Raw genomic sequence first — 55,596 nt, forward strand, 5'->3', positions numbered from 1 at the left:
AGACCGTGACCCGCCGCGAGCAGCTCGGCATCCACGTCGAGGACGAAGAGGTCCTCCCGACCGCGACCGGCGCGATCCCCGTGGAGCGCATGCGGTCCCAGCCGCAGCGCCCCTCCCGCGGGCCCGGCCGCGTCCGCAACCGCACCGACCGCTCCAGCGGCCACGTCCCCGACCAGCGCGCCGGCGCTGTCCCCGCCCCCCGAGGCCAGGACGACGCCCCCCGCATCGTCCCCGACCGCCCCCGCGGCGGCCAGCGCTCCTTCCAGCAGGTGGAGCTCGACGCCACCGTCGAGCACTTCGACGTCACGCGGAACACGCGCGGACGCTGATGCGCCGCAACCAGATGCGCCACTGACCCTCGCACCCGGCAAGCAGCCGAAACGGCCCCCGTCCACTCGGACGGGGGCCGTTCCCGCATACCTTATATATATGGGCCGCTACACAACGTCGGCACGACGCGCGCGGATTCCGGTGTACCGCACGCTGGGTGAGGAACCGATACCATGAGGTTCCGAGCAAATGATCCCGATTTACCCCCGGAGGTCCCGCCGTGGCCGAACGGATCCTCGATCCCGCATACCTCGAAGCCTTCCGCGACGAGCTGGTGAACCGGCTCAACTTCGTCACCGAGCTGACCTCGAAGCTCCAGTCGGGCGGCGAGCTCGGCGTGGAGCCCGGCTTCGGCCTGCTCGAAGCGTCGCAGCAGGCGCGCGCCGATTACGCACGGGCCCATGAGGAGACCTGGAACAACCTCCAGAAGCTCCGCCAGGACTTGTACGGTGCGGTGGTGACGCTCAACGACGCCCTCGGACTGCACATGGAGTCCGAGGAGCTGAACGTGACCATGCTCAGCGCGCCCGGCGCCGACATCGAGAGCTAGGACCCCCTCACCATGAAGCGAATCGCGAAGACCTGCACCGCCGTCGGCGCCGCCGCCCTGTTCCTGGCGGGCTGCAACGCCGCCGAGGAGCCCTCGGGCGGCGACGCCACCGACGGCGGTGGCGGCGACGATCCGGTGTACGCCGCGATGTCCGCCTGGGACGCGTGCGAAGTCCTCGACGGCCTGGCCCCGGTCACCGACGAGATGGGCATCGTCGGCTGGGGCTCCTCGACCGCCGAAGGCGGCGAACCCGGCAGCTCGGCGATCGGCAACACCTTCGACCCCGACGCCCTGGGCTGCAACGGCCTGTTCAACCTCGGCGACTACGAGGGCTACACGATGTCCGGCGAGGCGCAGTTCAAGATCGTGCCCGCCGAGAGCGCCGAAGCCGCTGCGACCGCGTACGAGTCGCGCGTCGCCGCCGCCGAATCGGACTCCGCGGAAGGGCAGGACGCAGTGAGCGAGGCGTTCGCCGGCCCCTGGGACCAGGGCACCGTGGTCTCCTGGATCGGCGATGCCGACCAGCCGTACACCGAGGTCGTCGGCCAGGACGGCCAGTGGGTGTTCCACATCCAGCTCTACCACTCGAACGACTACGGACTCCGGGGCGGCGGCGACCCGGCCCTGGCGTTCACCGAGGAATCGCTCAGGCAATGGCTGGTCGACACCTATCTGCCGCAGGTGAACCAGGCCGTGAACGACCGGATCGCGGAGGCGGGATGACGATGGGCGATGAGATAGAGTTCGCCGCCGAGACCTACGGCGGCATGGAGGGCGCGACGGCGTCGGGCGGCGTCCAGACCGCTGAGCAGTCGTACCTCGTCACCGGCGACGGCTGCTCCGACTCCGGTTGCACCAACCGCCAGAGCCCGGCGGAGGTGGCCTGGATCAAGCTGGTCTCGGCGATCCCCGTCTCGGGCCAGGTCGAGAGCTTCCAGTGCGTCCCCGGGGGCACGGCCGCGCCGACCCCCGCAGAGGTCCAGTCGATGGTCGCGCAGATCAGGCCCTCCGAGGGCGACGACTACGCGCTCCGCACCATCGCCGAGAAGTGGACCACGGCGCAGTTCGACTTCGCCGCGAACGAGTCCACGGCCGTCGCCAAGATTCTCCGCACCATGCTCACCGACCTCGCGAACGGCTGGCAGGGCAGCGACTTCGACGCCTTCGCCGAGCAGATGGAGACGGTCTTTACCAACTGCGAGCAGATCAGCGCCGAAGTCGGCGACGGGTCCGCGGGCATGTCGGGCCTGCTCAACCAGACGGCCGACGAGATCTACGCCCTCCAGGGCGGCGACTCGCACGAACTCCCCTACCCGGCACCCCAGTACTGGGTGAAGGACGAGGGCGGGCTGTTCTCCGATCCCGAAGTGCACCACCGGGTCCCGTTCAAGAGCGGGGACTGCGAGGTCACGGACGGGTGCTCGTGGGACGGCGAGGACGACTCGGCGAACCGGGCCATGGAGCTGGGCGGATTCAACGGCGACTACGCCAACGAGCTGGGCCAGTACGTGACCGACCAGACCGAGTACCACCTCGCCGAGCTCAAGGCCGCGAACCCGGACTCTCCCGAGACGGAGCTGCGGACGCAGGCCGAGCAGCTCGCCCGCCAGGACGGCGACACCCGCGCCAAGCGGGACTACGACTCCGGGTCGCAGGACTACCAGGAGCGCGCCGCCGAGCAGAACGACACCGTGATCGCCCGCTGGGAGGACGCGGAGATCTCCGCGTCCGAGTTCACGCCGACCGTGGAGACCGTGCAGGACACCACGTTCCGCGAGTCGGGGCAGGACCTCGACGGGGGCGGGTACTCGCCGCCGAGCGGCGGGGACTTCAACGGGTCGCCGTCGAGCTCGGGTTCGGGCGGGCTGACGCCGCCGTCGGCCACGACGCCGTTCGGCGGCGGGGGTTCGGGCGGCGGTGGCGGCGGGAGTTCGTGGACGCCGACGACCGGGGGCGAAGACGAGACGTCCGGCGGCCTGGCGGGCGGCGGGCTCGGCGGCGGTCTGCCCGGGGGCGGTGCCGGTGGCGGCGCGCCCGGACTGGGCGGCGGCGCGGGCGGCGGGCTGGGCGGTTCCGGGATGGGACTGTTTGGTCCGGCGGCCGGAGCCGGTGCCGGTGGCGCCGGTGCGGGCGGGGCCCGCGCGGGGGGTTCGGGGCTCGGCAAGGGCCAGGGGCTGTTCGGGAAGACCGCCGGTGCGGGCGGGGCCGGGATGATGGGCGGTGCCGGGGGCCGTCCCGGTGCGGGCGGCGACGAGGACGGCGAGGGCAAGGAGTCCTGGCTGACCGAGGACGAGGACGTGTGGGGCCTGGCCCGCTTCGATGACGAGGACGACCCGCTGGCGTGACCGGTAGGAAGCGTTCGGGCCCCTTGCACTGGCGCGCAAGGGGCCCGAACGGTGTCCGGTACTGCGTCTTCGGCGGTCGGTCCGGAGTCGGCCTCCGGTGAGACAGACCTGGTGGCTCGAACTCCGCTGCCCGGCAAGGCATCAGCGTCCGGCGGCTCGGGCTCCGGCTCCAGCGCCCGACCGTGCGGACTCCGGTCGTGCAGACGCTCCGGGGCTCAGACTCCGGCGTAGGAGTGGAGCCCGGGGAAGACGAGGTTGACGGCGGTGAGGTTGAAGAGCATGACCGCGTAGCCGAGGATCGCGATCCAGGGCGCGTTCGCCTTGGCGGACCTGCCGGAGACGCGGGCGTGCAGGTAGGCGGCGTAGACGACCCAGGCGATGAAGGCCCAGACCTCCTTGGGGTCCCAGTTCCAGTAGCGGCCCCACGCGAGGTGGGCCCAGACCGAGCCGGCGATGATGCCGAAGGTCAGGAGCGGGAACGCGAAGACGTGGATCTTGAACGTCAAGCGCTCCAGGACATTCGCGTCGGGGAGGCGCTCGGCGATGCTGAGCGGGAAGCGGACCGGCCGGTCGTCGGAGACGCGGCGGTCGTGGCCGCGCTTGAGCAGGTGCAGGATCGCGAAGACGCAGCCGATCATGAGGATGCCGGAGGCGGCGATGGCGGCGGTGACGTGGATGATGATCCAGTACGAGTCCAGGGCCGGGACCAGGGGTCCGGCCTCGGTGTAGACGCGGACCGAGGTGCCGAGGACCATCGTCACGGCGAAGGTCGCGAACAGGCCGAGGCGGCGGGGGACGCTGCCGCGCGAGACGAGGAACAGCCACGTCGCCATGCCCGCGAGGGCCACGCCGACGGTGTACTCGAACATGTTGCCCCACGGCCAGCGCCCGGTGTAGATCACGCGGGTGACGATGCTGGCGCCGAGGGCGGCGGTGCCGAGGTAGGTGAGGATGAGGCCGAGCCGGCCGGCGCCGCGGGCGGCGGCGGGGCTGATGGGGGCCTCGGTCGGGGCGTCGGCCCCGAGATCGGCCCCGGCCTCGGAGTCGTGGCCGGCGTCGCGGCCGGCGGTGACGAGGGCCTTGGCGCGCTTGGGGGCGCGCTTGTCGAAGGCGTATTCGACGGCGTAGGAGAACATCGCCGCCGCGTAGACGAGGATCGTGGCGACGAACAGGGCGTTCGCGGCTTCGGCACCGGTCATTGGTCGCTCCCGGACTTGTCGGTGTGGGTTCCCGGCGGCGGGGAGTCGGGTGCGATGGCGGCAGTGAGCTCGTCGCACTCCTCGTCGAGGCCGTCGAAGTCGTTGCGGTTGAGGCCGGCGGTCTCGACGGTCCCGTCGGGGTTCCATCGGATCCAGTAGCGCCTGCGGCGCACGGCGAGCCCGGGCAGGAGGCCGAGCAGGAGGAGGACGGCGCCGGCGAGGACGACGGGGCCGCCGGGGTCGTGGCGGACCTGGAGGACGGCGTACTGCTCGACGCCGTCGAAGCTGAGGCTGGTGCCGTCGGGCAGCGTCATGCTGTCGCCGACGCCGATGACCTCGACCTCGTCGTTGACCTGCTGGAGTGCGCCGGAGGCGATCTGCTCCTCGTTGACGGCGTACACCGATTCGGGCTTCCCGTCGCCGAGGCCGAGGTCGCCGGTGTAGGCGGTGAGGGCGAGGACGGGGTTGTTCAGCTCGGGTTCGGTGCCGAGGAGCATCGGGGTGGAGTCGTCGAAGGTGGGGACGAGGATCGCGTCGAAGCCGACTTCGGCGTCCTGGTCGACGGTGCCGGTGGCGGGGTCGACGTTGGCGTCGGGGAACTTGAAGGCGCCCTCGGAGTTCAGGGCCGCGTCCATGGACAGGAACTCCTGGTGGAGGGTCTGGGTCTGCCCGTAGCGGTCGGTGTAGGTGACGACGGCGGTGTAGCCGTGGCCGATGAGGAAGACGTTGGTGCCGTCGATGTTGAGGGGGTGGTTGACCTGGAGGTCGTACTCGCCGGTCTCACCTTCGGCCTCGTAGGTGACGTCGGCGTCGTAGGCGGTGGGGCCTCCGTCGGTGAACTCGGCGTCGAAGGCGTGCAGGTCGACGCAGAACCGGGGCAGGGCGGTCTCGTCGACCCAGGCGCCGAGGCCGTACTCGTCGTACTGCTGGAGGTTGTTGCAGTAGGACTTGCCTTCGGAGAGGATGCGGTTGCCGTACCAGCTCATGAGGCTGCCGACGGCGACGCCGACGAGGATGAAGATGACGCTGGTGTGGAAGAGCAGGTTCCCGGTCTCGCGGAGGTAGCCCTTCTCGGCGGCGATGACGACGGTGCCGTCCTCGTGCTCGCGCACGGCGGTGCGCCAGCGGCGCTGCTTGAGGACGGCGCGGGCGCGGCCCTGGTTGGCGCCGCCGTCGAGGACGCGGTGGTGCGGGAGGATCGACATGCGCTTGGGGGCGTCGGGGACGGGGGCGCGCAGGGCTCTCCAGTGGACGGCGAGGCGCGGCACGATGCAGCCGGCGAGGCTGACCATGAGCAGCAGGTAGATCGCGGAGAACCAGGGCGAGGTGTAGACGTCGAACGCCCAGAGGCGGTCGAGCCAGGGGGCGAGGTCGGGGTGCTCGTCGAAGTACCCGGCGACGTCGACGGTGCTGATGGAGCGCTGGGGGAACGTGGAGCCGGGGATGGCGGCGAGCGCGAGCGCGAGGAGCAGGATGAGCGCGGTGCGCATGGCGGTGAGCTGGTGCCACCAGCGGCGCCAGAACGCGCGGAGGCGCTTGGCGGCCTTGGGTTTGCGCGGCGTGAGTGTGGCGGTCACAGGAGGCTCACCCCGGTGCCGACGGTGGCGCGGAGCCAGTTGGTGAACTCGCCCCAGGCGCCGGTGGCGAGCATGAGGCCGACGGCGATGAGCATGGCGCCGCCGGCGACGGCGATGGCGCGGCCGTGGCGCTTGAGGAAGTCGAGGGCGCGGGCGAGGCGGTGCATGCCGACGGCGAAGAGCACGAAGGGGAGTCCGAGTCCGGCGCAGTAGGCGATCATGAGGCCGACGCCGCGGGCGGTGCCGTCCTGGATGACGGCGAGGCTGGTGATCGCGGCGAGGACCGGTGAGGTGCAGGGGATCCAGGAGAGGGCGAAGACGGCGCCGAAGAGGGGGGCGCCGGCGAGGCCGACGGCGGGGCGCCACTTGGGGGTGTAGCCGCCGCGGGTGGGGATGAGGCCGATGAACATGAGGCCCATGGCGATCATGACGATGCCGGCGACGGTCTCGAGGGCGCCGGTGTTCTGGAGGAGGGCGCGTCCGGCGCTCTGGAGGGCGAAGACGACGACGGTGTAGACGGCGGTGAACCCGGCGACGAACAGGAGGGCGCCGGTGAGGACGCGGCCGGTGCGGCGGGCGGGGGCGTCGAGTTCGGCGCCGCTCATGCCGGTGACGTAGGAGACGTAGCCGGGAATGAGGGGGAGGGTGCAGGGGGACGCGAAGGAGACGAGTCCGGCGAGGGCGGCGACCCCGAAGGCGAGGAGGAGCGGCCCGGAGGCGGCGGTCTCGGCCGGGTTCACTCGGCCTCCTCGCGGGCGGGGGGCTCGGGCGGGTTGAGGCGGCGTTTGACCAGGGAGGTCACGGCGACGGCGGCGAGGGCGGCGGTGCCGGCCATGACGGCGCCCTTGGCGGCCTTGCGGACGGCGGGGTCGACGGGCTTGCGCATCAGGTCTCCAGGGCTTTGGTCACGTCGGCGGTGATCGTCTCGGTGTCGTCGAGGGGGCCGCGCCAGATGGAGAAGACCCGGTGCTCGGCGTCGATGACGATCGTCGCGGGGATGTCGTTGGGGGAGAGTCCGTAGTCGACGAACTGGTCGGCGACGCGTCCGGCCTCGTCGCTGAGCGACGGGTAGGGGACGGCCCAGCGCCGCTCGAAGGCGCGGGCGGCGTCGGCGGTGTCGCGGATGTTGACGCCGAGGAAGCGCACGTTCTGCCCGGCGAAGGCGTCGGCGGCCTCGACGAGGTAGGGGGCCTCGGCGACGCAGGGGGCGCACCAGGAGCCCCAGAAGTTGACGATGACGACGTCGCCGGCCCAGTCGTCGGTGTCGACGGTGTTCCCGTCGAGGTCCTCGCCGGTGAGGCGGGGGGCCGCGAAGCGGTCGGCGGGGTCCTCCCACCGGTAGTTGGAGCCGTCGCCCGAGACGTACCGGTCGCGGTTGATCTCGTTGACGCGGTTGCTGTCGGCGCCGGTGTCCGAGCAGGCCGCGAGGGCCAGCAGCGGTGCCGCGGCCAGCATGGTCCTCCGCCGGAGCGCCACGGTCAGGCGCCCTTGGCGCGCCGGGCGGTGGCCGACTTGAGCACGAGGTGCGCGGCCGGTTCGGAGTACTCGATGCGGGCGAGCGCTTCGCCTTCGTAGACGAAGCTGGTGATCGAGGCGAGGGAGCACTGGCGGTTGCGCGGGTCGTGCCAGAGGCGCTTGCGCTCGGCGAAGCGGCGGACCGTCCAGATGGGCAGCTGGTGGGAGACCAGGAGCGCTTCGGCGCCGTCGGCGGCGGCGCGGGCCTTGTCGAGGGCGTCCATCATGCGGCGGGCGATGTCGAGGTACGCCTCGCCCCAGGAGGGGCGGAAGGGGTCGCGCAGGCGCCACCAGTAGCGGGGTTCGCGCAGGGCGCCGTCGCCGACGCCGACCTTGAGCCCTTCGAAGGAGTTCCCGGCCTCGACGATGCCGTCGTAGGTGACGGCGTGGAGGCGGTGGGAGGCGGCGACGGGCTCGGCGGTCTCCTGGGCGCGCTGGAGCGGGGAGGCGCCGACGTGGACGATGTCGCGCTTGGCGAGCTTCTCGGCGGCGGCGAGCGCCATCTCCCGGCCGAGCTCGGACAGGCCGTAGCCGGGGAGGCGCCCGTAGAGGATGCCTTCCGGGTTGTGGACCTCGCCGTGGCGCAGCAGGTGGACGATGGTCGTGGAGCCGCTCATGAGCGCACCTTAGCCGCGGCTTCGGCCGCGGGTTGCAGCGCCTGTTCGATGTGTGACAGGGCTTCCTCGTCGATCGCGGCGGAGGTGAACCAGCACTCGTAGGCGCTGGGGGGCAGGTAGACGCCCTGGTCGAGCATGGCGTGGAAGAACGCGCCGTACGCGGCGGCGTCCTGGGCCTTGGCCTCCTCGAAGTTCGTCACGGGTCCTTCGGTGAAGAACACGGAGAACAGGTTCGAGGGCGCCGAGACGAAGTGGGGGACGCCGGCCTTGGCGAGGGCGGCCCCGGCCATGTCGGCGATCGCGGCGGCGGTGCGGTCGAGGGTCCGGTAGACCTCGTCGTCGCACAGGCGGAGCGTGGCGAGGCCGGCGGCGACCGCGAGCGGGTTCCCCGAGAGGGTCCCGGCCTGGTAGACGGGCCCGGCGGGGCTGATCGCCGACATGAGGTCGGCGCGGCCGCCGAACGCGGCGGCGGGCAGTCCCCCGCCCATGACCTTGCCGTACGTGTAGAGGTCGGCGGGGGCGGCGAGGCCGCCGGGGGCGACCCGGAAGCCGGTCATGACCTCGTCGGAGATGAGGAGCGCGCCGCGGGCGTGCGCGACGGCGTAGAGCTTCTCGTTGAACCCGTCGAGGGGGGCGACGGCGCCCATGTTGCCGGGGACGGCCTCGGTGATGACCGCGCCGATCTGCCCGGGGTGGGCGGCGAACGCGGCCTCGACGGCGTTGATGTCGTTGTAGGGCACCACGATCGTGTCGGCCGCGGCGGCGGCGGGGACGCCGGGCGAGTCGGGGTGGCCGAGGGTCGCGACCCCGGAGCCGGCCTCGGCGAGGAAGTAGTCGGCGTGCCCGTGGTAGCAGCCCGCGAACTTGATGACCTTGTCGCGGCCGGTGGCGGCGCGGGCGAGGCGCACGGCGCTCATGGTGGCCTCGGTGCCGGAGGAGACGAGGCGGACCATGTCGCACGGGGTGCGGTCGACGATGAGTTCGGCGAGGTCGACCTCGGCCTCGGTGGGCGCCCCGTAGGAGGTGCCGCGGGCGGCGGCCTCGGCGAGGGCGTCGACGACGGCGGGGTGCGCGTGCCCGAGGATGAGGGGTCCCCACGAGCCGACGAGGTCGACGTACGTGTTGCCGTCGACGTCGGTCATGCGCGCGCCATGGGCCTCGGCGATGAACACCGGGGTGCCACCGACGCCGCGGAAGGCGCGCACCGGCGAGTTCACGCCGCCGGGGATGACGCGGGCCGCCCGCTCGGCGGCGGCCTTCGAGCGGGAGCGCTCGCGCGGCTCCGGTTGCGAGTCAGTCACGGCCCCAGCATCGCACACGTCCCACCGGTCGCGCGGGAGCGGCGGCGGCGGGCGTGAACGCCGTCCCCGGGGTGGGCCCGGGGGACGGCGGCGGCCCCGTCCCCGCCGCCTCGGCCGCGCGGCGCGGGAGGCGGCGGGGGCGGGGCGTAAGGCGACCGCGCGCAGGCGCGGGGCGTCGAACGCGACCGGGTGGACCAGGCGCTCGGCGAAGCCCGGCGCGAGCGGGGCGGGGGCCGGCTCGGGGTCCGGGCCGGCCAGGAGCCAGCGCAGCGGCGCGGGCACCCGGTAGACGGCCTGGTCCATGGCGGGCCGCTCGATGACGACGAGCGCGGCGTCCACGAGCTCCACGAGCGCTTCGAGGCTCCCGTCCCGCTGGCGGCACAGGTCGAGGACCTCGTCGACGCTCGCGCCGCGTTCGCGGGCGGCGAGTTCGAGCAGCACCGCGCGGGCCGGGCCCGAGATCGCGGCCACGGCCTCGTCGATGGCCTCCCGGAAGCGCCCGCCCGCGTCGAGGACGGCGACCGGGTCGTCGCGCAGGCGCCGCAGCGCCGCCTGCGGGGAGGCGAGCGCGACGAGGTCGGCGAGGGCCAGCAGCGCGGGCGGGAAGTTCTCGACCGCCGCGGCCAGGCCGCGGCAGTCGGCCGCGGTCCACGGCGCCCCGCGGTCCTCGCAGAACCCGGCGAGCAGCTTCGCGCCGACGCCCCCCGCGGGCAGGTCCAGGGCCCGCTTGGCGGCGCCGGGCAGGTCAAGGGGCCGGCGGCCGACGGCGAGGAGGTGCAGTTCGGGGCAGGACTCCAGGAGCACCAGGAGCTCGTTGCGGCGCTCGGCGCCGAGCTGGTCGGTGCCGTCGACGACCAGGAGCGCGCGGCGGTCCCGGAAGTGGTCGATGACGGTGCGGATCGGCGCGCGCAGCGGCTCCGAGCGCAGGTCCAGGGCGTCGAGGAGGGCCCGGCCGAGGTCGGGCCCGGCCTCGGAGTACCAGACGCCGTGCTCGTAGCAGGACAGGCGCTTGCGCGCCCACGCCTTCGCGAACGTGGTCTTCCCGCAGCCGGGGAGGCCGCTGAGGGTGACCATGCGGCTGACGGCGAAGGCCCGGTCCAGTTCGCGCGCGTCCTCGGGCCGCTCCACCGGCGGCTTCAGGGCGGTCGGGAGGTTGTGGCGGCGCGGGCGCACCCGCGGCGGCGGGAAGTCGTCCGGAAGGCCGGGGGCGGTGAGCTGGACCAGTTCGGTGGCGCCGGGCAGGCCCCGCAGTTCGAAGTCGCCCAGGCGGCGGCGCCGGTCCGGCGCCAGCCCCGCGGCGGCGGCGCACTCGGCCGAGGCCAGGACCTGGTCGCCGTGGGCGGCCGAGCAGATGCGGGCGGTCCGGTGCACCTCAGGCGTCGCGTACCCGCCGGCGGAGGGCCACGCCTCCCCGGTGTGCAGTCCCATGCGGACGGGCGGGCGCAGCGGGGCGCCGTCCTCCTCGGGCCAGCTCGCGCCCCGCAGGGCCTCCTGTATCCCGACGGCGGCGGCGCAGGCGTCCGCCGCGTCGTGGAACGCCACGAAGAACGAGTCGCCCTCGGTGTCGACCTCCACCCCGCCGTGCGCGGCCAGGACCTCGCGGACCAGGGCGCGGTGGCGGTGGAGGACCACCCGGTAGCGCTCGGCGCCGAGCCCGGAGGCCAGGCGCGTGGAGCCCTCGATGTCGGTGAACAAGAACGTCACGTCGCCGGCGGGCAGCAGGGCCCGGCGCGCTCCGGCGGGGCCGTCGCCGCCGCCGGGGACCGCCGCTCCTCCGGCCACATCGGACGGATTCCGGTATTCCGATGTCTCATTCCCGAGCGTCCCGAATCCCGGTCCCCCCGGCGGCTCCAGCGGGTCCGGCCCTTCGAGCGCGAGCAGGGAAGGGGAGGTCAGTGCGGCGTGCGATGCCGTTGTCGTATCCACGTGTCGGTCAACTTTCGTTCAGCCCCCGTATGCCGGGCTGTGGCGCGCTGGTGCGCGGGCACAATTGCCCAGCGGCCTCACAGTGTCACCCCCATCTCAGTCGGTTACCTGCCGTGATGGGAACTGGCACTCCGCATGGCCGTGGCTCTCCTGCCCTTGCGCGGACGTGAGGCGTTCTCGACGCGGGTTTGCTCGTGGCAACCACCGATCCGTTATAGGGAACGATCCGAGCGCCCGCTGGTGGCGGGCAGCGGAGAGAATTGTTCCCCCTCAGGCGTTGCCCGCGGGAACGAAACTAGGGAATACTCGCATTCATCCCGGTCCCCCACGGGGCCGCGCACCCGCCGGCACCCGGGTGCATACTGGGCGCTCCGGCGCGGCGGGCCCCGTCCGCGCGCCTCCCGCCCCCCGATCGGACCGCCGCGATCGAGAAAGGACGACCCGCTCCCGTGCAGCACCTCCGCCGCATCGCACTCCTCCCCTGGCGCGCCCTCAAGGCCGCCGGCAGGGGCGCGCGCGCCGCCGCCCGCGCCACCGGCAGGGGCGTCCGCGCCGCCGCCCGCGGACTGCGGGCCCCGGCGGGCCGGCTCGGCGTCCAGGCGACGCTGACGGTCCTCGCGGTCGCCGGAGCGCTCGCCGCGGGATGGTTCGTCGTCCCCGGCGCCGGGCCCGCCTGGTCGTTCGGCACCGAGCCCTCCCCCGAACCCGAGGAGGCCCCCCTCGTCCTCGCCCCCGAGGACGCCCCCGACGCCGGCCGCCCCGCCGAGACCGACCCGATCGAGGAGGTCGGCACCGCCTCCCCCGGCGACGACGCCACCACGCCCGCCGGCGCCACCGACCTCGACTCGTGGGCCCAGGGCCTCGCGCCCCTCGGCATCCCCGAGCGGGCCCTCGTCGCCTACGGGCGCGCCGAGCTCGTCTCCGCCGTCGAGAACCCCGGCTGCCACCTCTCCTGGACCACCCTCGCCGGCATCGGCGCCACCGAGACCACCCACGGCACCACCAACGGGAACCGGATCCAGGCCGACGGCACCACCGTCACGCCCATCCGCGGCTCCGGCTACGACGAGATGGGCCCCATGCAGTTCCTCCCCAGCACATGGGAGGCGTGGAAGGCCGACGGCGACAAGGACGGCCTGTTCAACCCCGACGACATCGACGACGCCGTCACCGCCGCCGCGAACTACCTGTGCCACGGCGGCCGCGACCTGACCACCCCGGCCGGCTGGCAGGCCGCCGTCCACTCCTACAACCCCAGGGACGACTACGTGCAGAAGGTGTTCGACCGCGCCGACCAGTACGGCAGGGCCAGCACCGCCTGACAGGGGCCCCGATCGCTGCAATCCGTGAGCCGGGGGTTCCGTTCGGTGACGATTTCGGGTAAGGATAAGAGATGCCCCTGAAGCAGCTCGCTCCCGGCGAGATGACGGACGACGACCTCCGCGACTGGTGCTCGGTGCTCAACGACATGACCGCCGCCGACATGCCCGCCGAGCCGCGCTGGCGCACCGACGCGCTGCGCGAGTACCTCACTGCGACCCTCCCCGAGGACGACCGGTACCTGTTCCTCGACCGCGACGCCGACGGCGACCTGGTCGGCCACGCGAGCCTCATTGTGTTCGGCGGCGAGCAGTCCGGCACCGGGGTCGTCGAGATGTCGACCCGGCCCTCGGCGCGCGGCAAGGGCGTCGGCACGCGGCTGCTGCGCGCCGTCGCCGAGTGCGCCAAGGCCGGCGGCTGCCGGACCCTCTCGGTCGAGGTCATCGCCACCACGCCCGCCGTCGGCTTCTACGACCGGCACGGGTTCGCGCGCTCCACCGTGGAGCAGCGGCACCTGCTGCGGTGGTCGGACATCGACTGGGAGAAGATCGAGCGCGCCGCCGGGCGCCTCGCCGCCGGGTACCGGCTCGAATACCACGCCGGGGGCGTCCCCGACCGGCTCATGGACTCCTACGCCGACGTCAAGGCGAACCTGCGCTCCGCGCCCGGGAACGTCGCGTTCGTGCCCGAGTGGCGCGGCTCGGCCTACGCCCCGGCCCTGCGCGACTCCTTCCAGACCCTCGCCAGCCGCGGCATGCGCTCGCACATCGCCGTGGCCGTCTCCGAGCCGTACGGGAACGTCGTCGGCCTCACCGAGCTCGTCGTCTCCGCGCAGCGGCCCACCCGCGCCGACCAGTACGACACCGTCGTCGCGCCCGCGCACCGCTCCTACGGCCTCGCCATGACCATGAAGGCCCGGCTCCTCACCGAGCTGCGCCGCGCCGAACCGCAGCTCGTCGACGTCCAGACCTGGACCCTCGACACCGCCGACGACGTCCGCTGGATCAACGGCGAGCTCGGCTTCGTCCACGACGTCGACTGGTACGACTACGAGGCGGACGTCGACAAGCTCCTCGCCCGCCTCTCCCGACCCTCCTGACGCGGGCGCGGTCCGCCGGGGCCGCAACCGTTTGCGAAACCTCCCTACACTGAGGGTCATGCACCCCCGGCAGGCCAGGTTCGAGGACGCGCGCCCCGACCGGCGCGTGATCGTCGTGGGCGACAACGGACTCACCCTCAGGTTCATCAGGAACCTCATCGACAACTTCGCGTTCCGCGTCATCGCCGTCATCCCCGCCGGTCCCGGGGGCCAGCGCTCCGAGCTGCGCCGCGCCGCCCGCGCGCACGACCGCCTCTCGGTCCTGGAGGTCCAGCAGACCGACGCCGACAGCGTCGCCGCCGCCATCCGCGAGGCCGGGCTCACCGACGCGTACGCCGTGGCCCTCATGGACCAGAACGACGTCGGGAACCTCCACCTCGCCCTCAAGATCCGCGAGATGTCGCACTACCTGGGCGACGAGACCCTGCCGCGCCTGGTCATCCGCATGTACAACCGCGGCCTGCGCGACCACATGCAGAAGCTGCTGGGCGACGACGGCGTCTTCGTCAAGTCCGACGCCGACATGGTCGCCCGCACCTACGCGGCCGCGGCACTGGAGCAGATCCCGCCGGGCGACATCGACATCTGGGACCGGCGCCTGTACCTCGCCCGCGCGGCCGACCCGCGCGCCCAGGCGCAGTGGGTCGTCGCCACCGGCAACGAGTTCGGGGTCGACATGATCCCCGACGACGCCGACGAGGCGGTCCGGCTCCTGTGCCTCGAACCCGTGGCCGCCCGCCGCTGGGTGCGCCCGATGTGGGAGGCGGTGGCGCAGTGGTCGCGGCAGTGGCTCCACACGCTGCGGCGCACGTTCAGCAAGGGCCTGTGGATGGCCGCGGCGGTGCTCATGGCGGTCATGCTCGGCGGCATGACGACGCTTCTCACCGTCGACAGCCTCAACGGCAGCCGCAAAGTGGACGGGGACTTCTGGGACGCGCTGTACATGCTCGCGATGATGGCCGCCGGGGGCGCCGACCCCGACACCACCGACCACTGGGAGCTGCGGCTCACCCACGTGGTCGTGGTGGTCTCGGGCGCGCTGCTCATCCCGGTCGTCACCGGTGCGATCGTGCAGGCCGTCGTCGAGCGCCGGTACGCGCTCGCCGAGGGGCGGATGGTCCGGGCGGTGCGCGACCACGTCATCGTCGTCGGCCTTGGCAACATGGGGACCCGCGTCGTGGAGACGCTGCGGGACCGGCGCATCCCGGTCGTGGCGATCGAGAAGGACCGCGACGCGATCGGCGTGCGCGCGGCCCGCGCCGCGGGCGCCCAGGTGCTCCTGGGCGACGCGAGCCGCCCCGAGACGCTCCAGGAGGCCGAGGTCAAGTACTCGCGGTCGCTGGTGGCCATGGCGAAGCAGGACTCCGCGAACCTGGAGACGGCCCTGTCCGGGCTCGAGTGCAAGCCGGACCTGCGGACGGTCATGCGGATCTACAACCCCGAGTTCGCGTCCCTGATCCGCCGCAACCTGAACAAGAACCGGTCGCTCCACGAGGCGTCCCAGCACTCCTCGTACAGCGCGCCGCAGGTCGCGGCGGGCTCGTTCGCGCGCGAGCTCACCGACGACGAGATCCTGGAGACCATCCCCGTGCGCGGGCAGATCGCGTACATCGCCGAGGTGACGGTGGAGGAGGACGCGTGGCTCGACGACGTCCCCGCCCACAAGGCGAGCGTGCCCGGCTCGCACCGGCTCCTCGCGGTCAAGCGCTCCAGCGGCGGCGTGCGCTGGAACCCCGACGCGGCCTTCCGGATCACGCACGGGGACACGCTGCTGGTCCTGGTGACCCGCAAGGGCCTCAACGAGGTCCGCGAGTACTGCCAGCGCGCGGCCCCGACCGCGGGCGGACGCAGGCGGCCGGACTTCGCGTAGCGGAGCGCCGGGGCGAGATGTTCGGCGGAGGCTCTGCGGTGTGCGGCGAGGGGGATCCCCGCCGACCGGCCCGCTCCCAGGCTGTCACCGGCCCGCGGTCGCCGTCACGGCGCAAGCGGAGCGCAGGTGGAGTGTGCGACCCTCGCTCCGGCCTTCCAGGCTCCGCCGCGGAGCAGGAGAGCGCACGTGGAGTGTGTGACCCTCGCTCCGGCCCGCCCGGCTCTGCCGCAGAGTGAGAAGAGTGCATGTGGAGTGTGACGCTCGCCGGTCCGCGTGACGGTGCGCAACTTCCGGGCCGCTCACTCGTTTCAACCGTGGAGACATCTCTCACGGAAGGGGCCGGCAGTGGCGGCGAGCGAGCGGAGACCGCGGGCGGAGCACGGGACCAGGGACCGGAAGCGCCGCAAGGCCGTCCTGGCGGCGACCGCCGGGGCACTGGCCCTGGGCGGTGCGGCGGTGGTGGTCCCCACGGCGTTCGCCGACGACCCGGTGACCGAGGCCCTCGCGGGCGCCGCCGAGCTCCTGCCGGTGGACGACGACCTGCTGGGCCTCGTCGACGTCGGGGAGGTCAAGGAGCTCACCGAGTCGCTGACGTACGCGGACGGGGAGGACGCGGTCACCGTGTCGGAGCCCGACGCCGGGTACGTCAAGGTCCACTTCGAGCGGATGCTGCTCGACGCCGGTGACTACGTGACCGTCGCGAACCCCGAAGGGACCGAGTCGTACCGGTACGAGGAGTCGATGGTCGACCAGTGGGCGACCTCGATCAGCGGCGACACCGCGGTCGTGGAGCTGCACCGGGCCGAGTCCGGCGCGGCCTCCGACGCGCTGGGGGTCCTCATCGACCGGGCCGCGTACGGCTTCGCGGCCGACGTGGTCGACGCGCTGGTGGCCGACAAGGCCGACCAGGCGCGTCCCGAGGAGTCGGTCTGCTCGGGCGACGAGAAGCGGCCCTCGGCCTGCTACCGGACCTCGTACCCGGAGGTCGTGGAGCACGCGGACCCGGTGGCACGGCTGCTCATCGACGGGACCGTGCTGTGCACGGCGTTCCGGGTGGGCGAGTCGAACCGGCTGCTGACGAACCACCACTGCTTCACCGAGACGTGGGAGGCGAAGCAGACCGAGGTGTGGTTCGGCTACGACTGCGTCGCGTGCGGGGCCGACACGGCGAACATCCCGGTGAAGGTCGCGGGCCAGCAGGTCCTGAAGACCTCGAAGCCCTTGGACTACACGCTGTTCACGGTGGAGGACTTCTCGCGGATCGACCAGTTCGGGTACCTGGAGCTGTCCGACCGCGCGGCGAAGGCGGGCGAGGCGATCTACATCCCGCAGCACCCGGCCGGGCGGCCCACGGAGATCGCGATGGAGTCGGCCGTGGACGGCGGCAACTGCGTGGTCAAGAACGCCGTCTACGACGGCTACGTGCCCGGCAGCGACGTCTCGTACTACTGCGACACCGAGTTCGGGTCCTCCGGCTCCCCGGTGATCTCCCGCGACACCCATGAAGTGCTCGCCCTGCACCACTTCGGCGGCTGCCCGAACTCCGGCGTCAACGCCCAGCTGATCCGAGCCGAGATCGGCAACCTGATCTAGAGCCCCGCCCCAGGGACTCGCGGAAAACGGCGGCGGCGCAGACCAGAAGGTCTGCACCGCCGCCGATGTCGTACCCACCGGGCACTGTTGACAACGGACCCGCCGCGCCCTGCCGCGCGGCCCTGCCTCAGACGGCCTTCACCTGGAGCTCGGCGACGATCGTCGAGAAGTGCGAGCGGATGCGGTCGTCGGTCGGGTCGTCCTCGGGGGTCCAGTGGACCGACATGCGCTCGTACAGCGTGTTCCGCTGCGCCGGCACCCGGTCCGCGGAGCGGATCAGGCCGATGAGCTCCGACAGGCGCGACTGGTGGCGCGCGCCGGCCGAGGAGATCACGTTCTCCTCCAGCATGATCGACCCGAGGTCGTCCACGCCGAGGTGGAGGCTGAGCTGCCCTGACGCCTTGCCGGTCGTCAGCCACGACGACTGGAGGTGCGTCACGTTGTGGAAGAACAGCCGCGCGGTCGCCAGCAGCCGCAGGTACTCCAGCGTCGTCGCCTGCGTGCGGCCCTTGAGGTGGTTGTTCTCCGGCTGGTAGGTCCACGGGATGAACGAGCGGAACCCGCCCGTGCGGTCCTGCACGTCGCGGATCATCCGCAGGTGCTCGATCCGCTCGGCCGCGGTCTCTCCGGTGCCCATCATCATCGTCGCGGTCGACTCCAGGCCCTGGAGGTGCGCGGCCTCCATGATCTCCAGCCAGCGCTCGCCCGACTCCTTGAGCGGCGCGAGCGCGGTGCGCGGGCGGGCCGGGAGCATCTCGGCGCCGGCGCCGGCGATCGAGTCGAGCCCGGCGGCCTTGATGCGCCGGATCGACTCGCCGATCTCCACGCCGGAGACCTTCGACATGTGCGCGATCTCCGAGGGCCCGATCGAGTGGATCATCAGCTCGGGGTACTCGGCCTTGACCGAGGAGAACAGCTCCTCGTAGTACTCGACGCCGAAGTCGGGGTGGTGCCCGCCCTGGAGCATGACCTGCGTGGCGCCGAGCCCGACGGCCTCGCCGCAGCGGCGCAGGACCTCCTCCATCGGGTGGGCCCAGCCCTCCTCGTGCTTGGGGGCGCGGTAGAAGGCGCAGAACTTGCACGCGGTGACGCACACGTTCGTGTAGTTGATGTTGCGGTCGATGATGTAGGTGACGATGTTGTCGCCGATGACGCGGCGCCGGGCCGCGTCGGCCGCCTCCGCGAGGGGGTGGAAGGGCGCTTCGGTGTAGAGCAGCAGGGCTTCCTCGGCGCTGATGGCGCCGCCGTCGGCGGCGCGGGCGAGGACCTCGTCAATCTCGGCCATGCACGAAGCGTATCCGCCGCGGGGCCCTCCGGGACAGTGCGCCCGAACGGATTGACTCGTGGGTTACTCCCCGGTGAACCTCACGGGGCCGTCGTGCCGCGCTCGCGTCGCGCGGGACCCGGCGCTCCGCTAGACCGTGTACAGCTCGGTGTGGATCTCGCCGGTCCCGGCGGCCTCCAGGACCTCCTTGACGCCGAGGACCATCTCGTACGGGCCGCACAGGAACCACTCGTCGACCTCGCGGGGGTCGACGACGGTGCCGAGGACCTCGCGGAGCCGTTCGGGCGTCAGGCGCCCGGTGAGCAGCGGCGTGGGTCCGTCGGTGCGGGTGCGCACGTGGTGCAGGCGCAGCCGGTCGCCGTGGGCGCGTTCGAGTTCGCGCAGTTCGGGGCCGAACATGGTGCTGTCCTCGGTCCGGTTGGAGTAGAGGAGGGTCACGGTGGCGCCGGATTCGAGGGCCGCGGTGGCGATCGCGATGATCGGGGTGATGCCGGAGCCGGCGACGACGGAGCCGTAGTGGCGGTCGGGCCGGATGTCGGTGCAGAAATTGCCGAGGGGCGGGAGGACTTCGAGGACGTCGCCGGGCAGGAGCCGCCGGTTCGCGTATCCGGAGAAGTTGCCCTCGGGGATCGAGCGGATGCCCAGGCGCAGGGTGCCGTGCTCGGCGAGTTCGCGCGGGGTGGAGGCGAGGGAGTAGGAGCGGCGGACTTCGGCGCCGTCGGGTTCGACGCGCTGGAAGGTGAGGTGCTGGCCGGGCTTGAAGTCGAAGGCGGGCCGCAGGTGCTCGGGGACGGCGAGGGCGACCTCGACGGCGTCGGCGGTGAGGGGCCGGACGGCGCTGACGGTGAGCTTGTGCCACGCGGGGCGGGCTTTGCGAGGCTTCTTCAGCTCGATGGCCACGGGGCGGTCCTTCCTGGTCGGCGGCGTCGGGGCGGAGGCGGGTCCTCGGCTACAGCCCGCTGGTGAAGAATTCGGGCCCTTCGGGCGAAAGGTCCTTCACTTCCGTGTAACGGGCGGCGCGGGAGGCGAATTCCCGCAGGCCGGCGAGGTGCCGCTCACTGAGGCCGAACTGGAGCCGGTCGAAGTACTCGGCGAGCGCGGCGGGCGCGAAGGGCTCCCAGCGGGCCGCGGAGGCCACGACGGCGTCGATCTCCTCGCGGCTGAGGCGCACCGAGTCGCGGAACGCGAGGTGGACGTCCTTGACGAGCCCGGGGTGCGCCTGGGCGTAGTCGCGGCGGACGGCCCACACGGCGAAGACCATGGGCAGGCCGGTCCAGTCCTTCCACTCGGCGGCGAGGTCGAGCACGTGGTGTCCCTGCGGGTCGTGATGGACGCGAAGGGCCTCGTCGCCGATGAGGACGGCCGCGTCGGCGCCCTCGAGCGCGGAGTCGAGGTCGGGCGCGGTGACCCGGTACTCGGGGGTGCGGCCGTAGCGCTCTTCGAGGAGCATCTTCCCGAGGAGGACCCCGGTGCGCGAGAACGAGGCGAGGGAGACGCGCGGCGCGGCGGGGAGCTCGGCGAGGGGGACCTTCGAGACGAGGTTGACGCTGAGGACGGGGCCGTCGGCGGCGACCGCGGGGTCGGGGATGAGCAGCAGCTCGTCGCTGTGGCGCAGGTACTCGACGAGGGTGATCGGGCCGATGTCGAGGGAGCCTTCGACGAGGAGGCGGCTGAGTTCGTCGGGCGCGTCGCGGCGCAGGTCGAATTCGAGCAGCGCGCCCGTGCGGGCGAGTCCCCAGTAGATGGGCATGCAGTTGAGGAAGGCGATGTGGCCGACCCTCGGGCGTCGCGCGTTGTTCACAGCCCCGACGGTATCCCCCCTCGGAGTCCTAGGACCGTCCCGAGAGGGGGGCGGCGTCGCCGGCGTCACGGCCGGATCAGCGCTCGTCGATGTCGGCGAGGTCCTTCCCGCCCTCCGCATCGGCGGTCTCGGCGGTGACGAGGTCCACGAGCCGGTCGAGGACGTCCTCGTCGTCGGCGGTGAGGACGATCTCGTCGCCGGGGCGCACGTCCAGTACGAGGACCTGGAGGATCGACTTGGCGTCCTGCCGCTCGCCGCCGGTCTTCGCGATGGACACCTCGCCGCCCGACGCCGCGGCGGTCTCCACGAAGACCGTCGCGGGCCGCGCCTGGATGCCGACCTCTGTGGTCACTTTCACACGGCGCTCGGCCATGCTGCTCACTCTCCCCCGGTTCTGCGGCGCCCGGACTGGGCAGTCGCCGCCGCGGGGCCGCCCCGGCGGCCCTCCAGCACCAGGATGGACCGGGCGCGGGGGCGCCGGGCGCGTTTTCGGGCTATTGCAGCGGGAAGCGGTACAGAGCGGTCAGCCCCGGTCCTCCCCGTCCTCGGGCTTGGCGCCGTAGACGGTGGGCCGCGGGAGCGGGATGTGCTCGGGCAGCTCGGAGCGGTCGAGGAGGTTGCGCACGCGGGCGCGGCCGGGACGGTAGCCCTCTTCCTCCTCGACGGGCGGCCACGAGGCGGGCGGCAGTTTGTGCGCGCCGGTCTTGGTGGTCGGCTCCTCGAAGAGGCTGATGTCGGGGGCGTTCACGATCTTCTTGCGGGAGGACTCGGCCTCGGTGGCCGGGCCCTCTTCGGGGGCCTCGGCGACCTCGCGCGGCGGGGTCGGGACCGCGGGCGGCTCCGGCGGGGCGGGGGTCGGGTCCTCGTAGGGGGCGGCGTCGGAGAACGGGCTGTCGTCGGCGTACAGATACGACGGCGGCGGCGTGGGCTCCGGGCGCGGCAGCGGTTCAGGGTCAGGGAGCGGATCGGGCTCGGGGCGCCGCGGCGGGGTCGGCTCGGGGTGCGGGACCGGCTCCGGTTCGGGGACCGGCACGGGCGTGGGGGTCGGCACCGGCGGGAGCGGGTCCGGGACGGGCGGGGTGGGTTGCGGGGCCGGCGGGGTCGGTTCCGGGTAGGGCTCGGGAGCGGGGTCGGGCGCCGGGGTGCGCTCGTTGACGGTGGCGCCGTCTTCGAGGGCGGCCGAGGCGGCGGCGGTGGCCTCGTCGATCACGGCCTCGCTGAACGCGCTGGCGCCCAGGTCGATCACGGGCTCGGGGACGTCGACGGGAACGGCTGCGGGGACGCCGCCGGGAGCACCGCCGGGAAGGACGTCGGGCACGGCGATGCCGACCGCGTCGGCGACGTCGGCCGCGGCCTCGGCGGACTCGACCAGGGCAGCGCCGGGGCTCGGGGCCTCGACCACCGCGGCCACCGCGAGGGCCTCTTCGAGCTTGGGCTCCACGACGCTCTCGGGCGCTTCGCCGTCCTCGGCGAGGCCGGGGGCGTCAGCCGGAGCCGGGGGCAGGGACTCGCCGGGGACCTCGTCGCCGAGGCCCGCCAGCGCGTCCTCGTCGTCGGCGCTGAGCTCGACGTCGTCGTCGGGGTCCTCGGGGTCGGGCAGGGTCTCCCAGGCGCCGTCCTCGTCGTCGTCCTCGGCCGGGGCGAAGGCCGGGGCCGCGAGGGCGGCGGGCGGTTCGGGCGCGGCGGGCGGCGCGCCGAAGTCGGTGGCCCCGTAGGAGGCCGGTTCGGGGTCGGGGGGGCTGGAGAACGTCACGGCGGGCTCGGCCGGCGGGGCGCCGAACGAGGGCGCGGCGGGCGGCGCGCCGACGGAGGCGGCGGGCGTCTCCGGCGGGGTCCCGAAGGCGGGCGCGGAGGGCGCGGCGTAGGAGGCGGCGGGCGGCGGGGGTTCGGCGGCCGGGACGCTGAAGGCTCCGGCGGCGGGCGGCGCGTACGCGGCGCCGGGGCTGGTCTCGGAGGAGGGCACGCTGAACCCGGGCGGCGCGGCGTCGGGCACGGCGGGCGCGGTCGGGCCGGGGTCGGCGAAGGGCGCCTCGGTCTGGCCGGCGAGCGGCTGGCGGCGCAGGATCTGGGTGCCGTCCGGGACGGGCGGGGGCAGTTCCGGTGCGGCCGGGGCCGCGGGCGGCGCGCCGAAGGCGGGTTCGCTCGACGGCAGGCTGAAGCTCGCGGGCGGCGCGGCGTAGGGCGGGCCGGTGACCGGCGAGGACGCCGAGGCGGGCTCGGCGTACGGCGGGTTCGCGGGCGGGGGCGCGAAGGAGGGCGGCGGGGAGACCGGCGGGACCGTGGGGGGCGCGGCGGCGACCGGCGGGAGGGAGTTCGCGGCCGGGTACGGGGGCGCGGGGTACTGCGGCGCCGACTGGTACGGCTGCCCGGGCGGCTGCGGCGGCTGGTAGGGCGGGTACTGGCCCTGCGGGTTCGGTTGGGGCGCCGAGGGGTAGGAGGGGACCTGCGCCGCGCCGTAGGCGGGCGGCGGCGGGGCGGGGGCGCCGTACGGGGGCACGGCGGCCTGGCCCTGCGGGACGGCGGCCGAGCCCTGCGCGGGCGGGCCCCACTGCTGGGGGCCGCCGTAGCCGGGCGGGGGCTGGTTCGGGGGCGGGACGGCCGCGTAGCCCTGGTTCGGGCGCGGCTCGGGCGGCGCGGTCGGGTGGTAGGCGCCCGGGGGCGCGTACTGGGGCTCGCCGGGCGGGGCGTAGCCCTGGGGGTCCCCGGGGGGCGCGTACGCCTGCGGGTCGCCAGGCGGGGCGTACTGCGGCACGGAGGCCGCGCCGTACGCCTGGGGCGCACCGGGAGGCGCGTACGACGGCGTCCCGTAGGACGCCTGGGGCGCGTACTGGGACTCGGCCTGGAAGCCCCCGGCGGGGGGCGGCAGAGGCGCGCCGCACTGGGGGCAGCGGCGCTGCCCGGACGTCAGTCGCTGACCGCAGGAGCTACAGCTGTTTCCGTCCACGGAGTCCTCCTCGGGGCTGGAGCGTCGTCAATCGGGCAACTCGATATCCATCGTGCCATCAACCCGTCGCGGCGCGTGCACGCGTTCCCACTACTCGGCGACGCCGCTCACGCCTCGGTCTGGCGCGTGAGGACGGCCGCGACGGTGTCCGACGCGGCGCCGGAGGGCGCTTCGCCCTCGTCCTCGGTCGGGGTCTGCGCGTCGTCCGTGGGGGTCGGCGAGGGCGGCTCCGAGGGCGATTCGCTCTCGGTGGGCTCCGGGTCGGGGCTGGGCGACTCGGTCTCGGTGGGCGTCGGGTCGGGGTCCTTCGTGGTCGTCTCGTCGTCCGGGGAGGTCGGCTCCTCCGGCTCCTCGGGGGTCTGGGTCGGGTTCTCGGCGTCGGGGTCGGTCTGGACCGCGTCGACCACGCGGTGCGCGCCGGCGAAGTTCTCGAACCAGATCGAGCTGATCTTGACGACGTCGCCCGTGCGGGGGGCCTGGATCATCTTGCCGTCGCCCAGGTACATGCCGGTGTGGTAGACCGACCGCCAGTTGCCCGGGTCGTCCCACCAGTACAGGAGGTCGCCGGGGAGGAGCTTCTCGACGTCGACGGGCTTGTCGCGGGTGGCGTTGTACTGGTCGGCGGCGACGCGCGGGAGGCTCACGCCCGCGTAGTCGTACGCGGACTGGACCAGGCCGGAGCAGTCGAAGGAGTCCGGGCCCTCGGCGCCCCACACGTACGGGTCGCCGAGCTGGGCGAGCGCGTACTCGACGGCCTTCTTCGCCTCGGGGGCGGCGTCCCAGCCGTCGACCTCGGAGGAGAAGTCGCCGGAGTACTCGGCCGCGGCGGCCTCGCGCTCGCGTTCGAGCTGCTCCAGGGCTTCGAGGTTGTCGGCGACGAGCGCGTTCAGGGCGGCCTGCGCGGTGTCGAACTCGGTGTCGAGGGCGAGGTAGCGGTCCTCGGCGCGGTCGGCGGAGAGGACGGCGGCGTCGTAGGCGGCGCGGGCGACGGACTCGGCGGTCGCGGCGTCGTCGCGGTCGGCGGAGAGCCCGGGGAGGTCCCATTCGCCGCCGAGGGGGGTGAGCCCGGAGAGGTCGGGGAGCTCGGTGTCGGGGACCCCGGCGGTGTCGGCGTACGCCTCGCCGGCGGCCTGGTCGAGAGCGCTCTGCGCGGCTTCGAGTTCGGTGGTGGTCGCCGCCCACGCGGTCTGGGTGTCGGTGAGGCGGGTCTCGCGGGCGAGCCACTCGTCCTGCGCGGCGGTGGTCTCCTCGGCGAGCTGCGCGAGATCGATCTGCGCGGCGGTGATCCGGTCGCCGAGGGGGCCGTCGGCGGTCTCGGGGTTGGTGACCGGGGTGTCGTCGCCGGCGCCGCCGAGGGGCCGGCCGCCGTCGTCGGGGACGGTCACGCCGGGCTGGGCGACGGCGGGCAGCGCCCCGCCGAAGACGACGGCCGCCGCGCCTGCGGCGGCGATCATGCGGGCACCGAACCGTGAAACGCGCATGTGAGGTGTCCTTCTGTGGGGGAAGCCACGGATACTGTACCGAAGACACGCAACTCTCGCATCCGTGGTTGCTCGTGAACACGGATCGTGTTGGGCACCACTGGGTGTCGCACCCCAGGGGTAGATTTGAAATGGGGGGTCCCCAGGTGTCCGAATTGCCTGGACCCTCCGTTCACATTCACTCCGGACCCCGCGCGCCGCAACGGATGACACCAGGCACCGAAGCCTCACCGGCACCGCGCGCGGCGAACCGCCGCCGCCCCCGCAGGAGCCCCTGGCGCGCCGGGCCCGCCTGCCCGCACCGCCCCGCGCCTTACACCGCCCCCGCGCTCGCACCGCCCCGCGCCTCACACCGCCCTCGCGCTCACGCTGCCCCCGCGTTCACGGCCTCACACGCGGTTCACGCCGGGAGGCCCCTGCGCACCCGCGGCGCTACGCTGGCGGGGAACCGACAACGTCAGGAGCGCCATGGACGACCAGGCTGAGTTCAAGGCCGGCATCGAGGAGAAGCTCGCGGCCGGCGAGCGGCTGACCTTCGAGGACGGCGTGGGCCTGTACGAGGTCGACGACCTCGCCTGGCTCGGCCGCCTCGCGCACGGGGTCCGCACCGCCAAGAACGGCGACCGGACCATGTTCAACGTCAACCGGCACCTCAACCTCACCAACGTGTGCTCCGCGTCCTGCGCGTACTGCTCCTTCCAGCGCAAGCCCGGCGAGGCCGACGCGTACACGATGCGCGTCGAGCAGGCCGTGGCCCTCGCCGAGCAGATGCGCGGCGACGCCCCCACCGAGCTGCACATCGTCAACGGCCTCCACCCGACCCTCCCGTGGCGCTACTACCCGCGGGTCCTCAAGGCGCTCAAGGAGACCCTCCCCGAGGTGAACCTGAAGGCGTTCACCGCCACCGAGGTCCAGTGGTTCGAGAAGATCTCCGGCCTCACCGCCGACGCGATCCTCGACGAGCTCATCGAGGCCGGCCTGGAGTCGCTGACCGGCGGCGGCGCCGAGATCTTCGACTGGGAGGTCCGCCAGCACATCGTCGACCACGACTGCCACTGGGAGGACTGGTCGCGCATCCACCGCCTCGCCCACGAGAAGGGCCTGCGCACCCCCGCGACGATGCTGTACGGCCACATCGAGGAGCCCCGCCACCGCGTCGACCACGTGCTGCGCCTGCGCGAGATGCAGGACGAGACCGGCGGCTTCGCCGTGTTCATCCCCCTGCGCTACCAGCACGACTTCCACGACGCCAAGGACGGGAAGATCCGCAACCGGCTCCAGGCGCGCACTACGATGGCGAGCCCGGCCGAGTCGCTCAAGGTCTTCGCGGTCTCGCGGCTCCTGCTCGACAACTTCGACCACGTCAAGTGCTTCTGGGTCATGCACGGCCTCGACGTCGCGCAGCTGTCGCTGTCGTTCGGCGCCGACGACCTCGACGGCTCGGTGGTCGAGTACAAGATCACCCACGACGCCGACGACTACGGCACCCCCGACAAGATGACCCGCGACGACCTCCTCGAACTCATCCGCGACGCCGGGTTCAGGCCCGTCGAGCGCAACACCCGCTACGACGTCGTGCGCGAGTACGACGGCCCGCAGACCATCGCCGAGCGCCGGGCCGAGCCCCGGTCGGTGAAGTTCTAGTGGCCCAGGCCGGACCGGCCGAGCCGATGGGCCTCGGCCAGCTCGTGGGGACCGCGCTCGCGTACTTCGTCATGGGCGCGGTCGTGCTGGTCGTCATCGACCTGCTGTTCGTGTTCCCCAGCGGCCGGCCCTTCGGCGAGACCTCCGGGTGGATCGCCGCGCTGCCGACCGTGTGGGCGTTCAGCGAGCAGTTCCGGCGCTACCGCGGCGCGGCCCGCTGGGGCGTCATGCTCGTCGGGTTCCTGCTGGGCCTGGGCGCCGGGCTCGCCGTCGGCGTGCTGCTGCCGCCGACGTGGGCGCCGATGCTCACCGGCGGGCTCGCCGGACTCACCGCCGCACTCGTCTACGCGCCCCTGTGGTACGCAGGGGCCCGCACCTTCGGAGAGGAGCGGGTCGCATGAACCCGGTCTGGAAGTTCTACCTCGCCCGCCTCGCGCTCGTCGCCGTCGTCGCGGTGCCCCTCATGTTCTTCATCAACGCGCTGCTCGCGCTCGCCGCGGGCATCCTCGTGTCGATGGTCCTGGGGTACGTGCTGCTCAAGCGGCAGCGCGAGGAGATGATCGAGCACATCGACGCCACGGTCAAGCGCCGCCGGGACGAGAAGCAGCGGCTGCGCGCCGAGCTCGCCGGGGACGACGCCGCCTAGGACGCCGCGAAGGGCGCCTAGGCGTCCTTCATCAGCTCCGAGCAGATCTGGAGCGTCTCGGCCGCACCCGCCTCGAGGGCCTTGCCGTAGTGCTTGAGCCAGGACCGGACGCCGTCCGGCGTGCCGGTCGACCAGGCGCGCTGCGCGCCCACGTACTCCGGCTGGCGTTCGAGGTGCCCGGCGTCGACGGTGATGAGGAGCTTCGGGTCGAGTCCCTTGCTGGCCAGCGCGAGCCGCGCGGCGGCGCGGGCGACCACGTTGTTGGCGACCGGGAACGGGCGCACCGACAGGAGTTCGCCGTGGACGACGGCGGCGGCCATCGCGGCGGGGATCTCCTTGGTGGGGTTGGTGATGAGCGCGCACAGGGCGTTGATGCGGGCGGAGCCGTTGCCGTCGACCTCGATGCGGCCGGGCTCGAACTCGACGCCGGCGTCGGGGAGGTCGCGGGTGGCGAGCAGGTGGAGCTTCGCGAGGACGTACCGGGGCGAGACGGGCCACACGTCGGCGAGGGACGGCAGGGCCTCGGTGACGGCGAGCACGCCGGAGACCACCGGGTCGTCGAAGTCGCCGGCGCGCAGGCGCTCGACGTCGCAGTCGTAGCCGTCCAGGGCGAGGGTCGCGGAGGCGCTGTGCAGGGACACCTCGGTCTCGACGAGCGATTCGCCGGCCTCGCCGCCGCGCAGCGCCTCGTGCCAGAGCATGCGGTCGACGTTGGCTCTGGCGTTCTCAAGGGCGTCGGCGACCTCGGAGAGTTCGAGGAGAGGCGCGAGAGGATCCACGGGCGGAACCTTACCTTTAGTGCGGAGCACGCAAACGGCGCACCGGGCGGGCTAGAGGGCAGTCACAGCATCGTAAACCAGGACGCAGGTTTGCACCGGTCCGACGATACCTCTCGAATCGGTCGGCGAGGGTCCCCGAGACGAACGAATCCGACCGCTCGGCGGCCGCCGGTCGGCCGCTCGCGGGCCGTTCGGCGCGGCGGGGTCCCAGATGCCGGTGCCCGCCTCAGGGGCACGTTCCGTGTCGGCCGGTTCGCGGTAGTGTTACCGGACATAGACCCGCCTCACAGCAGCGCATCGGCGCGTAGATCTGTAAGGAGCCAATACCCGTGGCAGAAACCCCGCAAGAGACGCTTGCCAACCTCCTGTCGGAGGACCGGACCTTTCCGCCGTCCCCCGAGTTCTCGAAGACGGCGAACGTCACCGCGGCCGCTTACGACGAGGCCGCCGCCGACCGCCTCGCGTTCTGGGAGACCCAGGCCCGCCGGCTCGACTGGTCGAAGGACTGGGACCGGGTCCTGGACTGGGACAACCCGCCGTTCGCGAAGTGGTTCACCGGCGGCGAGCTGAACGTCGCCGCGAACTGCCTCGACCGCCACGTCGAGAACGGCCTGGGCGACCGGGTCGCGATCCACTTCGAGGGCGAGCCCGGCGACACCCGCGCCGTCACGTACGCCGAACTCCTCGACGAGGTCAAGCGGGCCGCGAACGCGCTCACCGGTCTCGGTGTGGGGGCGGGCGACCGGGTCGTCATCTACATGCCGATGATCCCCGAGGCGGCGGTCGCGATGCTCGCGTGCGCGCGCATCGGCGCCCCGCACTCGGTGGTGTTCGGCGGGTTCAGCGCCAACGCGCTGTCGAGCCGCATCACGGACGCGGGCGCGAAGCTCGTGATCTGCGCCGACGGCGGGTTCCGCCGCGGCAAGCCGCTGGCGCTCAAGCCGACCGTGGACGAGGCGCTCGAATCGTGCCCCTCGGTGGAGAAGGTCCTCGTCGTCACCCGCACCGGGCAGGAGGTGGCCTGGAGCGACCGCGACGTGAAGTGGGAGGACGCGGTCGGCGGGGCCTCCCCCGAGCACACCGCGCAGCCGTTCGACGCCGAGCACCCCCTGTTCATCCTGTACACCTCGGGGACCACCGGGAAGCCGAAGGGCATCCTGCACACCTCCGGCGGGTACCTGACGCAGGCGTCGTACACCCACCACGCGGTGTTCGACCTCAAGCCGGAGACCGACGTGTACTGGTGCACCGCCGACATCGGCTGGGTCACCGGGCACTCGTACATCGTCTACGGCCCCATGTCGAACGGCGCCACGCAGGTCATGTACGAGGGCACCCCGGACACGCCGCACACCGGCCGGTTCTGGGAGATCGTGCAGAAGTACGGGGTGACGATCCTGTACACCGCGCCGACGGCGATCCGCACGTTCATGAAGTGGGGCGACGACGTCCCGGCGGGCTTCGACCTGTCGAGCCTGCGGGTCCTCGGGTCGGTCGGCGAGCCGATCAACCCCGAGGCGTGGGTCTGGTACCGCGAGCACATCGGCGGCGGGGCGACCCCGGTCGTCGACACGTGGTGGCAGACCGAGACCGGCGCGATCATGGTCTCGCCGCTGCCGGGCGTGACGGCGACGAAGCCGGGCTCGGCCCAGCGCCCGCTCCCGGGCATCAGCGTCGACGTCGTCGACGACCAGGGCGAGTCGGTGCCCGACGGCGGCGGCGGGTTCCTGGTGATCCGCGAGCCGTGGCCGTCGATGCTCCGCACCATCTGGGGCGACGACCAGCGGTTCCTCGACACGTACTGGGCGCACTTCGACGGCATGTACTTCGCCGGCGACGGTGCGAAGAAGGACGACGACGGCGACCTGTGGCTCCTGGGCCGCGTCGACGACATCATGCTCGTGTCGGGCCACAACATCTCGACCACCGAGGTCGAGTCGGCGCTCGTCAGCCACGCCACGGTCGCCGAGGCGGCCGTCGTCGGGGCCTCGGACCCGGTGACGGGCCAGGGCATCGTGGCGTTCGTGATCCTGCGCGGGCAGGCCGAGTCGAGCCCCGAGCACCTCGCGGAACTGCGCCAGCACGTGTCGAAGACGTTGGGGCCCATCGCGAAGCCGCGCCAGGTCATCGTCGTGGCCGAGCTGCCGAAGACCCGCTCGGGCAAGATCATGCGCAGGCTCCTGCGCGACATCGCCGAGGACCGCGAGATCGGCGACGTGACCACGCTCGCCGACAACACCGTCATGAGCCGCATCAAGACCGGCCTGCGGGCGGGCAAAGAGGACTAAGGCGTGCACGACTCGTGACGAGGTCGGGTCCGCATCGCGCGGGCCCGACCTCGTACGCTGTGCGCGTGAACCGCAAGACCTTCGCCGACGGCGCCGCCCTCAAGCAGGGCCCCTGGACCCACCGGCACGTCGACGCCAACGGCTCGCGCTTCCACGTGGCCGAGTCCGGAGAAGGCCCCCTGATCCTGCTCCTGCACGGCTTCCCGGAGTTCTGGTGGGCGTGGCGGCACCAGATCCCCGCGCTCGCCGGCGCGGGCTTCCGCGTGGTCGCCGCCGACCTGCGCGGCTACGGCGCCTCCGACAAGCCCCCGAACGGGTACGACGCGTACACGATGGCCGCCGACGTGGTCGGGCTCGTGCGGGCCCTGGGCGAGCGGGAGGCCGTGGTCGTCGGGCACGACCTCGGCGGCATCCTCGCGTTCGCGGCGGCCGCGTTCCACCCCAGGCAGTTCAAGTCCCTCGTGGTCCTCGGGGCCGCGCACCCGCTGCGCCAGCGCGCGGCGCTCGCGGTCGACCCGAAGGGGCAGCTGTCGGCGTCGCGGCACCTGTTCGCGTTCCAGATGCCCCGCTACGAGCACAAGCTGACCGCTTGGGACGCAAGGAAGGTCGCCGACCTCATGTACTCGTGGTCGGGGCCGGGCTGGCGGGGGTCGCGGGACTTCCAGGAGTACGTGCGGGCGTGCCGCGACGTCATCCAGATCCCGCAGGCGGCGTTCTGCGCCCTCGAGGCGTTCCGGTGGCCGTTCCGCACCTCGGTGGGGCTGGCGGGGCGGCGGTTCGTGAAGCTGCTCCAGCGGCCCACGCCGGTGCCGGTGCTCCAGCTGCACGGCGCGCTCGACTCGTGCGTGCTGCCGCGGACCGCGCAGGGCTCGGGCCGCTACGTGCAGGGGCGCTACGAGTGGAAGCTCCTCGACGGGGTCGGGCACTTCCCGCAGCAGGAAGCGCCGGAGGTCGTGACGAAGGAGATCATCCGGTGGGCGTCGTGAACCCGGGCGGGCGGCGGCCCCCGGTCGCCGCGACCCCCGGTCACAATACGGTCAACAATTAGCCGCTCGGCTAGTCCCTGGGGCAGGATTGGGCGGCAAGCTGCTGTCGAATCCGAAGGCGGGTCCATGTCCCATGCCGCGTTCGCGCTCACCGGCGCGACCATCGTCCCCATCACGTCGGCGCCGATCGAGCGGGGCGTCGTCATCGTCGAGGACGGCCGCATCAGCGCCGTCGGCGGCCCCGACCTGGCCGTGCCCGAGGGTGTCGAGCGGATCGACGCGACCGGCAGGTGGATCGTCCCGGGCCTCATCGACGCGCACACCCACCTCGGCGTCCACGAGACCGGCGAGGGCTGGGCCGGCGACGACACCAACGAGATGACCGACCCGAACACCGCGCACGTGCGGGCCCTGGACGGCATCAACCCGGTCGAGCCCGGCTTCGCCGACGCGCTCAGGGGCGGCGTGCTCACCGCGTGCGTCAACCCCGGTTCGGGCAACGTCATCGGCGGCGAGTGCGTCGTCGTCAAGACCGCCGGGAGCAACCGGGTGGACGACCTCGTGGTCCGCTCCCCCGCCGGCATCAAGTCGGCGCTGGGCGAGAACCCCAAGCGCGTGTACGGCGACAAGGGCCAGACCCCCAAGACCCGCATGGGGACCGCGGGCGTGCTCCGGTCGGCGTTCGTCGCCGCCCAGAGGCACCGCGACGCCGAGAACCCCGACCGGGACCTGCGACTGGAGAACCTCGTCAAGGTCCTGGACCGCGAGATCCCGTGGCGCCAGCACTGCCACCGCGCCGATGACATCGCCACGGCCGTGCGCGTCGCCGACGAGTTCGGGTACCGGCTGGTCCTCGACCACGGCACCGAGGCGCACCTGCTCGCGGACGTGCTGGCGGAGAAGGAGATCCCGGTCCTGTTCGGGCCGCTGCTCACCGCCCGCGCGAAGGTCGAGACCGCGAACCGGTTCCCCGAGAACGCGGTGCGGATGGCCGCCGCCGGGGTCAAGCTCGTCATCATGACCGACCACCCCGTGGTCCCGATCCAGTACCTGATCGTGCAGGTCATGGAGTGCGTCAAGGCGGGCCTGGACCGTGAGACCGCGCTGCGCGCCGTCACGATCCACCCCGCCGAGGTCCTCGGTGTGGCCGACCGGCTCGGCTCGCTCGAAGCGGGCAAGGACGCCGACTTTTGCGTGTGGTCCGGCGACCCGCTCGACTACTACTCCACTGTGGAACGTGCGTACATCGACGGCGTGCGGGTGGGCTAGGGACCGGTGCGGGAGCCCGGGGCGGCGGTGCGGCGGAGGCTCGCACGCCGCCCCGGACGGTGCGGGGCCGGAGCGCATCCGCGCTCCGGCCCTCGGTCTTGCGTGCTCAGGCGGCCCGGCGGACGTCGGCCCGCGCGGGCAGGACGGCCGCTTCGCCCCGCACCCGCAGTTCGCGGGCGAGGAAGCCGTGGCGGGCGGCGGTGAAGCCCCCGACGATGCGGTCCATGAGCGACGGCCGGTCGGGGACGACCGGGGCGTCGGGCAGGGCGGAGCCGGCCTCGGACTTGATGAGCTGGACGGCGAGGAACGCGTACGGGTCCATGGTGATTCCTTCCGGGCGGTGATGCGAGATGCGTGCCGCGCCGGTGCGGCGTGAGGGCCCGACCGGACTTCCGGTCCCCCGGGGCCTCGCGGTCAACTCTGACCGGCCGTTGTCACCGGCTCATTACGTGCCGGCGAACCCTCGGGCAAGTCCCGTGAACACCAGGGTGCCGATCGAGTCCCGGCTCACACCAGGGGCACCCGGGGCCCGGGTTCGTGCGTGCCGGGTCACGCGTAGCGGCGCGCCGCGGCGCGGATCGCGTCGACGAACGCCGCCGTCGCGGGCGGGTCCGGCGGCTCCCCGTAGGTGACGAGGTGGATCCGGCGGCGGAAGCGCTCGAGTTCGGTGACCGCGACGTCGTCGCGGCGGTGGGTCCGCAGCGCCAGGCCCGGGTTGACCGTGACGCCCAGGCCCGCGGCGACCAGCGCCTGCTGGACGATGATCTCGTCGCTGGTGAAGGCGATCCCGGGTGTGAACCCCTCGTTCCGGCACGCGTCCAGGAGGTCCTGGCGGCAGCGGTGGCAGCCCGCGATCCACGCCGAGTCGCGGTGGTCGAGGAGGGTCCCGCCGGACTCGCGGCCCACCAGGTACATCGGGTCGTCGAAGAGGTGGACGGCGCGCACGTCCTCGGGGAGGTCGTCGGCGTAGCGGAACACGACGGCGAGGTCGATCTCGCCTTCGCGGAGCATCGTGAGCGCCACGAGCGGGTGGGCCTCGGCGAGCTCCAGGCGGATGCCGGGGTGGTCGCGGCGCATCGCCGCGGCGGCCTCGGGCACGAGCGTGCTCAGCGCCGACTCGAACCCGGCGAGGCGCACGCGCCCGGCCTTGAGGCCGACCATGGCCTCGAGTTCGGCTTCGGCGGCGTCCACGCGGCCGAGGATCTCGACGGCGCGGCGGGCGAGCATCTCGCCCTCGGGGGTGAGCCGGATGCCGCGGCCGGCGCGCTGGACGAGCCGGGCGCCGGTCTCGGACTCCAGGCGGGCGAGGTGGTGGCTGACGGAGGGCTGGGCGTAGTGGAGGTGCTTGGCGGCCTTGGTGACCGAACCGTGCGCGGCGACCGCCGCGAGGACGCGGAGCCGCTGGATGTCGAGCATGCATCGATTGTATCTATAGGTTCCAGCGAGATCTGGCATTGGACTTATGGATCGATCGGGGGCAGGCTGAATCCATGGACACATTGACCGGCGCGGCACCCGCGCTCACCGACGTCGCCGCCGCAGTGCGCGCGTCACTGCGCACCTCCACCGACTGGACCGACGCGGCGCGGCTCGTCGCCGACGGGCTCCGCGGGCGCCTGCCCGGGCCCGAGATCCTCACGCCCGCGCAGCGGCTCGGGGACCCCGGCAAGGTCGCCGGGCACCTCTTGTACTCCGAGCCGGACGGGAGCTTCTCCATCACGGCCGTGGTCTGGCGGCCGGGGCAGGCCACGCGCATCCACGACCACATCACCTGGTGCGTGGTCGGCGTCCTCCAGGGCGTCGAGCACGAGGAGCTGTACGACGCGGACCTGAACCGGGCCGGCGTCAGCGACAACCTCCCGGGCGAGGTCACGGGTTTCGCCCCTCCCGGCGACATCCACCGCATCATGAACACGGGCGCGGAGACGGCGATCTCGCTGCACGTCTACGGCACCGACCTGAGCCGGGTCGGCAGCAGCGCCCGGCGCTACTACGAGGAGCAGAGGTAACGACATGGCGATCAAGCGTTTCGACCACACCGGGATCGTGGTGGAGGACCTTCCGGCCGCCATCGCGTTCTTCGTCGAGCTCGGGATGGAGTTCGAGGGGCAGGCGACCGTGGAGGGCGGGTGGGCCGACAAGCTCATCGGGCTCGAGGGCGTCCGCTCGGACATCGCGATGCTGAAGACCCCCGACGGCCACGGCCGGGTGGAGGTCTCGCGGATCCACACGCCGGCGGCCACCGGGTCGGCGCCGTGGGAGCCGGTGAACACGCCGGGCATCCCGCGCCTGACGTTCGTCGTCGACGACGTGGACGACTCGTTCGCGCGGCTGCGGCCGCACGGGGCGGTGCTCGTGGGCGAGGTGGCGCGCTACGAGGACATCTACAAGTACGCGTACGTGCGCGGGCCCGCCGGGGTCATCGTCGGACTGGTGGAGGAGCTGTCATGACGCGCCGACTCGTCGTCCAGCAGTGGACCACCGCCGACGGCATCGTGGCCGAAGAGGACGGCGGCCTGGGCTTCGTCGCCGCCGCGCCCTTCGACGACGAGGCCAGCACCCCGTTCCAGGACCGCGTGATGGCCCTCATCGACTCGGTCGACACTCTGATCCTCGGAGCCACGACGTACGACCAGTCGAAGGACGGCTGGCCCTACGCCGAGGACCAAGGGGAGTACGGCCGGAAGCTCAACGCCCTCACCAAGTACGTCGCGTCCTCCACACTGGAGCACGCCCCGTGGGGCGACTTCCCGGAGGCGACCGTCACCCGCGATGCGGCCGCCACGGTGCGCGAGCTGAAGCAGCAGGAGGGCAAGGACCTGTGGCTGTGGGGAAGCCTGACCCTGATGCGCTCCCTCATGGAGGAGGACCTCGTCGACGAGGTGCGGATGCTCGTCGCCCCGGTCACGCGCGGCAAGGGCACGCGCCTCTTCCAGGACCGGCGGCAACTCCGCCTCCGCGAAGCCACCGGCTTCGACAACGGCGTGCTCCTTCTGCGCTACGACATCGAGCACTGAGCCGCCGGGCGGGCCGCAAGGCGCGCCCGGTTCTTTGCGCCCGGCACGGCCTGGAATGGTGGTGGGCCCCCTCGGACTCGAACCGAGAACCTACGGATTCCCCGTCAACCAGCCATTGACAGCTAAACCCGCAGCTAGACCGACACCTGAGGTTCACTCGGGCAACCTTCGGTTGGCCCGGTTGCTGTATTTTGCTGCTGTAGTTCGTGTTGTGCGGCTTGGACGAGGACGGGCCCCCGCTTGATGCGAGGGCCCTGTTACGGCACCTGTGGTTACCGCTTGCGGGAGCGCTGTTGGAACAGCGCCTCCGTCACCTTGGGGATGTCACTCTTGTCCGCTCGGACGAGTGCAATGATCCCGAGCACCAGCTTTGTTGCGTTCGCGGTGATCCGCTTCCTGAGAAGCAAGAAGATCACCAGCGGGACCGTGATTTCCGGCTGAGTGGCCAGAGCTGTTGCGACGGTGTTGACTTCGGTAAACATGGTGTCGTCTCCCGCAGTCGACACTCATCCGAGATCCATAAGTGGCCTCTGAAAGCCTTCGCACCGGGTGAGCCGTTACTGCCGATTGACAACATTCTGTATTCAATTAGAGCCTCGGCGTGACCGAGGCTTTTACTTTGAAGTAGCAGAAGAGCCATTGTACCTGGCCAGACTTGATTCGTTGATTGAGACGTGGGATGAGTTCGCGAAAGAGGGTGGCGGCCAGGGTTCTCAGCTCTGAAAAACCAAGCCCGCATCGAACCAGGCTACTAGCGCAACCGCAATCGAAACAGCAACCTTGGCTTCATCCACGGATACGTCACCTGGCCCAGATGGCTCCGAAGGCTGGCCCCCATGACGATCGTGTTGCCCAAACCACAGCAAACGCATCATACTGATCAACACCTCATTCGAGGGAGCATTAGTGTGTTGCCGTTTCATCGGCAGACTCCAGGACTTCTGACCTTCCATCTGCGAAAGAACTGTGCCTAGCGTCGCCCGTGAAGCATTAGGGGAGATGACCGGAATAACTGCGTCTTCCACGGCCAAGATTGCAAAGCGATAGGCAGAACTGGCGTCTGGATCGAGTCCGTAAAGCAAGCCCCATGCCTTAGCCAATCGTGAACCAGCTCTACCGGATTGCTGCATTACATCGTCCGAGGCGATATGAACACCCAAAGGCACTCGGCGGACCAGGCCGGTTTTCCCAAACCTCGTGCCAACCCTCCATGCAGATTTGCAACGAGTAAGCAAAGCTTCCAGATCTTCCGGAATAGCATCGTTACCGAAAGCAAGGAGGTAATCTGCTATCTCAAGAGGCCTATCATGACCCATAAGCACATTCATCGCCCGGTCTTTTTGAAGACTAGCCGCTGCAGCAGAATTGGGAGTGCCTCCCAAAGTAATCGCGATCCGAAGCGTCTCGCACATCTCTTTAACAAGTTGAATGTCCATTGGATACACTCGACCAGATTGGCCATTGAACCAAGTGTCTCGGTTGATAGACTCTTTAACCCAGCCCCAGTATGAGGATTGCATCCATGGTGGTACTCCGTCATGCAGGGCGTCATAAGCGCGAATATCATCCTCGGACTCGACCCCCAGAGGCCGCCATGTCTCTTCGCTCATAGGAAGATCTTCCCACACGCGAAAGGCTTCCGCCTCCTCCGATTGACTACGTCAGGTCGGGTTCATTGGCCGGGGGCGGGCGCGCGATACGCTCGCCCAAGCGACAGGGCGGGCCCGCAGGGATCGCCCTCAATCCGACCTGAGCGCGCGCCCGCAGGGGTCCCCGGCCAAGGGTTCCGGCCGGAACCTTTCTTCCCCATCGCCAAGGCGTCGCCCGGCCCGTGGCCGGCCGAGGACCGCCCGCAGCGCAGCGAGGACCGGACCGCAGGCCAGCCACGCGGCAGCGGCCGCAAGGCCGCCTTGAAGATGTATAGAAAGTTCTCACAGCAGCAGTGGCCCAAAAGCACGCCTGGACCCAGCAGGCGCCCACATCTCATTAGTGACTTCTGTCACATTTTAGATGACGCAGAGTAGTTTCCATGCTGGGAATCAGTACCGATCCTTCGGTGAAGATTCGATCATTTCACCAGCTAGGGCGGCTTGCCGTCGCCCTTGCTGCTAAATAGACCCAGGGGCTGACAAAGCGGATGTAAGTCAAACTCATACTACATGTTGTGCCTAATCAAGCCCGTGAACACTAGGGATGGTTGACAGTCGGACCATGACATGCTTCACTGTCTGTGACGGTCGGACAGGTGTTCGATCTTGATCGATCGCGCTAGAGACTGCCACGCGCGAGTGATCCCACCTAGGTGGCGAAGGATCTGAGTGATCGGAGATCTGATGACCGAGAGTCAACAGGACTTCTGCCCGAAGCCGGGCCCTCCGAGCAAACGCGTTTGTGAGCTGGCGCGTGAGCTCGGAGTTTCGGAAGACGAACTTGTTACCTTCCTCTTCTCCAAAGGCGAGCCCATCTTGAGCTCGTCAGACATAGTCCCTCCTTCCAGGGTCATGGAGGCGCGCCTGCATTGCCACGGAGGCACCAAGGGGCGGTCCGGGGAACGCCCAGGCCAACGCCGCCCCAACAAACCACGTAGCCGCAACGCAAAACGGGGTCTCGCGAACGCAACTCGAGAACTCTTCGGTACCCCGACGCAACGGCCTCGCTCGCACCCTCGAGATCAAGGACCCGATTATGTGAAGGCAACTCGGAATCGATTCCCGATCCAGGTTGCCTCGGACGAAGAAGCACTAATGGTCGTCGAATACTGGGCGGCCAGAGATTTCTCCTTCAGTGAGGTGCAGGCCTGGTGGGATGGGGGCCTTGGGCTCCGGGATGCCGGACTGGCCTTCCGTGCCCGAAATGTTGGCCTTAAGCCAACAGACCTCCCAGTTGTTCTCGAGGGCCGAACCGTCATCCAACGAATCCGAGACAACGAAAGTCTTGAGCGGATCAGTTCGCGGCTACAACGGATGCGCAAACACTATTCCTCCTGAAGCGGCGGGCCTTCATCGCCGTTGCCGCTGAGGTCTACTAAGAAGCAGGCCTCCGCGCGGCCGGCGCCCACGTTGTTCTGGCCGACCTATCAGACCTCGACGTCTTCTCGAAGTCTCCCAGCGGGGTTGGGAACTAATCAAAAGACGTCTGATCAAGTGCTGAATCCGTAAGTGCCGTAGACGTGCTGGGCGTCTACGGCTGCCGCTCGCGGAAGTCGCTTGTTGCCGATCAGCCGAGGTACGGGGTTGCTCGATGCTCAAACCCGTGCTGGATTCTCAGTTGCATCCCTGAGTTGATCGAGAGGCCGTCGAGATCGTCGGCTCCGAACCAGCGGACCTGTGTCGACTCGCTCGACGTCTTGATCTCACCGCCGACAGCTGTCGCCCTGAAGTTCAGCGAGAACTGCTGGCGGACCTCGCCGTCGCCGTACTCGATGAGGTGGTTGGGGTTCGTGTAGACACCGATCAGCCCAGTGACTTCGATGTCGAGGCCGGTCTCTTCGTTGGCTTCACGGACTGCGGTGTCTTCGATGCTCTCGCCGAGGTCGTGTGCCCCACCAGGAAGTGCCCAGTCGCCGTTGTCGGACCGCTTGATGAGCAGGACCTCACCGTGCTCGTTCTCGATGAACGCCACCGCTGAGGGCACCACGCTGTTGGGAGGAGGTGCATCAGGATTGTTGATGTGGTCGATCCTCGACACGGCGTCCTCCCAGCGATCAGGCTTCCGACGGCTCCCAGACTCTGGCGCCATCCCACAGGAACTCAAGGTGCTCCATGTAGCGCTGGAACGGCCCTCCGTCCTCCAGCTTCTTCAAGTGGAGCGTAAGCCAGTTATGCCCCATCTCGTTGCCGATACTCTCGCAGACGAGGGCTTCACGATCGAACTGAAAGACCGAGCGCAGCGCGTGAGCTTCAGCATTGCGCTCTGAGAAGCGAACTTCCAGGTTGCCAAAGGTGTCAAGTCGCTGGACCGCGGCAAGGGTCATGTGGATACGGCTGCTCAATGCCATGGGCGCATTTTCGATGTTTTCCCTGTGGCGGGTCACGTCGCCGTCTGGATCGCCGAGCAAGATCCGGACCCGCACACCGTCGGCGAGCTTGCTAGCAAGGGTCTCTTCAAACCCAGGCTGCTGGGTCCAAAAGAAGTAGTTCGTGTAACCGGCTAGAACGATCTCAGTTCGCGCTGAGCTGATGAGTCGATTCCAAAGGGCATCAGGTACTTCGGCCCTCCGGGGATACGCGTCCACGATCTCTCTCGTAGATTTCCTGCGCACACGCTGCATCAGCTCTGTGATGAGCACTTCATCGCTGAGCTGGGTCGGATCGGTGTGGTAACGCAGTTCTTCCAGCTCGGCGTCACTGGGAACCCAGAATCCCAGGCCCTCTCGCACCTCAAGAAGCGGGAGGTCGAGAACCTCGGCGATCTTGGGCGAAAGCTCCTCGGGGATCTCGTACTGGCCGCGTTCGTAGGACGAGACCCGGACTTGGCCGATGCCCAATCGCTCCGCGAAAGCGGTGCCGCTGAGGCCGCGGTTCTCTCGTTCCCTGCGGAGCCAGTTGCCCGCCGTCTTCAGTTTCTCCTTACGCACGTCGTCGTCTTTAGCCATGCTTCTAGTCTCTCACGTCTGACGTGTACCTGACACTTCCTGGTTGATCGCGCCTCGTATCCCAACTTGTGGGACAGCAGGTTGCATTTTAGAGGCTAAGCGTTTAGCGTTAGAGGCATGAACCTAGACAGTCTAGGTTCAGCCCTTCGGGGCTAGTCATCACGATGAGAGGCAAGCTGATGAAGCTGAAGATCGATGTCACGAACGTGGCGTTCATGGTCACCGGCGCTCCGGAAGCCAAGGAGTACGACGGCAAGCAGCAGGTGGACAGGGAGACGAACGCCCTGAAGTGGGTCACCCAGCTCCTGGCGCTCGAACAGGGTGAGAACGGTCAGGGCGAGATCATCCGGGTGGTGACCGCTGGGGAGATGCCGAAGCTGAGCCAGACCCAGCCCGTCATCCCGGTCGACCTGGAAGCCATCCCCTGGAGCCAGAACGGCAAGAGCGGTGTCGCCTACAAGGCGGCCGTCATCAAGCCCAAGCCTGCGAAGTAGTCGACGTGTCGGGTTCCGTTGCCGGGGCCTGACCTCTCGAAAGGATCTCTGCCATGCAAGACGGGATGTCTGGAGACTTCTCCATGTTCCTCAAGGACGGTATGACGTTCGCGTCGTACGTCTACGGGAACGAGCGCGGAGCGCTGCGCATCGAGCGCGGCATCGGCGGTGCGGGCCTGGTCCTGCACGGTTCGCCGGTGGAGTTCCGGCAGGTTGCCGAGGCGCTGCACCGTCTGGCCGATGAGGTGGAACGGGGGGTCAGGCGTCAACGTGCGCTTGACAACGCTCCGCGTCGTCGGACCACGTTCGTCGCCGAACCGGCGATGAAGGAAGAGATGGAAGTCGCCGTCTAGCGCGGCTTGTAGGGGAACCGGTCGACCGTCCAAAGCTGGCCGGTTCCCCACCTGCAACAAACCGAACCCTTTGCCCTTCGGGGCAGGAAGGTGGGTCTGCCATGCCCTCCAATGGTAACCGTTCTGGCGGTCGCAACCGGGCTTCGGCTCGTGCGGCGCAGACGCTCATCGATCAGTTCGAGGTGGGTTCGGCGCGTCGCCGGGCCAAGATCGCCGGGGGCCTGGCCGCGTTCGCGGTCGCCTTGGTCTCCTTCCCCGTCGCCGTGCTGGCGATGGAGTGGGCTACGGCCCTGTTCGTCGCGGTCGCCCTGGGCGCCGCTGCTGGCCTGGTGGCCGCTGTCCTCACCCTGGTGTGGCCGGTGGCGCGGGTCGCGTGGCACTGGGCCGGTGAACTCGCCCTGCTGGGCGCGCTCATCACCATCTACGCCGCTTTGGCGGTGTGGGTCGGCCCGTTCGGATCGCTCGCGATGGTCGCGCTGCTAGTCGGCGTCCCGTGGTTCATCGCGCCGGCCAACCGGTTCCTGAACCGGTGGGGCTGGTGCATGGTCACCCGCCACCGCGTCCGCGTCGCCTCCGACGCCTTCATGGAAGGCAAAGGGGTGCGCGGATCGGTCCGGCCGCTGATCCTCCTCGCCCGCCCGACCGAGTCGGGTGAGCGGGTGTGGCTGTGGCTGCGGGGCGACCTCACCTTGGACGACCTGCAAGGCCGTCTGGTGGAGCTGTCCAGCGTGTGCTGGGCGAACTCGGCGGACGCCCGCCTGGCGGGCAAGAAGGCCGCCTACGTGGTGGTCGACGTGCACCGCCGCGACGTCCTCGCTGAGGGCGTGACCGTCCCCGTCAGCGCGATGCTCGACGGGATCGACCCGGACTCGTACCGGGACATGACCGTGGTCGATGAGGACGACGAGGGTATCGACGTCACCGACGACCCGGCCGTCCAGGCCCGGCTCGATGAGCTGACCGGGCGGAACCGGCGTGAGCGCAAGCCGCGCCAGTCCAGGGCCGACAAGGCCGAAGACGCCGCCGTCGAGCGGCACACCGAGGGCCCCGAGGAAGACGACGGGTTCATCCCCGCCTTCATCTAGCCCTTCACGAGCCCTTCGGGGCTGCGCTGGAGGGACGGGCGCACCGTTCCGTCCCTCCGTCAATCCACTTGGTTTCTATTGGGAGGTAAACATTATGAACACCGCTGTCGGTCCAAACATGACCATCATGGACGAGTTTCTCGTCGGCAAGTACGCCACTGGTGAGGCCGTGAAGCTCTGCTTCGCCTACAAGAACGTGCTCGGGGGCGGCGAGCCCGGGTCGGGCAAGTCCGGGTTCGAGCAGACCATCATCGCCCAGACGGCGCTGTGCGTCGACACCCGCCTGATCGGCTTCGACGGCAAGCTCGTGGAGCTCCAGCCGTGGCTGGACGTCTTCGACGTCTTCGTGGGTCCGGACATGCGCAAGGCCCTCGCCACGCTCCTGTGGCTCCAGCAGCTCATGGACTCCCGCTACGCCGAGATGTCGGCCCGCCGCATCCGCAAGCACCAGCCGACCGCCGCCGATCCGGCGTGGGTGGTCTTCCTCGATGAGCTGGCCTACTTCACCTCGGTGGCGGGCAACAAGGTCGAGCAAGAGCTGTTCTCAATGCTCCTGCGCGACGTGGTCGCTCGTGGCCGTGCGGCCGGGATCATCGTGTGCGCGTTCACGCAGCGCGCCTCCTGGGACATCGTGCCCACCGCGCTGCGGGACCTGTTCGCCTACCGGTGGGTCGGCCGCTGCTCGACCCCGGGTTCTTCGGATGTCGCCCTGGGGGCGGGCTGGGCCGATCAGGGCTACAACGCCATGAACCTCGACCCGTCCATGCCCGGCGACTCGTACCTGCTCGCCGAGGGCGGGCGGCCCCGCCGGATGCGGGTGGCCTGGATGTCCGATGAGGAGGTCTTCCAGGTCGCGGCCTTCGCCGCGCAGCTCCGAGGGCGGAAGTCCTCCGTGTGACCGGGTGCCGTCAAGGCGTCCTTGACACCTCGGCGGCACTCCGGGCGAACGGTTCCACCGGGGTTCGATTCCCCGGCGTCCACGACGCAAGGAACGCCACAGCGAATAGCGACAACGCCAGTACTGCGTCCAAGCCGATAAGGCTTCTGAGAGAAAGAGAAATGAAATGTCTGTGACAGGCGAAGTGTACGACGTGACCGTGAACCTCGTGGACGGCGAGAAGGTCACCTTGAAGTTCCGTACGGAAGCCGAGCTGAACGGCTTCCACGAAACCCTCGGGTCCGGAAGGCTCTTCACCACCCTGATCGGCGACGAGATGGTCTCGATCTTCCCCGGTGGGATCACCACCGTGAAAGTGCGAATCCGCGCCACGCGGGTCTCGTACTAGCAAATCCAGTCCCCAGGACTGGTGGTAGAGCGATCGGCAATCTTCGGGGTTCGAGGCCCCGACGCTCACGACGCACGAACACCAAAGCCAATGGCAGCCGGGCCAGTAGTGCGCCAACTGCCGACCGGCAGAGCAGTAATGCGAGCAATAGGGAAGGGTCCCATGTTCATTGAGTTCACGTTCGCCAACGGCGACACCGAGATCGTGCCCGGCCTCGACCGGGAGTACGCCGAACAGATCAGCGCCGGGCTGCGGTCCGGTCTGGACGGCATCTCGTTCACCGTCCCCGATGGGGGCGACCTCGACGGCGTGCACAGCGTCGTCTTCCTGATGTCCCAGGTCCGCCGCGTCGTCATCGGCGAGGGCGAGGGCAACGGCCCGTTCACAGTCATGGGCGAGTGGGACGTCACCGTCTCAGCGCGGGAGTCCTCATGATCCATCTTTCGATGATCCACCGCAACGGATACGAGGCGCATGTCCGAACCACGGCCAAGAACGCGGTGGCAGCGGTCGAAGCGTTCGGAACGGATGCCGCGCTCTGGATTGAGCGATACGAGAAAGACGGCGATTCGATCCGGTTGGTCGAAGACAAGTTCTTCGACTTCAGCCAGGTCATGCGAATCGAAATCAGCGGGATCGACAACTGAAAAGCGAGAGGTAGAGCGATCGGCAATCTTCGGGGTTCGAGGCCCCGACGCTCACGGTAGTTGGAATTCCACCAATGGAGACGAAGGGAGGAGTGTGCATTGTTCCGTACCGAATTTGATGACCCGGAAGGTATCCGCCATGGCGGATTGCCGACCTACAACTACCGCCACGCACCGGGCGGACTGTACACCCGTCGTCAACTCGCCGACGAGGGCTTGACCCCCGGGCGGCAGCCGATCGCGGCCCAGATCGTCTGGCGCTGCGGACAGAGGTTCGCCTACCTCTACCGGAAGGAACTGGCCGTGCCCAAACGCCCGGCCACCGACGCCCAACTGCGGGCGCTCATGAAGGCGTGGGTTGCGCTATGCACCTGCAAGTCCTGCGGCCGTGAGTACGGCTACTACATCCCCCGCCGGTTCGGCGAATGCCTGGCCTGTGTCGAAGGGCGGTCGGCATGACCGATGACGAGTGCCGCGAGTGCGGCGACCTCCTGATCGACGACGAGGGTTCGGAAACCGGTATGTGCTCCATCTGTGAATGGGAGGCCATCACCGAGTTGATGACCTGCAATGCCCAGATCCGAATGGGCAACTGCGGAATGACCGCTTGCGACCGGTGCCCTGTGGCACATCTGCGGGGGTCGCGATGACCGACATCTTCGCCGCGTTCGCGGCACTGACCGACTCGGTGCCGTTGCACCGCGTCAAGCAGATCGATGCGCTTCCCCCGTGGGAGCCCGACCTTTCCCGTATGCGGTTCCTGTGCGTCATCTGCGACGCCGTCATGACCGGAACCGACCTCGCCGACGACGAACGCCACCTGCTCGTCTCCCTGCCCTTCGAGGGCTGGGAGCTGCGCGAGTGCGTCGTCTGCGGTGACTGGACCGTCCCCACGGTCGAGTACTCGAAGAAATGCGACTACTGCACCGGCGTGCAGTGGTGGAAGCCAAGGAGCCAGAAATGAAACTCGAAGACGGCGTGCAGACCGTCATCATGCTGTCCATGGGTGTGGCCGCCGGTGCGGTCTCCTTCACCCACGTCCACGACGCCACCGTGCTGGCGGGCCAACCGTCCTGGGTCGGCTGGGTCAACGCGGTCACCATCGAACTGATGGTCATCGCTCTCGGACTCGAAGTCCGCAGGCGCCGCCGCAACGGCGGACACAAGGTCAAGTCCGTCATGGCGATGATGATGTTCTTCATCGCCCTCTCCCTCGGAGCGCAAGTCCTCGACGCCGAGCCCACCCTGGTGGGTTGGCTCGCGGCTTCGGCTTCGGCCCTGGGCTTCTTGACCCTGGTCAAGGTGGTTCTGTCGCGCCCGGCAGAGAAAGCGCCGGCCGAATCGGTCGCCGCTCCGGCCGCCTCGCGGGGTCCGGTCTACGCCGCGGCTCCGGTCGCCTCCACCGCTCCGGTGGATGTGCCGAGCCTCCAGGTCGAGCGCCAGGCGGTCACCGCCGAACCCGCGCAGCCTGACTTCGCAAACGCCTTCGCCTCCTTCGGTAAAGGCAGGTAGCGGCCATGGTCGAGAACAAGGACTTCAACGCCTTCGCGCGGCGCATCATCCGCGCCTATGGGCGCAGGGTCGCCGAGGGCGACGTGGATGCACTCCCCGAGCTGATCCAGCTCTCCGCCTCCGTTGACGAGGCGATCACCAACGCGGTCAAGGGCTTGCGGTCCTTCGGCTACTCCTGGTCCGAGATCGCCGACCGGATCGGCATGACCAGGCAGGCCGCCCAGCAGCGCTGGGGCAAGGCCATCCCGTCACAGCGGGACCCCAACACCGACACCTAGACGCCGAGGGCGCGGCCAATCTTCCACAACCGCCGCGCCCCGGCAACCAAAACACCTGACAACCATCGCGATTGAAAGGCGATACCAGTATGCCCGTCGAACACCTCGACTTCCTCATCAACGCCGTCACCTTCGCGGCCGTCTACGCCGCACTGCACGCCGCCCACCACGTGGCGGACCACTGGGTGCAATCCCACCACCAGGCCGTGAACAAGGGCCGCCCCGGCTGGGCCGGGCGACTCCACTGCTCCGCGCACGTCGCCACCTACCTCGTGACGTGCTTCGCCTTCATCGCGATCACGGTCCTCGTGCTGCACCTGGACCTCGATCTCGTCGGCCCCGGCATGGGGATCGGCATGGCCGTCAACGGCCTCACCCACTACATCGCCGACCGCCGCACGCCCCTGATGTGGATGGCGCGGCGCACCGGTCACGGCGAATTCGTCGACACCTGCGGCCCCGAGGCCGCTTACAAGATGGACCAGTCCTGGCACACCGCCTGGCTGTTCGCCACCGCACTCCTGATCGCCGTCCTCTGACGGTCCGTTCCTGCTGCGCTGAAAGGACATCCGATGCCGTTCTTCACCGATCCGGACGCACCGCCGGACACCTACCACTACCGCCAGCCCATCCTGGGTGACCTCGCCGGGACCACTGGCGAGTGCCAGTTCCCCGAACCGGTCGAACCGCCCCGCTTCGGCGGCGAATCGTTCTACCGGGTCTACGTCTGTGCCGAGTGCGGGATGGCCCTGCACGCCAACGGCGGCGACCTCGACCAGCCCGAACCCGTGGTCACCGTGTTCGTGATCTGCGGGTGCTGCGCCTATCCCGACTTCGTGCGGGATCTCCCCTACCTCGAAGACCTGTGCGCCTGCTTCGGCTGGGTCTACCTCAACGACGAGGACTGAGCAACGCCCTGCCCCGGTCGCTCCCGATCAGACATGAGCCGCCCGGGCAGGGCCCCACGACCACCCACTGCGAGAGGAGGACACACATGACCACCGCTTCACCCCCGCGCGGCTTCGCCGCCGATGTCATCGACCGCGCCAACACGACCGGTTGGCAACCGTGGCTGACGCATGTCGCCGGTGCCGGTGGCTGCTCGGCTCCCGTCCGGCTGCGCGGCGACCTCCACACCGTTGACGCCGCGACCGGCGTCGTGCTCGCGGAACGCTCGACCGACTCCATGCCGGACGGCCTGATCTACAAGGCGTGCGGCACTCGCCGTGCTGCCCTGTGCCCTAACTGCGCCAAGACCTACCAGCACGACGCGTTCCACCTCGTGCGCTCCGGACTCACCGGCGGCAAGTCCGTACCCGAGACGGTCACCTCGCACCCGGCCCTGTTCGTCACCCTCACCGCCCCCGCCTTCGGCCCCGTCCACTCGCGCAGCCTCACCACCTCCGGCCATGTGCGCCCCTGCCGAGCCCGCCGCGACGCCACCGTCTGCGCTCATGGGGTCACCTTGGCCTGCCACACGCGACACCGCGAGGACGCCCCCGACATCGGCCAACCCCTGTGCCTGGACTGCTACGACCACGATGCCCAGGTCGTGTGGAACCTGGCCTCCGGCGAGCTGTGGCGGCGCACCCGCATCCACGCCGACCGCGCACTTTCCCGCGCCGCGAAGGCACGCGGCATCGCCCCAGCGTCGGTGCGGCTGCGGTATGTGAAGGTCGCCGAGTTCCAACGCAGGGGCGCCATCCACTTCCACGCCCTCGTCCGCCTCGACGGCCACACCCCCGGCTCCGACGCGATCGTGCCCCCGCCGGCCGAACTCGACACCGAGGTCATCGCCTCGATCCTCGCTGCGGCGGCGGCCTCGACCAGCTTCCGCACCGACCCCCACGACGAATCCCCGGACGGCTGGTTGATCCGGTGGGGCGCTCAGGTCGACATCCGGGCCGTGCAGCTCGGGGACGGGGACATGACCGAGGGGCACGCGGCTGGATACCTCGCCAAGTACGCCACCAAAGCCACCGAGGACACCGGTCACCTCTCGGGCCGCCTCACCGAGACCACCGTCCACGCCTACGCCGACCCCGACGGCGACCACATCGCCCGCCTGATCGCCGCATGCTGGGGGCTCGGTGGTGAAGGGCCCGAATGGATCGGGCTGCGTCGGTGGGCGCACATGCTCGGCTTCGGCGGCCACTTCATGACCAAAGCACGCGCCTGGTCGACCACCTTCGGTCAGCTCAGGGACGCACGCGCCCAATGGATTCGCCGTCAACACGGAGTTGACAGCGAAGCGGCTGACACGATTCTCCTGGTCAACCACCTCCGCTACGACGGCACCGGCTGGCACACCGAAGCTGACGCCCTCCTCGCCACCTCCGCCGCCGCCCGCGCCAGAGAACAGCGCCAGCTCGCCCGCGAAGCACAGCACGAACTGAACACTATTGACAGATTGGATTGATTGCGATGGAAAGAAAGGTCATGCTCGCGCCGCGTTGGTACACGATGGCGCAGGTCGCCGAACTGCTCGGCTACTCGGTGGCGAAGGTCAAGACCCTCGTCTACTCCGGGGAGCTCCGCTCGCTCAAGGACGGCGGCAACCGCCGCATCCTGCCCCAGTGGGTGGACGAGTACGTGGAGCGCAAGGCCGCTGAGCCCGAGGCCCTGGAGCTGGTGGGGTGAGCGGCCGGAAGCGTGGGAACCGCGAGGGGTCGATGTACCCGTATAAGGGCGGTTGGGCGGCGTACGTCTGGGTCACCACTCCGGCGGGGTTGCTCAAGCGCAAGTACGTGACTTCGAAGGATCGCGACGAGTGCCATGCAAAGTGGATCGCGTTGCAGGCCAAGGCGCGGACGAGCGTCGTCTCCACCAGCAACGGGACGGTGGCGGACTACTACTTCTATTGGCTCGAAGAGATCGTCAGGCCGAACCTCTCGCAGGGGACGTACATCAACTACAGCGGTTGGGGGCGGACACAGATCGTGCCGGGCCTGGGCGCCAAGAAACTGACGACGTTGCGGGTGCGGGATGTGCAGGTCTGGTTGAACCGGGTGGCGGCGACGTGTCAGTGCTGCTTCCAGGGCAAGGACAAGGCGCGGCAGCCGGACAAGCGGCGGTGCTGTGCGCTCGGGAAATGCTGCAAGGACTTGTATTCGAAGGAGTCGCTGCGGGGTCTGCGCCGGACGCTGCGGGCGATGCTCGGGTGTGCGGTCGCCGAGGAGGAGGTGGACAAAAACGTGGCCTCTCCGGTGAAGGTCCAGCCGGTGCGCAAGCACAAGACGCAGCGGCGGCGGTGGAGTTCGGAGGAGGCGCGGCGGTTCCTGGAGTCGGCGCGCGAGGATGACGACCCTTGCTATGTCGCCTATGTCGGCGTGCTCGTGCTCGGCCTGCGCGCCGGTGAAGCACTCGGGGTCGGTGTGGATGAGCTGGATCTCGAGGGGGCGCAGCTCCGGTTGGCGTGGCAGCTGCAGCGGCTGGGCAAGGATCTCTCGCTGAACGAGTTGAAGACCGAGGATGCCGAGGACTACTTGCCGCTGCCGGACATCTACGTGACGGCGGCTCGGCTCCGGCTTCGCCAGAAGGAGCGGGATCGTCTCGCGGCCGGGGAGGCGTGGCAGGGATCGGAGCTGCTGCTGACCACGCGGATCGGGACGCCATTGGAGCCGCGCACGTTCGCGCGGTTGTGGGATCGGCGCTGCGACTTGGCGGGGGTCCCTCGCATCACCCGGAGGGATGCCCGCCGCACGTGCAGCTCGCTGCTGGCCGACCTCGACGTGCATCCCCGGGTCGCGATGCGCATTCTTCGGCACTCGAAGTTCGACATCACCATGGAGGTGTACACGAAGGTGTCCGATGAGGCCACACGTGAGGCGCTGCGGCGGCTCGGGGCGGAATTGGGGTAGCTGCTGTACTTCGGTGCTGTACCGGGCGGGCTTTCGGGCTCGCCCGGTTTTCTGCGCCTGGTGTGAGCTGGGAGTTTGGTGGGCCCCCTCGGACTCGAACCGAGAACCTACGGATTAAAAGTCCGCAGCTCTGCCATTGAGCTAGAGGCCCTTGCTCGGGACCTTACCGCATCGGAGCGGACGGGGCGCAGGTGGCGGGGCCCGGATGGCCTGGGGCACTCGGACTGTCGGAGGGGTGCGGCAGGATGGCCGGAGACACGGCGGCGGTGGGATTCGAGCCCGCGGCAATGGTTTTCGGGCAAGCTCCACCGCCGGGCCGGTGGCGGTGGAACCCGCGGCGGGCGGTGTGGGCTCGGCTCCGCCGCTTGGACGGCGCGGCGGCAGTCGCGGAGAACCGCCGCCGCGCCTATTCGATCCCCGCGTCACACGTAGCCCTCGGTGGGGGCGGGCCCGCTCCCGCTGGAATCGAACATATGTACTATAGCGGATCGCGAAGGCGCCGTGCACCCCCGGTCGGGTGAAAACCCGGGAGGCCGGGCGCGCGGGTGCGGCCCCGGCGGCACCAGGCGGACGGGCAGGTAGACTCGCCTGCTGTGCTCATACTGCTGCCGCCGTCAGAGGGGAAGGCCGTCCAAGGCGACGGTCCGTCCCTCGACCTCGGGCGACTCTCCTCTCCGGCGCTGAACCCCATCCGCGAACTCCTGGTCGACCGGCTCGTCGAGCTGTGCGCCGACGAGGAGACCGCCGCCCGCACGCTGAAACTCCCTGCGACCCAGCGGCACTACCTCCAGGCGAACCGGGCGCTGCGCAGCGCCCCGACCCTCGCCGCCTGGGAGCTGTACAACGGCGTCCTCTACGACCGGCTCGGCCTCGGCGACCTGCCCGACGGCGAGCAGGTGCTCATCGCCTCGCCGCTGTGGGGGCTGCTGCGGCCGTCCGACCGCGTGCCGCCGTACCGGATGCCGATGAGCGCCAGGCTCCCCGACACCGAGACGCTCGCGAAGCTGTGGCGCCCGGCCGTGGCCGAAGTGCTCGGCGCGCGGGACGAACTCGTGGTCGACCTCCGCTCCGGCGCGTACGCGCAGGTGTGGGGTCCGAAGGACCGCGGCGTGTCGGTGCGGGTGTTCAAGGAGGACGCCGACGGCAGGCGCAGCGTGGTCACCCACATGGCGAAGGCGACCCGCGGCGAGGTCGCCCGGGCCCTCCTCGCCGGCGGCGCCCGCCCCGAGTCCGCGGCCGAGCTCGGCGACTTCCTCGCCGGCCAGGGCTGGAAGGTCGAGCTCTCCGAGCCCGCGACCCGCTCCAAGCCGTGGCTCCTCGACATCGTGAGCGCCTGATCGCGAGCTACCCGCGCGTGTAGTAACCGGCACCCCCGAAGCCGATGATGCCCGCGGCCGCCTGAAGCGGAGCTGAAGCCCGGTCGGGAGCTACCCGCGCGTTCGGTTCGCAGCACCCCCGGGGCCGATGATGCCTCGGAGAGGCTGAAGCGGAGCTGAAGGCGGATCGGAGTTACCCCCGCGTGTAGTACGCGGCACCCCCGGGGCCGATGGTGCCCGGTGGGAGCTGAAGCTGCGCTGAAGGGGCCGGGCGGGCGCGGTTCGGGCGTATAGCGAGCGGGGCGGCTCGGGAGTGTTCCCGGGCCGCCCCTGCTGCTTCGTTCGCGTCAGTGGTTGGAGTGGTAGCCGGCGGCCTTCGCGCGCTCGAAGGAGCGGCGGACCTCTTCCTCGGCCTCGGCGCGGCCGGTCCAGGTGGCGCCCTCGACGCTCTTGCCGGGCTCCAGGTCCTTGTAGACCGTGAAGAAGTGCTGGATCTCGAGGCGGTCGAACTCGGGGACGTCGGCGATGTCCTTGAAGCGGTCCTTGCGCGGGTCCTCGGCGGGAACGCACAGGACCTTGTCGTCGACGCCCTTCTCGTCGCGCATGCGGAACATGCCGATCGCGCGGGCGCGGATCACGCAGCCGGGGAAGGTGGGCTCCACCAGCACCAGCGCGTCCAGCGGGTCGCCGTCCTGGCCCAGGGTGTCGTCGATGAAACCGTAGTCGGCCGGGTACACCGTCGCGGTGAACAGCGTCCGGTCGAGGCGGATGCGACCGGTCTCGTGGTCGATCTCGTACTTGTTGGCGCTCCCCTTGGGGATCTCGACGGTCACGTCGAACTCCATCGGCCGACCTCCTCCAGGCTCCTGTGCAGTGCTCTCAATGGCCTAGTCTCTGTGCATGTCCCTCAGCGACAACGCCGACCCCAAGGTCGCGAGTAGTACGCCACACGCCCGGCCCGGCGCCACCGGTCCCGCGCGGCCCGTGCAGCGGGCCCCGCGGCGGCGCCGCAAGGTCCTCACGGGCGTGCTCGCGACACTCGCGGTCCTGGTCACCGTAGCCGCCGCCGGCGGCCTGGTGTGGCAGATCTCGTCGGTCGCCGCTCCGCGGACAGGGACGCTCACCACCCCCGAGGCGTACCCGCCGGCCGCGCCCGCACCCGTGCTGGCCAGCTCGGACGCCGACGCGCCGATGCCCGACCTCGCGTCGGTCCTGCCGGCGCTGCTCGGCGATTCGAGGCTCAACGGCAGCACCTCGGCGTCGTTCGCCGACGCCCTGACCGGCGAGGTCCTGTACGAGCAGGAGGGCACCGCGCCGCTCGCGCCCGCCTCCTCGATGAAAGTGGTCACGGCCGTGGCGGCGCTGGAGCACCTCGGCGCGGAGTACCGCATCCCGACCACCGTGGTCGAGGGGCCGACCGAGGACAGCGTCGTGCTCGTCGCCGGAGGCGACGTGACGCTCACCGTCGACGGCGAGGGCTACTACGACCAGTACGCCGAGGGCGCCAGCCTCCAGGAGCTCGCCGACCTCGTGCTCGAAGCCCGCGGCGGCACCGCGCCGAACACCGTCTACCTGGACACGAGCGTGTTCACCGACAATCCGAAGGCCGAAGGCGTGCCGGCCGAGGACCTCGTCTACATGACCGCGCCGATGGCGCCGTTCATGGTCGACGGCGGCCGCAAGGACAACACCGCGAAGTACGCCGAGCACTTCACCGACCCCGCGACGGCCGCGGCCGAGCAGTTCGCCGACCTCCTCGGCGCCGCCGCGGTCGAGGCCGGGACCGCCGACGCCGGCGCTGACGAGGTCGCGACGGTCTACTCCGCGCCGATGGCCGCGCTCGTCGACTCGTTCATCCTCACTTCCGACAACCTCCTCGCCGACGCCGTCGCCCTCCAGACCGCGCTGGCGGTCGAGGGCGCGATGACCTGGGCGGCCATGTCCACGGTGCATCTGGCGACCCTGGAGGGCCTCGGGGTCGACAACACCGGGCTGGTGTTCTACGACGGCGCGGGCCTGTCGCCCTCCAACCGCATGACCGCGAACGCGTTCACGGCGCTGCTGCTGGGCGCGGCGTCCTCGTCGTCCTCGTCGGTGTTCGAGTCGCTCCCGGTGGCCGGGTACTCGGGGACGCTCGACGACCGGTTCGGGACGGCCGAGGCCGGCAAGGGCGTCGTGCGGGCCAAGACCGGCACGCTCAGCGGCGTCAGCTCGCTGACGGGGACCCTCACCACCGCCGAGGGCAGGCAGCTGGTGTTCTCGATCCTCTCCAACGGCGCGACGACCGGCGAGACCGCGGTCGAGACGGCGCTCGACGAGATCTCGACCGCCGTGGCCCAGTGCGGCTGTTAGATCAGCGAGGGGATCCCCCCCCCCCCCCCCCCCCCCCCCCCCCCCCCCCCCCGCCCCCCGCCCACCCTGACTGACTGCACCGGTGACTGACGTTCGGACTGGGCTGCGGTTCGGTTGCCTTGTGGTGGTTCGGTCCTGGTGCGGCTCCTTTCGTTCGGTCCTCCGTGGGGGTTCGCGTGGGGCAATGGTGACCGGTCGATGCTGAATGCAGGCTGAAGGCGGCTGAAGCGGATTTCAGGAATGCGGAAGGGCCCGGGCGCAAGCGCCCGGGCCCTTCGTGTCAGCAGGTCAGGCCGTGTTCCAGGTCTGGTTCAGCTGGAGGCATCCGCTGGACGGGACGGTGGCCGTGCGGTTGCCGATGGACTCCCACGTGTAGCTGCCGTTGGCGCGGACGATCACGTACTTGTACTGGAACGTGGTGCCCGCCGGGACCGACACCGTGCCCTTCCAGGTCGGGTAGGTCGCGCCGGACAGGTGGGCCGGTGCGATCGCGGTCCAGTTGCCGAGCTGCGGGATCGAGCCGACGATGTAGACCTCGTCGCCCATGTTCGTGCCGGTCACGTACGCGCTCACGTTCACGCAGTCGTCCGTGCCGCCGTTGCCGCCGCCCGAGTCGTTGCCGACGTAGATCGCCAGCGCGGTCTTCGCGGCGACGGTGGCGGTGAAGGTCCCGCCGGAGACGTCGACCGTCGCGCCGGAGATGACGTCCATGTAGGACCCATTGGGGAGCGAGGTGGTGAAGGTCCGGGAGACCGCGGCGGTCCCGGCGTTGACGACCACGTGCCCGGTGTCGCCGCGGCCGAAGGCGAGTGCGTCGCCCGAGCCCCAGGTGTTGACGACCGCTTCGCCCGCGGTGGCGGCGCGGAAGCCGGCCATGCCGCTCATGTACGGGGAGCGGTGGATGCAGGTGAAGGCGTCGTTGCCGCAGTCGACGTCGGCCACGGAGCCGTCGCCGTTGAGGGGCGGTCCGGCGTGGTTGGACGAGAACGCGTAGCCGGTGTAGGAGGCGGGGGTGCCGAACGGGTAGGCGAGCATGAACGCCTCGCCGAGGAGGTAGTCCTGGCCGTTCTTGTAGCTCATGGTCATCGAGCCGCGCTCGGTGTCGTGGTTGGCGGTGAAGACGCCCGCGGGCGTGGTGTAGCCCCAGCTCGTGCCCATGGTGGTGAGGTGGCGGGCCTCGGAGGAGCCGTTGATGTGGTTCTTGAGGTCGTAGGAGTAGGAGAACTCCTGGACGTCGCCGATGCCGGTGTACTCGGCCTCGGTGATGGGTTCGCCGGCGGCGCCGATGACCTCTTGGACGATGTACGGGTCGCCGTCGACGAGGTTCATGATGGCGGCGAGGTCGGTCGCGGAGATGTGCTTGGCGGCGTCGACGCGGAAGCCGTCGACGCCGAGGCCGGTGAGGTCGTCGAGGTAGGCGGCGATGGTCTCGCGCACGTCGGTCTGGGAGGTGTCGAGGTCGTTGAGTCCCACCAGGTGGCAGTTCTGGACCTCGCCCCGGTCCTGGTAGTTGTCGATCTCGCAGTACGAGGAGCCGGTGTTGTGGAAGTCGGAGGCGTCGTAGCCCGCGTCGGGGTAGTGGAACTGGCGGTACTCCGAGCCGTTCCAGCCGGTGCGGGTCTGGGTGGCGGAGCCGGCGGCCATGTGGTTGATGACGACGTCGGCGATGACGCCGATGCCGTTGGCCTCGCAGGCGGCGGTCATGGCGGCGTATTCGGCGCGGGTGCCGAGGCGGGACTCGATCTCGTAGCTGACGGGCTGGTAGTGGATGTACCAGGCGTTCGCTTCGCCGGGGCTGGCGTCGGCGCCGCGGATGTGCTCGTTGGGCGGGGAGGTCTGGACGTAGGTGTAGCCGGAGTCGGCGAGGGGGCCGGCGCATTCGGCGGCGATGGAGTTCCAGGTCCACTCGAACATGTTGAGGATCGAGTCGCCGCCATCGAGGGCGGCGGCGGGGGCGAGGTCGGTCGCGGGGGCGTCGGGGGCGGTCTGCGGGTGGGCGGCCGCGAGGACGGCGGCCGCGGCGAGTGCGGCTCCGCCGGCGGCGGCGAGCGCGCGCCTGGCATTGGGATGAGGCATCGTTGCTCCCTGTGCAAGTTCTGCCCGCAATCCTGCAAGATGTTGCGAGCACCACAAGAACGTAACACCTCAGGTCCGAAACTTTCAAGACGTTCGATATTTGAATTCGTTCGCCCCGGGCCCGCCCGGTACGGTCCGTTTCGGACCCGCTTGCGCGGGATGGTGGCGAGACGACTGCGCTCTGGATAGGCTGGACCGATGGCGCCGCCCGCAGGAAACCCGATGCTGCCGTCAGTCGACTGGCGGACCGCCGCGTCCTGCTCGCGGGCGTTCAGCAAGGGCGGGCCGACGATGAGCCGCGAAGGCGCGCTCGACGTCGTCGCCGACCTGCACCGCCACGCGCGCAACGCGATCGACCTCG

General features: G+C 70.5%; 58 protein-coding genes, 1 tRNA gene and 1 pseudogene (2 of these 60 cut by a window edge). 36 read left to right on the forward strand and 24 right to left on the reverse strand.

The features are described from left to right. From BLS99_RS10745 to BLS99_RS27385, 4 genes are all read left to right on the forward strand, one after another. Positions 1-329: the 3' end of an MHYT domain-containing protein gene (locus tag BLS99_RS10745; protein WP_091048515.1), read on the forward strand. The gene continues 739 nt to the left of window position 1, outside the view; the window shows 329 of its 1,068 coding nt (coding positions 740-1,068); its start codon lies off the left edge, out of view; the stop codon is at positions 327-329. 221 nt (positions 330-550) lie between these two features. Then, positions 551-880 carry a hypothetical protein gene (locus BLS99_RS10750; protein ID WP_091048518.1) on the forward strand — a complete coding sequence of 110 codons (330 nt, stop codon included), beginning with the start codon at positions 551-553 and terminating at the stop codon, positions 878-880. Between the two features lie 12 nt (positions 881-892). Beyond that, entirely contained in the window at positions 893-1,603 is a 711-nt protein-coding gene (locus BLS99_RS10755) for a hypothetical protein (RefSeq protein WP_091048521.1), read from the forward strand. 2 nt (positions 1,604-1,605) lie between these two features. Beyond that, positions 1,606-3,225, forward strand: a complete 1,620-nt coding sequence (locus BLS99_RS27385; protein ID WP_091048525.1) for a WXG100 family type VII secretion target — start codon at positions 1,606-1,608, stop codon at positions 3,223-3,225. A gap of 215 nt (positions 3,226-3,440) precedes the next feature. On the opposite strand, the gene ccsB is transcribed toward BLS99_RS27385, so the two are convergent. From ccsB to BLS99_RS27625, 8 genes and pseudogenes are all read right to left on the reverse strand, one after another. After that, entirely contained in the window at positions 3,441-4,424 is a 984-nt protein-coding gene (gene ccsB, locus BLS99_RS10765; protein ID WP_091048530.1) for a c-type cytochrome biogenesis protein CcsB, read from the reverse strand. Further along, positions 4,421-6,001 (reverse strand): cytochrome c biogenesis protein ResB, encoded by a 1,581-nt coding sequence (resB, locus tag BLS99_RS10770; RefSeq protein ID WP_245712221.1) that lies wholly within the window; start codon positions 5,999-6,001, stop codon positions 4,421-4,423. Before resB ends, ccsB begins: the two co-directional genes overlap by 4 nt. After that, positions 5,998-6,741, reverse strand: a complete 744-nt coding sequence (locus BLS99_RS10775; protein ID WP_091048533.1) for a cytochrome c biogenesis CcdA family protein — start codon at positions 6,739-6,741, stop codon at positions 5,998-6,000. Before BLS99_RS10775 ends, resB begins: the two co-directional genes overlap by 4 nt. Then, positions 6,738-6,887, reverse strand: a complete 150-nt coding sequence (locus BLS99_RS26175; protein ID WP_176953307.1) for a hypothetical protein — start codon at positions 6,885-6,887, stop codon at positions 6,738-6,740. Before BLS99_RS26175 ends, BLS99_RS10775 begins: the two co-directional genes overlap by 4 nt. Then, complete coding sequence (locus BLS99_RS10780) at positions 6,887-7,456, reverse strand: TlpA family protein disulfide reductase (RefSeq protein WP_091048539.1); 570 nt, start codon at positions 7,454-7,456, stop codon at positions 6,887-6,889. Before BLS99_RS10780 ends, BLS99_RS26175 begins: the two co-directional genes overlap by 1 nt. Positions 7,457-7,479: 23 nt before the next feature. Beyond that, positions 7,480-8,133 (reverse strand): histidine phosphatase family protein, encoded by a 654-nt coding sequence (locus tag BLS99_RS10785; protein WP_091048542.1) that lies wholly within the window; start codon positions 8,131-8,133, stop codon positions 7,480-7,482. Continuing rightward, positions 8,130-9,434, reverse strand: coding sequence for a glutamate-1-semialdehyde 2,1-aminomutase (gene hemL, locus BLS99_RS27620; RefSeq protein ID WP_342761274.1), 1,305 nt, complete (start codon positions 9,432-9,434; stop codon positions 8,130-8,132). The genes BLS99_RS10785 and hemL overlap by 4 nt, the downstream gene beginning before the upstream one ends. A 1,332-nt stretch (positions 9,435-10,766) precedes the next feature. Beyond that, positions 10,767-11,360, reverse strand: a pseudogene (locus tag BLS99_RS27625) (adenylate/guanylate cyclase domain-containing protein); the annotation flags it as partial. Between the two features lie 449 nt (positions 11,361-11,809). On the opposite strand from BLS99_RS27625, the gene BLS99_RS10795 reads away from it, so the two are divergent. The 4 genes from BLS99_RS10795 (at position 11,810) to BLS99_RS10810 (ending at position 17,242) form a co-directional block, all read left to right on the forward strand. Further along, positions 11,810-12,682: a lytic transglycosylase domain-containing protein gene (locus BLS99_RS10795; protein ID WP_143034754.1), complete on the forward strand. Its 873-nt coding sequence runs from the start codon at positions 11,810-11,812 to the stop codon at positions 12,680-12,682. Positions 12,683-12,753: 71 nt separating this feature from the next. Continuing rightward, the gene (locus BLS99_RS10800; protein WP_091048554.1) at positions 12,754-13,779 is read left to right on the forward strand and encodes a GNAT family N-acetyltransferase; all 1,026 of its coding nucleotides are present in this window, start codon (positions 12,754-12,756) and stop codon (positions 13,777-13,779) included. 58 nt (positions 13,780-13,837) lie between these two features. Next, positions 13,838-15,649, forward strand: coding sequence for a potassium channel family protein (locus BLS99_RS10805; RefSeq protein WP_091048558.1), 1,812 nt, complete (start codon positions 13,838-13,840; stop codon positions 15,647-15,649). Between the two features lie 345 nt (positions 15,650-15,994). Continuing rightward, positions 15,995-17,242 (forward strand): trypsin-like serine peptidase, encoded by a 1,248-nt coding sequence (locus tag BLS99_RS10810; protein ID WP_091048561.1) that lies wholly within the window; start codon positions 15,995-15,997, stop codon positions 17,240-17,242. 127 nt (positions 17,243-17,369) lie between these two features. Here the strand turns inward: BLS99_RS10810 and mqnC are convergent, their stop codons facing one another. The 6 genes from mqnC to BLS99_RS10840 form a co-directional block, all read right to left on the reverse strand. Next, positions 17,370-18,527 (reverse strand): cyclic dehypoxanthinyl futalosine synthase, encoded by a 1,158-nt coding sequence (mqnC, locus tag BLS99_RS10815; RefSeq protein WP_091048565.1) that lies wholly within the window; start codon positions 18,525-18,527, stop codon positions 17,370-17,372. A gap of 129 nt (positions 18,528-18,656) precedes the next feature. Further along, positions 18,657-19,427 (reverse strand): FAD-binding oxidoreductase, encoded by a 771-nt coding sequence (locus BLS99_RS10820; RefSeq protein ID WP_091048569.1) that lies wholly within the window; start codon positions 19,425-19,427, stop codon positions 18,657-18,659. Between the two features lie 49 nt (positions 19,428-19,476). Next, entirely contained in the window at positions 19,477-20,328 is an 852-nt protein-coding gene (locus tag BLS99_RS10825; protein WP_218126416.1) for a menaquinone biosynthetic enzyme MqnA/MqnD family protein, read from the reverse strand. Between the two features lie 76 nt (positions 20,329-20,404). Continuing rightward, on the reverse strand, positions 20,405-20,701 hold the full coding sequence (locus BLS99_RS10830) for an HPr family phosphocarrier protein (protein ID WP_091048575.1): 297 nt from the start codon (positions 20,699-20,701) through the stop codon (positions 20,405-20,407). Between the two features lie 150 nt (positions 20,702-20,851). Beyond that, positions 20,852-23,272 (reverse strand): zinc ribbon domain-containing protein, encoded by a 2,421-nt coding sequence (locus tag BLS99_RS10835; protein ID WP_143034755.1) that lies wholly within the window; start codon positions 23,270-23,272, stop codon positions 20,852-20,854. 107 nt (positions 23,273-23,379) lie between these two features. Then, complete coding sequence (locus BLS99_RS10840; RefSeq protein WP_091048580.1) at positions 23,380-24,726, reverse strand: C40 family peptidase; 1,347 nt, start codon at positions 24,724-24,726, stop codon at positions 23,380-23,382. Positions 24,727-25,221: 495 nt separating this feature from the next. Between BLS99_RS10840 and mqnE the strand changes: the two genes are divergently transcribed. The 3 genes from mqnE to BLS99_RS10855 are packed head-to-tail and all read left to right on the forward strand — an operon-like array spanning position 25,222 to position 27,043. Next, positions 25,222-26,397: an aminofutalosine synthase MqnE gene (mqnE, locus tag BLS99_RS10845; protein ID WP_091048584.1), complete on the forward strand. Its 1,176-nt coding sequence runs from the start codon at positions 25,222-25,224 to the stop codon at positions 26,395-26,397. Continuing rightward, the gene (locus tag BLS99_RS10850) at positions 26,397-26,798 is read left to right on the forward strand and encodes a hypothetical protein (RefSeq protein ID WP_091048588.1); all 402 of its coding nucleotides are present in this window, start codon (positions 26,397-26,399) and stop codon (positions 26,796-26,798) included. Before mqnE ends, BLS99_RS10850 begins: the two co-directional genes overlap by 1 nt. Beyond that, a complete protein-coding gene (locus tag BLS99_RS10855; protein ID WP_091048591.1) occupies positions 26,795-27,043 on the forward strand; it encodes a DUF4229 domain-containing protein in 249 nt (82 codons plus the stop codon). The genes BLS99_RS10850 and BLS99_RS10855 overlap by 4 nt, the downstream gene beginning before the upstream one ends. Positions 27,044-27,060: 17 nt before the next feature. On the opposite strand, the gene BLS99_RS10860 is transcribed toward BLS99_RS10855, so the two are convergent. Next, positions 27,061-27,822 (reverse strand): oxidoreductase, encoded by a 762-nt coding sequence (locus BLS99_RS10860; protein ID WP_091048599.1) that lies wholly within the window; start codon positions 27,820-27,822, stop codon positions 27,061-27,063. A 329-nt stretch (positions 27,823-28,151) separates the two neighbouring features. Between BLS99_RS10860 and acs the strand changes: the two genes are divergently transcribed. The 3 genes from acs (at position 28,152) to BLS99_RS10875 (ending at position 32,365) form a co-directional block, all read left to right on the forward strand. Further along, positions 28,152-30,110 (forward strand): acetate--CoA ligase, encoded by a 1,959-nt coding sequence (gene acs / locus BLS99_RS10865; protein WP_091048605.1) that lies wholly within the window; start codon positions 28,152-28,154, stop codon positions 30,108-30,110. A 65-nt stretch (positions 30,111-30,175) separates the two neighbouring features. Further along, positions 30,176-31,096, forward strand: a complete 921-nt coding sequence (locus BLS99_RS10870) for an alpha/beta fold hydrolase (protein WP_218126417.1) — start codon at positions 30,176-30,178, stop codon at positions 31,094-31,096. A gap of 126 nt (positions 31,097-31,222) precedes the next feature. Continuing rightward, positions 31,223-32,365, forward strand: a complete 1,143-nt coding sequence (locus tag BLS99_RS10875; RefSeq protein ID WP_091048614.1) for an amidohydrolase — start codon at positions 31,223-31,225, stop codon at positions 32,363-32,365. A 106-nt stretch (positions 32,366-32,471) separates the two neighbouring features. Here the strand turns inward: BLS99_RS10875 and BLS99_RS10880 are convergent, their stop codons facing one another. Together BLS99_RS10880 and BLS99_RS10885 are read right to left on the reverse strand one after the other, a co-directional pair. Next, a complete protein-coding gene (locus tag BLS99_RS10880; RefSeq protein WP_091048617.1) occupies positions 32,472-32,687 on the reverse strand; it encodes a hypothetical protein in 216 nt (71 codons plus the stop codon). A 227-nt stretch (positions 32,688-32,914) separates the two neighbouring features. After that, positions 32,915-33,781, reverse strand: a complete 867-nt coding sequence (locus BLS99_RS10885) for a LysR family transcriptional regulator (RefSeq protein ID WP_091048620.1) — start codon at positions 33,779-33,781, stop codon at positions 32,915-32,917. A gap of 74 nt (positions 33,782-33,855) precedes the next feature. Between BLS99_RS10885 and BLS99_RS10890 the strand changes: the two genes are divergently transcribed. The 3 genes from BLS99_RS10890 to BLS99_RS10900 are packed head-to-tail and all read left to right on the forward strand — an operon-like array spanning position 33,856 to position 35,382. Continuing rightward, positions 33,856-34,374, forward strand: coding sequence for a cysteine dioxygenase family protein (locus tag BLS99_RS10890; protein ID WP_091048625.1), 519 nt, complete (start codon positions 33,856-33,858; stop codon positions 34,372-34,374). A gap of 4 nt (positions 34,375-34,378) precedes the next feature. Next, positions 34,379-34,816, forward strand: a complete 438-nt coding sequence (locus BLS99_RS10895) for a VOC family protein (protein ID WP_091048627.1) — start codon at positions 34,379-34,381, stop codon at positions 34,814-34,816. Next, positions 34,813-35,382: a dihydrofolate reductase family protein gene (locus tag BLS99_RS10900; RefSeq protein WP_091048631.1), complete on the forward strand. Its 570-nt coding sequence runs from the start codon at positions 34,813-34,815 to the stop codon at positions 35,380-35,382. The genes BLS99_RS10895 and BLS99_RS10900 overlap by 4 nt, the downstream gene beginning before the upstream one ends. A 272-nt stretch (positions 35,383-35,654) precedes the next feature. Here the strand turns inward: BLS99_RS10900 and BLS99_RS10905 are convergent, their stop codons facing one another. The 4 genes from BLS99_RS10905 to BLS99_RS10915 form a co-directional block, all read right to left on the reverse strand. After that, positions 35,655-35,864, reverse strand: a complete 210-nt coding sequence (locus tag BLS99_RS10905) for a hypothetical protein (protein ID WP_143034756.1) — start codon at positions 35,862-35,864, stop codon at positions 35,655-35,657. Positions 35,865-36,095: 231 nt separating this feature from the next. Further along, positions 36,096-36,992 (reverse strand): hypothetical protein, encoded by an 897-nt coding sequence (locus BLS99_RS25635; RefSeq protein ID WP_143034757.1) that lies wholly within the window; start codon positions 36,990-36,992, stop codon positions 36,096-36,098. Between the two features lie 1,606 nt (positions 36,993-38,598). Further along, on the reverse strand, positions 38,599-39,069 hold the full coding sequence (locus BLS99_RS10910; protein WP_091048638.1) for an NUDIX domain-containing protein: 471 nt from the start codon (positions 39,067-39,069) through the stop codon (positions 38,599-38,601). A 16-nt stretch (positions 39,070-39,085) separates the two neighbouring features. Continuing rightward, complete coding sequence (locus BLS99_RS10915; RefSeq protein WP_091048643.1) at positions 39,086-39,976, reverse strand: helix-turn-helix domain-containing protein; 891 nt, start codon at positions 39,974-39,976, stop codon at positions 39,086-39,088. A gap of 179 nt (positions 39,977-40,155) precedes the next feature. On the opposite strand from BLS99_RS10915, the gene BLS99_RS10920 reads away from it, so the two are divergent. From BLS99_RS10920 to BLS99_RS11000, 16 genes are all read left to right on the forward strand, one after another. After that, positions 40,156-40,470, forward strand: a complete 315-nt coding sequence (locus tag BLS99_RS10920; protein WP_091048647.1) for a hypothetical protein — start codon at positions 40,156-40,158, stop codon at positions 40,468-40,470. Positions 40,471-40,523: 53 nt separating this feature from the next. Next, positions 40,524-40,823 carry a hypothetical protein gene (locus BLS99_RS10925; RefSeq protein WP_091048650.1) on the forward strand — a complete coding sequence of 100 codons (300 nt, stop codon included), beginning with the start codon at positions 40,524-40,526 and terminating at the stop codon, positions 40,821-40,823. 182 nt (positions 40,824-41,005) lie between these two features. Then, the gene (locus BLS99_RS10930; RefSeq protein ID WP_091048654.1) at positions 41,006-41,908 is read left to right on the forward strand and encodes a hypothetical protein; all 903 of its coding nucleotides are present in this window, start codon (positions 41,006-41,008) and stop codon (positions 41,906-41,908) included. 94 nt (positions 41,909-42,002) lie between these two features. After that, positions 42,003-42,806, forward strand: a complete 804-nt coding sequence (locus BLS99_RS10935; RefSeq protein ID WP_091048657.1) for an FtsK/SpoIIIE domain-containing protein — start codon at positions 42,003-42,005, stop codon at positions 42,804-42,806. Between the two features lie 172 nt (positions 42,807-42,978). Beyond that, positions 42,979-43,194, forward strand: a complete 216-nt coding sequence (locus BLS99_RS10940) for a hypothetical protein (protein WP_143034759.1) — start codon at positions 42,979-42,981, stop codon at positions 43,192-43,194. 162 nt (positions 43,195-43,356) lie between these two features. After that, positions 43,357-43,629 (forward strand): hypothetical protein, encoded by a 273-nt coding sequence (locus tag BLS99_RS10945; RefSeq protein WP_091048668.1) that lies wholly within the window; start codon positions 43,357-43,359, stop codon positions 43,627-43,629. 11 nt (positions 43,630-43,640) lie between these two features. Next, positions 43,641-43,841: a hypothetical protein gene (locus BLS99_RS10950; RefSeq protein WP_176953311.1), complete on the forward strand. Its 201-nt coding sequence runs from the start codon at positions 43,641-43,643 to the stop codon at positions 43,839-43,841. Positions 43,842-43,940: 99 nt separating this feature from the next. Then, positions 43,941-44,300, forward strand: coding sequence for an RRQRL motif-containing zinc-binding protein (locus BLS99_RS10955; protein ID WP_091048674.1), 360 nt, complete (start codon positions 43,941-43,943; stop codon positions 44,298-44,300). Positions 44,301-44,487: 187 nt separating this feature from the next. Beyond that, positions 44,488-44,805, forward strand: a complete 318-nt coding sequence (locus tag BLS99_RS10965; RefSeq protein WP_091048681.1) for a hypothetical protein — start codon at positions 44,488-44,490, stop codon at positions 44,803-44,805. Next, positions 44,802-45,353, forward strand: coding sequence for a DUF2637 domain-containing protein (locus BLS99_RS10970; protein WP_091048683.1), 552 nt, complete (start codon positions 44,802-44,804; stop codon positions 45,351-45,353). The genes BLS99_RS10965 and BLS99_RS10970 overlap by 4 nt, the downstream gene beginning before the upstream one ends. Before the next feature lie 5 nt (positions 45,354-45,358). Further along, positions 45,359-45,631, forward strand: a complete 273-nt coding sequence (locus tag BLS99_RS10975) for a hypothetical protein (RefSeq protein ID WP_091048687.1) — start codon at positions 45,359-45,361, stop codon at positions 45,629-45,631. A gap of 89 nt (positions 45,632-45,720) precedes the next feature. Further along, complete coding sequence (locus BLS99_RS10980) at positions 45,721-46,170, forward strand: hypothetical protein (protein WP_091048690.1); 450 nt, start codon at positions 45,721-45,723, stop codon at positions 46,168-46,170. Between the two features lie 33 nt (positions 46,171-46,203). Then, positions 46,204-46,539 (forward strand): hypothetical protein, encoded by a 336-nt coding sequence (locus BLS99_RS10985; RefSeq protein WP_091048693.1) that lies wholly within the window; start codon positions 46,204-46,206, stop codon positions 46,537-46,539. A gap of 86 nt (positions 46,540-46,625) precedes the next feature. Next, positions 46,626-48,050, forward strand: a complete 1,425-nt coding sequence (locus tag BLS99_RS10990) for a replication initiator (protein ID WP_091048697.1) — start codon at positions 46,626-46,628, stop codon at positions 48,048-48,050. Positions 48,051-48,070: 20 nt separating this feature from the next. Further along, on the forward strand, positions 48,071-48,271 hold the full coding sequence (locus BLS99_RS10995) for a helix-turn-helix domain-containing protein (RefSeq protein WP_091048701.1): 201 nt from the start codon (positions 48,071-48,073) through the stop codon (positions 48,269-48,271). Next, complete coding sequence (locus BLS99_RS11000) at positions 48,268-49,491, forward strand: tyrosine-type recombinase/integrase (protein ID WP_091048703.1); 1,224 nt, start codon at positions 48,268-48,270, stop codon at positions 49,489-49,491. Before BLS99_RS10995 ends, BLS99_RS11000 begins: the two co-directional genes overlap by 4 nt. Before the next feature lie 76 nt (positions 49,492-49,567). Here BLS99_RS11000 and BLS99_RS11005 read toward each other — a convergent pair. Continuing rightward, positions 49,568-49,642: transfer RNA gene (locus BLS99_RS11005), tRNA-Lys, on the reverse strand. A gap of 442 nt (positions 49,643-50,084) precedes the next feature. On the opposite strand from BLS99_RS11005, the gene BLS99_RS11010 reads away from it, so the two are divergent. Beyond that, on the forward strand, positions 50,085-50,828 hold the full coding sequence (locus BLS99_RS11010; RefSeq protein WP_091048706.1) for a YaaA family protein: 744 nt from the start codon (positions 50,085-50,087) through the stop codon (positions 50,826-50,828). 326 nt (positions 50,829-51,154) lie between these two features. Here BLS99_RS11010 and BLS99_RS11015 read toward each other — a convergent pair whose 3' ends face one another. Next, entirely contained in the window at positions 51,155-51,652 is a 498-nt protein-coding gene (locus BLS99_RS11015; protein ID WP_091048710.1) for an inorganic diphosphatase, read from the reverse strand. Positions 51,653-51,707: 55 nt separating this feature from the next. Between BLS99_RS11015 and dacB the strand changes: the two genes are divergently transcribed. Next, complete coding sequence (gene dacB / locus BLS99_RS11020) at positions 51,708-53,159, forward strand: D-alanyl-D-alanine carboxypeptidase/D-alanyl-D-alanine endopeptidase (protein WP_091048712.1); 1,452 nt, start codon at positions 51,708-51,710, stop codon at positions 53,157-53,159. 288 nt (positions 53,160-53,447) lie between these two features. On the opposite strand, the gene BLS99_RS11025 is transcribed toward dacB, so the two are convergent. Then, on the reverse strand, positions 53,448-55,235 hold the full coding sequence (locus tag BLS99_RS11025) for a carbohydrate-binding module family 20 domain-containing protein (RefSeq protein ID WP_091048714.1): 1,788 nt from the start codon (positions 55,233-55,235) through the stop codon (positions 53,448-53,450). A 222-nt stretch (positions 55,236-55,457) separates the two neighbouring features. Between BLS99_RS11025 and BLS99_RS11030 the strand changes: the two genes are divergently transcribed. Next, positions 55,458-55,596, forward strand: partial view of a zinc-dependent metalloprotease gene (locus BLS99_RS11030; RefSeq protein ID WP_091048719.1) — the beginning only. The gene runs 908 nt beyond the window's last position; 139 of the gene's 1,047 nt are visible here — the first part of the coding sequence; the start codon lies at positions 55,458-55,460; its stop codon lies beyond the right edge, outside the window.

This window comes from Glycomyces sambucus, from assembly GCF_900102815.1.
GTDB classification, from domain to species: Bacteria; Actinomycetota; Actinomycetes; order Mycobacteriales; family Micromonosporaceae; genus Glycomyces; species Glycomyces sambucus.

What these genes read in the sequence shown, in the direction of transcription:
- BLS99_RS10755 (WP_091048521.1), top strand. Translation starts at nt 893, where the DNA reads ATGAAGCGAATCGCGAAGACCTGCACCGCCGTCGGCGCCGCCGCCCTG.
- BLS99_RS27385 (WP_091048525.1), top strand. Translation starts at nt 1,606, where the DNA reads ATGGGCGATGAGATAGAGTTCGCCGCCGAGACCTACGGCGGCATGGAG.
- ccsB (WP_091048530.1), bottom strand. Translation starts at nt 4,424, where the DNA reads ATGACCGGTGCCGAAGCCGCGAACGCCCTGTTCGTCGCCACGATCCTC.
- BLS99_RS26175 (WP_176953307.1), bottom strand. Translation starts at nt 6,887, where the DNA reads ATGCGCAAGCCCGTCGACCCCGCCGTCCGCAAGGCCGCCAAGGGCGCC.
- BLS99_RS10780 (WP_091048539.1), bottom strand. Translation starts at nt 7,456, where the DNA reads ATGCTGGCCGCGGCACCGCTGCTGGCCCTCGCGGCCTGCTCGGACACC.
- BLS99_RS10785 (WP_091048542.1), bottom strand. Translation starts at nt 8,133, where the DNA reads ATGAGCGGCTCCACGACCATCGTCCACCTGCTGCGCCACGGCGAGGTC.
- BLS99_RS10800 (WP_091048554.1), top strand. Translation starts at nt 12,754, where the DNA reads ATGCCCCTGAAGCAGCTCGCTCCCGGCGAGATGACGGACGACGACCTC.
- BLS99_RS10805 (WP_091048558.1), top strand. Translation starts at nt 13,838, where the DNA reads ATGCACCCCCGGCAGGCCAGGTTCGAGGACGCGCGCCCCGACCGGCGC.
- mqnC (WP_091048565.1), bottom strand. Translation starts at nt 18,527, where the DNA reads ATGGCCGAGATTGACGAGGTCCTCGCCCGCGCCGCCGACGGCGGCGCC.
- BLS99_RS10830 (WP_091048575.1), bottom strand. Translation starts at nt 20,701, where the DNA reads ATGGCCGAGCGCCGTGTGAAAGTGACCACAGAGGTCGGCATCCAGGCG.
- BLS99_RS10840 (WP_091048580.1), bottom strand. Translation starts at nt 24,726, where the DNA reads ATGATCGCCGCCGCAGGCGCGGCGGCCGTCGTCTTCGGCGGGGCGCTG.
- mqnE (WP_091048584.1), top strand. Translation starts at nt 25,222, where the DNA reads ATGGACGACCAGGCTGAGTTCAAGGCCGGCATCGAGGAGAAGCTCGCG.
- BLS99_RS10855 (WP_091048591.1), top strand. Translation starts at nt 26,795, where the DNA reads ATGAACCCGGTCTGGAAGTTCTACCTCGCCCGCCTCGCGCTCGTCGCC.
- BLS99_RS10875 (WP_091048614.1), top strand. Translation starts at nt 31,223, where the DNA reads ATGTCCCATGCCGCGTTCGCGCTCACCGGCGCGACCATCGTCCCCATC.
- BLS99_RS10880 (WP_091048617.1), bottom strand. Translation starts at nt 32,687, where the DNA reads ATGGACCCGTACGCGTTCCTCGCCGTCCAGCTCATCAAGTCCGAGGCC.
- BLS99_RS10885 (WP_091048620.1), bottom strand. Translation starts at nt 33,781, where the DNA reads ATGCTCGACATCCAGCGGCTCCGCGTCCTCGCGGCGGTCGCCGCGCAC.
- BLS99_RS10890 (WP_091048625.1), top strand. Translation starts at nt 33,856, where the DNA reads ATGGACACATTGACCGGCGCGGCACCCGCGCTCACCGACGTCGCCGCC.
- BLS99_RS10895 (WP_091048627.1), top strand. Translation starts at nt 34,379, where the DNA reads ATGGCGATCAAGCGTTTCGACCACACCGGGATCGTGGTGGAGGACCTT.
- BLS99_RS10900 (WP_091048631.1), top strand. Translation starts at nt 34,813, where the DNA reads ATGACGCGCCGACTCGTCGTCCAGCAGTGGACCACCGCCGACGGCATC.
- BLS99_RS10905 (WP_143034756.1), bottom strand. Translation starts at nt 35,864, where the DNA reads ATGTTTACCGAAGTCAACACCGTCGCAACAGCTCTGGCCACTCAGCCG.
- BLS99_RS25635 (WP_143034757.1), bottom strand. Translation starts at nt 36,992, where the DNA reads ATGAGCGAAGAGACATGGCGGCCTCTGGGGGTCGAGTCCGAGGATGAT.
- BLS99_RS10915 (WP_091048643.1), bottom strand. Translation starts at nt 39,976, where the DNA reads ATGGCTAAAGACGACGACGTGCGTAAGGAGAAACTGAAGACGGCGGGC.
- BLS99_RS10920 (WP_091048647.1), top strand. Translation starts at nt 40,156, where the DNA reads ATGAAGCTGAAGATCGATGTCACGAACGTGGCGTTCATGGTCACCGGC.
- BLS99_RS10925 (WP_091048650.1), top strand. Translation starts at nt 40,524, where the DNA reads ATGCAAGACGGGATGTCTGGAGACTTCTCCATGTTCCTCAAGGACGGT.
- BLS99_RS10935 (WP_091048657.1), top strand. Translation starts at nt 42,003, where the DNA reads ATGAACACCGCTGTCGGTCCAAACATGACCATCATGGACGAGTTTCTC.
- BLS99_RS10945 (WP_091048668.1), top strand. Translation starts at nt 43,357, where the DNA reads ATGTTCATTGAGTTCACGTTCGCCAACGGCGACACCGAGATCGTGCCC.
- BLS99_RS10950 (WP_176953311.1), top strand. Translation starts at nt 43,641, where the DNA reads ATGATCCACCGCAACGGATACGAGGCGCATGTCCGAACCACGGCCAAG.
- BLS99_RS10965 (WP_091048681.1), top strand. Translation starts at nt 44,488, where the DNA reads ATGACCGACATCTTCGCCGCGTTCGCGGCACTGACCGACTCGGTGCCG.
- BLS99_RS10970 (WP_091048683.1), top strand. Translation starts at nt 44,802, where the DNA reads ATGAAACTCGAAGACGGCGTGCAGACCGTCATCATGCTGTCCATGGGT.
- BLS99_RS10975 (WP_091048687.1), top strand. Translation starts at nt 45,359, where the DNA reads ATGGTCGAGAACAAGGACTTCAACGCCTTCGCGCGGCGCATCATCCGC.
- BLS99_RS10980 (WP_091048690.1), top strand. Translation starts at nt 45,721, where the DNA reads ATGCCCGTCGAACACCTCGACTTCCTCATCAACGCCGTCACCTTCGCG.
- BLS99_RS10985 (WP_091048693.1), top strand. Translation starts at nt 46,204, where the DNA reads ATGCCGTTCTTCACCGATCCGGACGCACCGCCGGACACCTACCACTAC.
- BLS99_RS10990 (WP_091048697.1), top strand. Translation starts at nt 46,626, where the DNA reads ATGACCACCGCTTCACCCCCGCGCGGCTTCGCCGCCGATGTCATCGAC.
- BLS99_RS10995 (WP_091048701.1), top strand. Translation starts at nt 48,071, where the DNA reads ATGCTCGCGCCGCGTTGGTACACGATGGCGCAGGTCGCCGAACTGCTC.
- BLS99_RS11015 (WP_091048710.1), bottom strand. Translation starts at nt 51,652, where the DNA reads ATGGAGTTCGACGTGACCGTCGAGATCCCCAAGGGGAGCGCCAACAAG.
- dacB (WP_091048712.1), top strand. Translation starts at nt 51,708, where the DNA reads ATGTCCCTCAGCGACAACGCCGACCCCAAGGTCGCGAGTAGTACGCCA.
- BLS99_RS11025 (WP_091048714.1), bottom strand. Translation starts at nt 55,235, where the DNA reads ATGCCTCATCCCAATGCCAGGCGCGCGCTCGCCGCCGCCGGCGGAGCC.